54 protein-coding genes and 1 tRNA gene (2 of these 55 cut by a window edge) are annotated in these 55,458 nt (G+C 70.8%); 25 read left to right on the top strand and 30 right to left on the bottom strand.

Going from position 1 to position 55,458, the window contains the following annotated elements; genetic code table 11:
* A protein-coding gene (locus ACV530_RS16115; RefSeq protein WP_494333146.1) for a cytochrome P450 crosses the window boundary here: on the top strand, positions 1-66 show its end. The gene continues 1,128 nt to the left of window position 1, outside the view; only the last 66 of its 1,194 coding nucleotides appear in the window; its start codon lies beyond the left edge, outside the window; the stop codon is at positions 64-66.
* Here ACV530_RS16115 and ACV530_RS16110 read toward each other — a convergent pair.
* The 4 genes from ACV530_RS16110 to ACV530_RS16095 form a co-directional block, all read right to left on the bottom strand.
* Complete coding sequence (locus tag ACV530_RS16110; RefSeq protein WP_494333145.1) at positions 56-3,163, bottom strand: amino acid adenylation domain-containing protein; 3,108 nt, start codon at positions 3,161-3,163, stop codon at positions 56-58. The two genes, ACV530_RS16115 and ACV530_RS16110, sit on opposite strands and share 11 nt — an antisense overlap.
* 44 nt (positions 3,164-3,207) lie before the next feature.
* On the bottom strand, positions 3,208-4,824 hold the full coding sequence (locus tag ACV530_RS16105) for a hypothetical protein (RefSeq protein ID WP_494333144.1): 1,617 nt from the start codon (positions 4,822-4,824) through the stop codon (positions 3,208-3,210).
* A complete protein-coding gene (locus ACV530_RS16100; protein ID WP_494333143.1) occupies positions 4,821-5,543 on the bottom strand; it encodes an ABC transporter ATP-binding protein in 723 nt (240 codons plus the stop codon). Before ACV530_RS16100 ends, ACV530_RS16105 begins: the two co-directional genes overlap by 4 nt.
* Positions 5,544-5,668: 125 nt before the next feature.
* Entirely contained in the window at positions 5,669-6,472 is an 804-nt protein-coding gene (locus ACV530_RS16095; RefSeq protein ID WP_494333142.1) for a class I SAM-dependent methyltransferase, read from the bottom strand.
* A 126-nt stretch (positions 6,473-6,598) separates the two neighbouring features.
* Here ACV530_RS16095 and mshA point away from each other — a divergent pair, with 126 nt between their 5' ends.
* Both mshA and ACV530_RS16085 read left to right on the top strand, forming a co-directional pair.
* Complete coding sequence (gene mshA / locus ACV530_RS16090; protein ID WP_494333141.1) at positions 6,599-7,957, top strand: D-inositol-3-phosphate glycosyltransferase; 1,359 nt, start codon at positions 6,599-6,601, stop codon at positions 7,955-7,957.
* A complete protein-coding gene (locus tag ACV530_RS16085) occupies positions 7,950-8,465 on the top strand; it encodes a type III secretion system chaperone family protein (protein WP_494333140.1) in 516 nt (171 codons plus the stop codon). The genes mshA and ACV530_RS16085 overlap by 8 nt, the downstream gene beginning before the upstream one ends.
* Here ACV530_RS16085 and ACV530_RS16080 read toward each other — a convergent pair.
* Positions 8,457-9,725, bottom strand: a complete 1,269-nt coding sequence (locus ACV530_RS16080; RefSeq protein ID WP_494333139.1) for an MDR family MFS transporter — start codon at positions 9,723-9,725, stop codon at positions 8,457-8,459. The genes ACV530_RS16085 and ACV530_RS16080 overlap by 9 nt on opposite strands.
* A gap of 132 nt (positions 9,726-9,857) precedes the next feature.
* Here ACV530_RS16080 and ACV530_RS16075 point away from each other — a divergent pair, with 132 nt between their 5' ends.
* Positions 9,858-10,619, top strand: coding sequence for a phosphoglyceromutase (locus ACV530_RS16075; protein WP_494333138.1), 762 nt, complete (start codon positions 9,858-9,860; stop codon positions 10,617-10,619).
* Between the two features lie 293 nt (positions 10,620-10,912).
* Here the strand turns inward: ACV530_RS16075 and phoU are convergent, their stop codons facing one another.
* The gene (phoU, locus tag ACV530_RS16070; RefSeq protein ID WP_494333137.1) at positions 10,913-11,602 is read right to left on the bottom strand and encodes a phosphate signaling complex protein PhoU; all 690 of its coding nucleotides are present in this window, start codon (positions 11,600-11,602) and stop codon (positions 10,913-10,915) included.
* A gap of 203 nt (positions 11,603-11,805) precedes the next feature.
* Here phoU and phoR point away from each other — a divergent pair, with 203 nt between their 5' ends.
* Positions 11,806-13,050 (top strand): two-component system sensor histidine kinase PhoR, encoded by a 1,245-nt coding sequence (phoR, locus tag ACV530_RS16065; RefSeq protein WP_494333136.1) that lies wholly within the window; start codon positions 11,806-11,808, stop codon positions 13,048-13,050.
* Between the two features lie 85 nt (positions 13,051-13,135).
* A complete protein-coding gene (gene phoP, locus ACV530_RS16060) occupies positions 13,136-13,807 on the top strand; it encodes a two-component system response regulator PhoP (RefSeq protein ID WP_466917248.1) in 672 nt (223 codons plus the stop codon).
* Between the two features lie 61 nt (positions 13,808-13,868).
* On the opposite strand, the gene ACV530_RS16055 is transcribed toward phoP, so the two are convergent.
* Positions 13,869-14,507 (bottom strand): DUF461 domain-containing protein, encoded by a 639-nt coding sequence (locus ACV530_RS16055; protein ID WP_494333135.1) that lies wholly within the window; start codon positions 14,505-14,507, stop codon positions 13,869-13,871.
* Positions 14,508-15,047: 540 nt separating this feature from the next.
* Between ACV530_RS16055 and ACV530_RS16050 the strand changes: the two genes are divergently transcribed.
* From ACV530_RS16050 to ACV530_RS16035, 4 genes are all read left to right on the top strand, one after another.
* Positions 15,048-15,530, top strand: a complete 483-nt coding sequence (locus ACV530_RS16050) for a CarD family transcriptional regulator (RefSeq protein ID WP_003953493.1) — start codon at positions 15,048-15,050, stop codon at positions 15,528-15,530.
* A gap of 248 nt (positions 15,531-15,778) precedes the next feature.
* Positions 15,779-16,561, top strand: a complete 783-nt coding sequence (gene ispD, locus ACV530_RS16045; protein WP_494333134.1) for a 2-C-methyl-D-erythritol 4-phosphate cytidylyltransferase — start codon at positions 15,779-15,781, stop codon at positions 16,559-16,561.
* The gene (gene ispF, locus ACV530_RS16040; protein ID WP_494333133.1) at positions 16,551-17,051 is read left to right on the top strand and encodes a 2-C-methyl-D-erythritol 2,4-cyclodiphosphate synthase; all 501 of its coding nucleotides are present in this window, start codon (positions 16,551-16,553) and stop codon (positions 17,049-17,051) included. The genes ispD and ispF overlap by 11 nt, the downstream gene beginning before the upstream one ends.
* 75 nt (positions 17,052-17,126) lie before the next feature.
* Positions 17,127-17,534 carry a PPOX class F420-dependent oxidoreductase gene (locus ACV530_RS16035; protein ID WP_494333259.1) on the top strand — a complete coding sequence of 136 codons (408 nt, stop codon included), beginning with the start codon at positions 17,127-17,129 and terminating at the stop codon, positions 17,532-17,534.
* Positions 17,535-17,543: 9 nt separating this feature from the next.
* On the opposite strand, the gene ACV530_RS16030 is transcribed toward ACV530_RS16035, so the two are convergent.
* Both ACV530_RS16030 and ACV530_RS16025 read right to left on the bottom strand, forming a co-directional pair.
* Positions 17,544-18,806, bottom strand: coding sequence for an acyltransferase family protein (locus ACV530_RS16030; protein ID WP_494333258.1), 1,263 nt, complete (start codon positions 18,804-18,806; stop codon positions 17,544-17,546).
* 187 nt (positions 18,807-18,993) lie between these two features.
* Positions 18,994-20,145 (bottom strand): acyltransferase family protein, encoded by a 1,152-nt coding sequence (locus ACV530_RS16025; protein ID WP_494333132.1) that lies wholly within the window; start codon positions 20,143-20,145, stop codon positions 18,994-18,996.
* A 199-nt stretch (positions 20,146-20,344) separates the two neighbouring features.
* Here ACV530_RS16025 and cysS point away from each other — a divergent pair, with 199 nt between their 5' ends.
* The 3 genes from cysS to ACV530_RS16010 all read left to right on the top strand — a co-directional run bounded on the left by cysS (position 20,345) and on the right by ACV530_RS16010 (position 24,474).
* On the top strand, positions 20,345-21,736 hold the full coding sequence (gene cysS, locus ACV530_RS16020; RefSeq protein ID WP_494333131.1) for a cysteine--tRNA ligase: 1,392 nt from the start codon (positions 20,345-20,347) through the stop codon (positions 21,734-21,736).
* Between the two features lie 51 nt (positions 21,737-21,787).
* Positions 21,788-22,738 carry a 23S rRNA (guanosine(2251)-2'-O)-methyltransferase RlmB gene (gene rlmB / locus ACV530_RS16015; RefSeq protein WP_494333130.1) on the top strand — a complete coding sequence of 317 codons (951 nt, stop codon included), beginning with the start codon at positions 21,788-21,790 and terminating at the stop codon, positions 22,736-22,738.
* A gap of 125 nt (positions 22,739-22,863) precedes the next feature.
* A complete protein-coding gene (locus ACV530_RS16010) occupies positions 22,864-24,474 on the top strand; it encodes a DoxX family protein (protein WP_494333129.1) in 1,611 nt (536 codons plus the stop codon).
* Positions 24,475-24,547: 73 nt separating this feature from the next.
* Here ACV530_RS16010 and ACV530_RS16005 read toward each other — a convergent pair whose 3' ends face one another.
* The 3 genes from ACV530_RS16005 to ACV530_RS15995 all read right to left on the bottom strand — a co-directional run bounded on the left by ACV530_RS16005 (position 24,548) and on the right by ACV530_RS15995 (position 27,037).
* On the bottom strand, positions 24,548-25,270 hold the full coding sequence (locus ACV530_RS16005) for a nucleotidyltransferase family protein (RefSeq protein ID WP_494333128.1): 723 nt from the start codon (positions 25,268-25,270) through the stop codon (positions 24,548-24,550).
* A 63-nt stretch (positions 25,271-25,333) separates the two neighbouring features.
* Positions 25,334-25,750, bottom strand: a complete 417-nt coding sequence (locus tag ACV530_RS16000; RefSeq protein ID WP_494333127.1) for a hypothetical protein — start codon at positions 25,748-25,750, stop codon at positions 25,334-25,336.
* Between the two features lie 186 nt (positions 25,751-25,936).
* On the bottom strand, positions 25,937-27,037 hold the full coding sequence (locus tag ACV530_RS15995; RefSeq protein WP_494333126.1) for an ABC transporter ATP-binding protein: 1,101 nt from the start codon (positions 27,035-27,037) through the stop codon (positions 25,937-25,939).
* A gap of 198 nt (positions 27,038-27,235) precedes the next feature.
* On the opposite strand from ACV530_RS15995, the gene ACV530_RS15990 reads away from it, so the two are divergent.
* Both ACV530_RS15990 and ACV530_RS15985 read left to right on the top strand, forming a co-directional pair.
* A tRNA-Thr gene (locus ACV530_RS15990) sits at positions 27,236-27,308 on the top strand.
* Positions 27,309-27,819: 511 nt separating this feature from the next.
* On the top strand, positions 27,820-28,263 hold the full coding sequence (locus tag ACV530_RS15985) for a hypothetical protein (protein WP_494333125.1): 444 nt from the start codon (positions 27,820-27,822) through the stop codon (positions 28,261-28,263).
* 257 nt (positions 28,264-28,520) lie between these two features.
* Here the strand turns inward: ACV530_RS15985 and ACV530_RS15980 are convergent, their stop codons facing one another.
* Positions 28,521-30,695: an MMPL family transporter gene (locus tag ACV530_RS15980; RefSeq protein ID WP_494333124.1), complete on the bottom strand. Its 2,175-nt coding sequence runs from the start codon at positions 30,693-30,695 to the stop codon at positions 28,521-28,523.
* A 254-nt stretch (positions 30,696-30,949) separates the two neighbouring features.
* Here ACV530_RS15980 and ACV530_RS15975 point away from each other — a divergent pair, with 254 nt between their 5' ends.
* Entirely contained in the window at positions 30,950-32,083 is a 1,134-nt protein-coding gene (locus ACV530_RS15975; protein WP_494333123.1) for an aminopeptidase P family protein, read from the top strand.
* A 26-nt stretch (positions 32,084-32,109) separates the two neighbouring features.
* On the opposite strand, the gene ACV530_RS15970 is transcribed toward ACV530_RS15975, so the two are convergent.
* The 4 genes from ACV530_RS15970 to ACV530_RS15955 all read right to left on the bottom strand — a co-directional run bounded on the left by ACV530_RS15970 (position 32,110) and on the right by ACV530_RS15955 (position 36,586).
* Positions 32,110-32,598 (bottom strand): GNAT family N-acetyltransferase, encoded by a 489-nt coding sequence (locus tag ACV530_RS15970; protein ID WP_494333122.1) that lies wholly within the window; start codon positions 32,596-32,598, stop codon positions 32,110-32,112.
* A gap of 56 nt (positions 32,599-32,654) precedes the next feature.
* Positions 32,655-34,184, bottom strand: a complete 1,530-nt coding sequence (locus ACV530_RS15965) for an MFS transporter (protein WP_494333257.1) — start codon at positions 34,182-34,184, stop codon at positions 32,655-32,657.
* A 263-nt stretch (positions 34,185-34,447) separates the two neighbouring features.
* On the bottom strand, positions 34,448-34,945 hold the full coding sequence (locus tag ACV530_RS15960) for a hypothetical protein (protein ID WP_494333121.1): 498 nt from the start codon (positions 34,943-34,945) through the stop codon (positions 34,448-34,450).
* Positions 34,946-35,041: 96 nt separating this feature from the next.
* A complete protein-coding gene (locus tag ACV530_RS15955) occupies positions 35,042-36,586 on the bottom strand; it encodes a M4 family metallopeptidase (RefSeq protein ID WP_494333256.1) in 1,545 nt (514 codons plus the stop codon).
* A gap of 357 nt (positions 36,587-36,943) precedes the next feature.
* On the opposite strand from ACV530_RS15955, the gene ACV530_RS15950 reads away from it, so the two are divergent.
* Entirely contained in the window at positions 36,944-37,501 is a 558-nt protein-coding gene (locus ACV530_RS15950) for a GNAT family N-acetyltransferase (RefSeq protein ID WP_494333120.1), read from the top strand.
* Between the two features lie 6 nt (positions 37,502-37,507).
* On the opposite strand, the gene ACV530_RS15945 is transcribed toward ACV530_RS15950, so the two are convergent.
* Complete coding sequence (locus tag ACV530_RS15945; protein WP_494333119.1) at positions 37,508-37,681, bottom strand: antitoxin; 174 nt, start codon at positions 37,679-37,681, stop codon at positions 37,508-37,510.
* 173 nt (positions 37,682-37,854) lie between these two features.
* Here ACV530_RS15945 and ACV530_RS15940 point away from each other — a divergent pair, with 173 nt between their 5' ends.
* Positions 37,855-38,997, top strand: a complete 1,143-nt coding sequence (locus ACV530_RS15940) for a serine hydrolase domain-containing protein (RefSeq protein ID WP_494333118.1) — start codon at positions 37,855-37,857, stop codon at positions 38,995-38,997.
* Between the two features lie 39 nt (positions 38,998-39,036).
* Here ACV530_RS15940 and ACV530_RS15935 read toward each other — a convergent pair whose 3' ends face one another.
* Positions 39,037-39,612, bottom strand: a complete 576-nt coding sequence (locus ACV530_RS15935) for a TerD family protein (RefSeq protein ID WP_494333117.1) — start codon at positions 39,610-39,612, stop codon at positions 39,037-39,039.
* A 206-nt stretch (positions 39,613-39,818) separates the two neighbouring features.
* Here ACV530_RS15935 and arfB point away from each other — a divergent pair, with 206 nt between their 5' ends.
* Entirely contained in the window at positions 39,819-40,244 is a 426-nt protein-coding gene (gene arfB / locus ACV530_RS15930; RefSeq protein ID WP_494333116.1) for an alternative ribosome rescue aminoacyl-tRNA hydrolase ArfB, read from the top strand.
* A gap of 60 nt (positions 40,245-40,304) precedes the next feature.
* Here the strand turns inward: arfB and ACV530_RS15925 are convergent, their stop codons facing one another.
* The gene (locus tag ACV530_RS15925; RefSeq protein ID WP_494333115.1) at positions 40,305-40,865 is read right to left on the bottom strand and encodes a flavin reductase family protein; all 561 of its coding nucleotides are present in this window, start codon (positions 40,863-40,865) and stop codon (positions 40,305-40,307) included.
* A gap of 357 nt (positions 40,866-41,222) precedes the next feature.
* On the opposite strand from ACV530_RS15925, the gene cdgB reads away from it, so the two are divergent.
* Both cdgB and ACV530_RS15915 read left to right on the top strand, forming a co-directional pair.
* Positions 41,223-42,971, top strand: a complete 1,749-nt coding sequence (gene cdgB, locus ACV530_RS15920) for a diguanylate cyclase CdgB (RefSeq protein WP_494333114.1) — start codon at positions 41,223-41,225, stop codon at positions 42,969-42,971.
* Positions 42,972-43,078: 107 nt separating this feature from the next.
* A complete protein-coding gene (locus ACV530_RS15915; RefSeq protein WP_494333113.1) occupies positions 43,079-44,050 on the top strand; it encodes a CBM35 domain-containing protein in 972 nt (323 codons plus the stop codon).
* 89 nt (positions 44,051-44,139) lie between these two features.
* On the opposite strand, the gene ACV530_RS15910 is transcribed toward ACV530_RS15915, so the two are convergent.
* The 3 genes from ACV530_RS15910 to ACV530_RS15900 form a co-directional block, all read right to left on the bottom strand.
* A complete protein-coding gene (locus ACV530_RS15910; protein ID WP_494333112.1) occupies positions 44,140-44,472 on the bottom strand; it encodes a peptidase inhibitor family I36 protein in 333 nt (110 codons plus the stop codon).
* Between the two features lie 193 nt (positions 44,473-44,665).
* Positions 44,666-45,133: an NUDIX hydrolase gene (locus ACV530_RS15905; RefSeq protein WP_494333111.1), complete on the bottom strand. Its 468-nt coding sequence runs from the start codon at positions 45,131-45,133 to the stop codon at positions 44,666-44,668.
* Positions 45,120-45,884, bottom strand: coding sequence for a DUF5919 domain-containing protein (locus tag ACV530_RS15900; protein WP_494333110.1), 765 nt, complete (start codon positions 45,882-45,884; stop codon positions 45,120-45,122). Before ACV530_RS15900 ends, ACV530_RS15905 begins: the two co-directional genes overlap by 14 nt.
* Positions 45,885-46,067: 183 nt before the next feature.
* Here ACV530_RS15900 and ACV530_RS15895 point away from each other — a divergent pair, with 183 nt between their 5' ends.
* Positions 46,068-46,475, top strand: coding sequence for a DUF7848 domain-containing protein (locus ACV530_RS15895; RefSeq protein WP_494333109.1), 408 nt, complete (start codon positions 46,068-46,070; stop codon positions 46,473-46,475).
* Between the two features lie 173 nt (positions 46,476-46,648).
* Here the strand turns inward: ACV530_RS15895 and ACV530_RS15890 are convergent, their stop codons facing one another.
* The 5 genes from ACV530_RS15890 to ACV530_RS15870 all read right to left on the bottom strand — a co-directional run bounded on the left by ACV530_RS15890 (position 46,649) and on the right by ACV530_RS15870 (position 51,803).
* Entirely contained in the window at positions 46,649-47,479 is an 831-nt protein-coding gene (locus ACV530_RS15890) for a class II fructose-bisphosphate aldolase (RefSeq protein WP_494333108.1), read from the bottom strand.
* Complete coding sequence (locus ACV530_RS15885; RefSeq protein ID WP_494333107.1) at positions 47,470-48,408, bottom strand: 1-phosphofructokinase family hexose kinase; 939 nt, start codon at positions 48,406-48,408, stop codon at positions 47,470-47,472. The genes ACV530_RS15890 and ACV530_RS15885 overlap by 10 nt, the downstream gene beginning before the upstream one ends.
* Before the next feature lie 119 nt (positions 48,409-48,527).
* Complete coding sequence (gene nagA / locus ACV530_RS15880) at positions 48,528-49,682, bottom strand: N-acetylglucosamine-6-phosphate deacetylase (protein ID WP_494333106.1); 1,155 nt, start codon at positions 49,680-49,682, stop codon at positions 48,528-48,530.
* Positions 49,682-50,629, bottom strand: coding sequence for an ROK family protein (locus ACV530_RS15875; RefSeq protein ID WP_494333105.1), 948 nt, complete (start codon positions 50,627-50,629; stop codon positions 49,682-49,684). Before ACV530_RS15875 ends, nagA begins: the two co-directional genes overlap by 1 nt.
* A gap of 286 nt (positions 50,630-50,915) precedes the next feature.
* Positions 50,916-51,803, bottom strand: coding sequence for an SIS domain-containing protein (locus ACV530_RS15870; RefSeq protein ID WP_494333104.1), 888 nt, complete (start codon positions 51,801-51,803; stop codon positions 50,916-50,918).
* 146 nt (positions 51,804-51,949) lie between these two features.
* On the opposite strand from ACV530_RS15870, the gene ACV530_RS15865 reads away from it, so the two are divergent.
* From ACV530_RS15865 to otsB, 3 genes are read left to right on the top strand one after another with little or no spacing between them, the layout of a single operon-like run.
* The gene (locus tag ACV530_RS15865) at positions 51,950-53,227 is read left to right on the top strand and encodes an extracellular solute-binding protein (protein WP_494333103.1); all 1,278 of its coding nucleotides are present in this window, start codon (positions 51,950-51,952) and stop codon (positions 53,225-53,227) included.
* 10 nt (positions 53,228-53,237) lie between these two features.
* Positions 53,238-53,471 carry a DUF3263 domain-containing protein gene (locus ACV530_RS15860; protein WP_494333102.1) on the top strand — a complete coding sequence of 78 codons (234 nt, stop codon included), beginning with the start codon at positions 53,238-53,240 and terminating at the stop codon, positions 53,469-53,471.
* 44 nt (positions 53,472-53,515) lie between these two features.
* Positions 53,516-54,355 carry a trehalose-phosphatase gene (otsB, locus tag ACV530_RS15855; RefSeq protein ID WP_494333101.1) on the top strand — a complete coding sequence of 280 codons (840 nt, stop codon included), beginning with the start codon at positions 53,516-53,518 and terminating at the stop codon, positions 54,353-54,355.
* A 33-nt stretch (positions 54,356-54,388) separates the two neighbouring features.
* Here otsB and ACV530_RS15850 read toward each other — a convergent pair whose 3' ends face one another.
* Positions 54,389-55,144, bottom strand: a complete 756-nt coding sequence (locus tag ACV530_RS15850) for a hypothetical protein (RefSeq protein WP_494333100.1) — start codon at positions 55,142-55,144, stop codon at positions 54,389-54,391.
* Positions 55,145-55,270: 126 nt separating this feature from the next.
* Positions 55,271-55,458: the final stretch of an alpha,alpha-trehalose-phosphate synthase (UDP-forming) gene (locus ACV530_RS15845; RefSeq protein ID WP_494333099.1), read on the bottom strand. It continues 1,276 nt past the right edge of the window; 188 of the gene's 1,464 nt are visible here — the last part of the coding sequence; its start codon lies off the right edge, out of view; its stop codon occupies positions 55,271-55,273.

The raw sequence follows: 55,458 nt of genomic DNA, 5'->3' as shown, positions 1-55,458 counted from the left end.
CACGAGGTGCCGTGGAAGCTGGGCCGCTCCGCGCTCGGCCCCCGGGAGCTTCCCGTCAGGTGGTAGGCGTCAGCGCCCTGACGACATCCCGGACGAGGTCCACGAAGCGGTCGGCAAGTTCCCGGGCGTCGGCGGCGGGCACGGCGTCCTCGCGGTAGCGCAGGACGCCGCCCACCGCCGGGTGCGGCCACAGCTCGACGGTCAGCTCGGGCACCGCGTTGGCGGACGGGACCCGGATCAGCTCGGCGTCGGCGTCGCCGAACGCCAGGGCGGCGGGCGGGAGTTCCTCCTGGAGCAGGTAGGCCTGGAGCAGGGGGTGCCGCCGGAGTCCCTCGCGGAGGGCGGGCATGACGGCGCTCATCGGCACCAGCGGCGGCCGCATCGCCTCGCGCAGCTCCCCGGCGGCGGCCTCCGCCAGGGCCCGCGGCGTGTCCGCCGAGGCGGGCAGGCGCAGCGGCAGCAGGCCGGCCATGCAGCCGACGAGGTCGCTCTCCTCGTCGGTCCAGCGGCCGCTGACCGGCACGGCGACGGCCGGGTCGGGGACGCCGGTGTACGAGCGGAGCAGCATCACGTAGGCGGCGTGGAAGACCGCCATGGCCGTGCCGTGCACGGCGGCCGCGGCGGCCCCGGCGGCGGCGAGCAGGTCCTCGTCGACGGCCAGCGGGACCTCGGCCGCCGGGCCGCTCCACGGGCGGCCGGCGTCGAGCGGGAAGGGCAGCTCCGGTGCGTCCGCCATCCGCTTGCGCCGGGACCAGACGGCGACGGGGAACCGCTCGCGGTACCGCTGCCGCTGGGCGGCGATGGTCCCGAAGTAGGAGGGCGGGGGCGGGGCGTCCGGGGTGCGGCCGTCCAGCAATGCCGCGTAGGTGTCGGCGAGTTCGCGGCTGAACAGGCGCGCGGACCAGCCGTCGAAGAAGATGTGGTGGACGCTGAGGGCGAGGACCGCCTCGTCCGGCCCGGCCGGTCCGGCCGGGAAGAACGCGGCCCTGAGGGGGCTGCGGGAGGCCAGGTCGAAGGGGCGCATGGCCCATGCGGTGGCGGCCCGCGCCGCGTCCTCCGGGCCCGTCGACGGCGCCTGGTGTTCCAGCACCCCGGCCGCCTCGCTCGCGGGCACCACCCGTACCCGGGGCCGCTCGGGGTCGGTGTCGAACCGCACCCGCAGCACCTCGTGCCGGGCCACCAGGCGGTCCAGCGCCTCGGCGAGCAGCCCGGGGTCCACCTTGCCGCGCAGCCGGTAGACGACGGGCACCACGGCCTCGTCGAGCCGGGTGCCGCTGCGCAGGGCGGCCCAGAAGCTGCCGAAGACCAGGGGGAGTTCGGCCGGTTCGTAGCCCGTCTCCGGGTCGGTGCCCGCGGCGGCGCCGACGGGGTCCTCCAGGGCGGGGGCCGTCGCGAGGAGCTCCGCGACGGCGCGGGGCGTCCGGGTGCGGAAGACGTCGGGCACGTCGATCGCGCGGGTGAAGCGGCGGCTGAGGCGGGTGGCCAGGCGCATCGCGGTCAGGGAGGTGGCGCCGCGGTCGAACAGGTCGTCGTCGGGGCCGATGCGGTAGCCGAGCAGCCCGGCCGCGATCTCGCGGACGGCGGTAGTGAGTTCGTCCTCGTCGTCCGGGGCGCCGGGCGCGGCCGGTGCGGTCACGAGGGCGGCGAGGGCGTGTTGGTCGGCCTTGCCGTTGGCGTTGAGAGGGAGCTCGGGGACGGCGAGCACGACGTCCGGGACGAAGCCGGCCGGTACCGTCGCGGCGATCGCCTCCCGTACCCGCCCGGGGGTCACAGGTCCGTGAGGGGCGAGGAAAAACGCCGCCAGCCGCGTCTTGTTCGGGGCGTCGAGCGGCAGGCCGAGCACGACGGCCCGCGTGACGCCGGGTACGGCCTCGGCCACGCGCTCGATCTCCTCCGGCTCGACGCGCAGCCCCCGGATCTTCAGCTGGCGGTCCTTGCGGCCCGTGAACAGCAGCTCGCCGCGCTCGTCGATCCGCGCCAAGTCGCCGGTCAGGTACGCCCGTACCGGCTCTCCGTCCACGGTGACCGTGACGAACCGCCGGGCGGTCTCCTCCTCGGCGCCGAGGTACCCCAGGGCCACGCCGTCGCCGCTGACGGCGATCTCGCCGGTCCGGCCCCGGGGGACGATGCGGTGCTGCTCGTCGAGCAGGAGGACGGAGGTGTTGGTGACCGGTGTGCCGATGGGGACCTCGTCGTCGATCCCGTCGGCGCGGGCCGCCCAGAGCGTGGTGTTGATCGTGTTCTCGACGGGGCCGTAGGCGTTGACCAGTCGCAGCCCCGGGTGGGCCCGCAGGCACCGCGCGGCGTGGTCGGCGGGGAGCCGTTCGCCGCCCACGAAGAGCAGCCGGAGCCCGGCGAGCGATCCGGGGTCGTCGTCGACGAGCATGCCGAACACGGGAGTTGCGACCGCGAGCATGGTGAGGCCCTCGCGGACCAGTTCGCGCAGTCGCCTGCCGGTGAGATAGCGGTCCTCGAAGAGCACACAGGTGCCGCCGTTGATGAGCGTCACCCACAGCTCGAGCGCGAAGACGTCCCAGGCCATCGAGGACTGCTGGAGCGAGGTCAGGGGACCGTCGTGCAGGCGGCGGATGTCGATCGCCGTACGGGCCACGCCCCGGTGGGGTGCGAGGACGGCCTTGGGCGTGCCGGAGCTCCCGGAGGTGAGGAACACGCAGAACGGGTCGGCCCCGCTGCCCTGTTGGGGCAGGGCAGCGGGGCCGGTGTGTGCGGAGAGCAGCTCGGTGAGCGGCAGGGTGGCCGTGCCGTCGATCGTCTCTCCGGGCACCGTGGTCAGGCAGAGGGCGGCGCCGGTCCGTTCGGCGAGCTGCCGGCAGCGTCCGGCCGGCCAGTCCAGGGGTGCGCAGGCGTAGACCGCGCCCGCCTTCAGCAGCCCGAGGAGCGCGATCACCGTCTCGTGGGTGCGTTCGGCGCGGACGACCACCACGTCGCCCGGGGCCACGCCGCGGGCGGCCAGTTCCGCGGCCACCCGGTCCGCCGCGGCGACGAGTTCGCCGTAGGTCACGGTGACGTCCCGCCACCGCAGCGCCACGGTGTCCGGGCGGCCGGCGGCCGCCAGGTCCACCAGGGCGTCGATGCGCTCCCCGGCGGGGTAGGGCGCGCGGGGGCCGTGCAGAACCGAGAGCGATGCGGTGTCCGTTGCCACTCGTGCACCCTAGCCCCAGGCGCACGGGTGTCTGTGTGACGTGATCAACGTTTGCGCAGCCGGTCGGCCTTCCGGTGGACGAACCGGAGCAGAACTGCCGTCACGAACAGCGCAGTCGGCACCGTACGGATGACATCTCCGGTGCAGATGGCCCATGTCAGGGAGCCGACCGAGACCAGCGGGGCGGCGATGTACCAGAGGACGAAGATGAGGAAGCTGGGGTCCCCGAACGGTGTGGGGATGCCCATGAACATCAGGTCCGACCGCACCGGGCCGCGCACCGCGGACAGCACGGCCGCCGCAGCGAAGGGCAGCACGCACAGGGGCATCAACAGCAGTGCCCGCGCGCCGCCGTTGAGGGCGAACGGTATGGCGGCCAGGAGCGCCAGCACGACGCCCGCCACGGCGGGGACGATGGTGTGGTGGAGCATCAGCGTCGCGAAGCGCATCCGCGACCACGCCGAGCGGCGCAGGTCGTCCGCCTCCAGCCGGGCGGTCTCGGCCAGCGCGCCGACCGCGACGTAGCCGAGGGTCAGGGCCACGGCCACCGCGGTGACCCGGGCCCCGCCGTGCAGCGAGGCGCCCAGCCCCGCCACGGCGGCAGCGGCGGCCGTCCACAGCGCTGCTGCGCCCACCCGGCCGGGTGCGCGCAGCAGCGCCGTCGCGTCGCGCCACACCACCACCAGGTGCCTGTTGCGGGGCACGGGCGCACGCCACCGCACCCGGCGCCCGTCGCCGCCCACCGCATCGGACACCGCCAGCTTCGCGGCCCGCAGTTCGACGGACCACATCACCGAGGCGACCGTCGAGGCGGTCGCCGCGCGGGCCCGCAGCCGCTCGTTGGGCACGGTCGCCGCCGCCCGGTACGCGGCCACGACCGCGCCGCCGGTCAGGGCGGCCAGCAGGACGACCGCGAAGGGCGCGCCGGATGTACGGACGACGGGCTGCGCCGCCCACCCCCACGGCCCGGACCACAGCTCCGCCTGCTCCACCACCGGGAGACGGTGCCCCGAAGCCGCCCACGCCGTCTGGCCGGTGAGCAGCAGCAGGAGCAGCACCGCGTAGGGCGTGAACCGCCGTACGTGGCGGGCAAGTCGGGGCAGGCACTCGACGTACATGGCGAGCGCGACCGCGAGGAGCGGCAGGCAAAGGCCCGCGGGCAGGCACGCCGCGATGCCCGTGCCCAGCGACGACAGCCCGGTCAGGTGCAGCAGGATGCCCCCGCCGAGCGCGCCCAGGGCACCGGCGACCAGCGCGAGCACGGAACTGAACCGGAACCACGGGCGCAGCACCCTGGCCCGGTCGATCGGCTGGCTCAGCAGCCAGGACGCGTCCGGTCCGGGCACCACGACGGGCCCGCGCCACAGCGCGTCCCGCGCGGCGAACAGCCCGAGGGCGAGGCCGAGGAGCACCAGCCCTCCGGGCAGGGCGCGGCGTATGGCCTCGCCCGTGCCGTCGTCGGCGGTGAGGTGCTGGAGATTGCGGGCGAACCGGTAGATGAAGGTGCTGCCGTAGCCGCCGATCAGCAGGACGAGCGAGTAGCCGATGACGCCGAGGTCGCGGTTGCGCCGCTTGCGGTGGTCGCGGCGCTTGGCGCGCAGCCAGTTGAGCGTCTCCGTGGTGCGGTCGTACTCGGCGCTCCAGGTCTCCCCGGCGCTCATCGGCGGCCGCCGAGCCCGGCGAGGACCTTGGCGGGGCGGCCGTTGGCGATGACCTTGCCGTCCTCCAGGGCGATCATGCGGTCGGCCACCGCCTCGGCGAGGTCGGGCTGGTGGGTGGCGATGAGGACGGCGACGCCGTCCTCCTTCTCGCCGAGCAGCAGGTCGGCGAGGCGCTTGCGGGAGCCGGGGTCGAGGCGCTGCTCGGGCTCGTCGAGCACGAGCAGGTCGCGGGGGCGGACGAGCGCGGCGGCCAGCAGCAGCGACTGCAACTGGCCCGAGGAGAGGGTGCCGGGCAGGGCGCCCGCGTGATCGGCGAGGCGCCGGTCGGCGAGGACCTGGTCGATCCACTCGTCCGCGTCATCCACATCGTGGGCCACGGTGACGAGTTCGAGGTGCTCACGGACCGTCAGGTCGGGGTAGCAGGCGACGGTGTCGCCGACGACGGCGACCCGGGCGCGCACCTCGGGGTCGTCCTCGTCCATGGTCCTGCCGTCGAAGAGCGCGGTGCCGGTGGTGGGTTTGTCCCGGCCGCTGGCGATGCGCAGCAGCGTGGACTTCCCGGAGCCGTTGTGCCCGTAGAGGGCGGTGCAGGTGCCCGGCCTCAGCTCCAGGTCGAGCGGGTGCAGCGCCTGGCGCTCGCCGTAACTGCGGCTGACCCCCCGCAGCTGCAACAGCGCGTGTCCGGTGTCGCGTTCGCCACCGCTCGTGGTGCCGGTCATCGTGCCTCCGAGGTGCGGGGATGGGGTCACCCGAGCGTAACGTGCGAGGTGTAGGGGGCAACTGTTTCTCGGAGTGCCCATATAGGCGGCGAATAGCCGGAGTTGTCACCCTGGGGTTGCTGTCCCTACGCCGGTGCCACCGCATTCCAGCGCACCGTGAGCTCGCCCTGCCGCCACCGGCGCGGACCGTCGGTCAGCGGCCAGTCGCCGGCCAGCGCCGACGCCGTACGGATCCACCGCTGGCGCGCGCCCAGCGACGCGTACGGTGCCGCGGCCGCCCACGCGCGGTCGAAGTCGCGCAGGAAGGCGTGCACCGGCTCGCCCGGGACATTGCGGTGGATGAGCGCCTTGGGCAGCCGCTCGGCGAGGTCGGACGGGGTGCCCAGGCCGCCGAGGCGGGCGGCGAAGGTCACCGTGCGCGGGCCCTCGGGGCCGAGCGCCACCCAGACATGGCGGCGGCCGATCTCGTCACAGGTGCCCTCGACCAGCAGCCCGTCGGGCGCGAGGCGCCCGCACAGCCGGGCCCACACGGCGGCGACCTCGTGCTCGTCGTACTGGCGCAGCACGTTCGCCGCCCGGATCAGCGCCGGGCGGCGGCCCGCGGCCAGCGGCACCTCGAAGCCGCCGTGGGCGAAGGTCAGCCCGTCCCGCTCGTACGGCCTCGCCGCCTCGACCCGCGCCGGGTCGATCTCCACGCCGACGACCTCGGCGTCGGCCCGTACGTGCCGCAGCCGGGCGAGCAGCTCCACGGCGGTCCAGGGCGCGGCGCCGTAGCCGAGGTCGACCGCGACCGGGTCGGCGCTGCGGCGCAGCGCGCCCTCGTGGACCGCGGCGATCCAGCGGTCCATGCGGCGCAGCCGGTTGGGGTTGGTGGTGCCGCGCGTCGCCGAACCGACGGGACGGTGGGGCGGGGTGGTGCGGGCGGCCATGGGCATGAGCTTATTACCGTTCTCCGGTTATCACTGTTCGGTAACGCAGGAAATGGGAGCCCGCCTCCGTGTGTTGCCTCCGTTGACAGCTGGTCTACGCCCCCAAGGCCACGGAGGACTCGAACGGTGAGCCAGTACGCAGCCCGGCTTCGCGCCCGTACGCATGGTCCTTTCGCCAAACCCCAGCAACTGCTGCGCCGCGCCGCGGCACCCCGCCGGCCCCGGCGGATAGCGATGCTGAGCGTCCATACGTCGCCGCTGCACCAGCCGGGCACGGGCGACGCGGGCGGCATGAACGTCTACATCGTCGAGCTGGCCAAGCGGCTGGCCGCGCTCGGCATCGAGGTCGAGGTCTTCACCCGGGCGACCACCGGTTCCCTGCCGCCGAGCGTGGAGCTGGCGCCGGGCGTGCTCGTCCGGCACATCGACGCCGGGCCGTACGAGGGGCTGGCCAAGGAGGAGCTGCCCGCGCAGCTGTGCGCGTTCACGCACGGCGTGATGCAGGCGTGGGCGGGCCACCGGCCGGGCCACTACGACCTGGTGCACTCGCACTACTGGCTCTCCGGCCACGTCGGCTGGCTGGCCGCCGACCGCTGGGGCGTGCCGCTGGTGCACGCCATGCACACCATGGCCAAGGTCAAGAACGCCGCCCTCGCGGAGGGCGACAAGCCCGAACCGGCCGCCCGCGTCATCGGCGAGACGCAGATCGTCCGGGCGGCGGACCGGCTGATCGCCAACACCGACGGCGAGGCCGCGGAGCTCGTCCACCACTACGACGCCGACCCCGGCAAGGTCGCGGTCGTCCACCCGGGCGTCAACCTCGACCGCTTCCGGCCCGCCGACGGCCGGGCCGCCGCCCGGGCCCGGCTCGGCCTGCCGGCCGACGCCCTGGTGCCGCTGTTCGCCGGGCGCATCCAGCCGCTCAAGGCCCCGGACGTGCTGCTGCGCGCGGTCGCCGTGCTGCTCGAGAGGCAGCCCGCGCTGCGCTCGCGCATCGTCGTGCCGGTCGTCGGCGGGCCGAGCGGCAGCGGGCTGGCCAAGCCCGAGGAGATGCAGAAGCTGGCCGCCCGCCTGGGCATCGCGGACGTCGTCCGGTTCCGCCCGCCGGTGGGCCAGGAGCAGCTGGCGGACTGGTACCGGGCGGCGTCCGTCCTGGTCATGCCGTCGTACAGCGAGTCGTTCGGGCTGGTCGCGGTCGAGGCGCAGGCGTGCGGCACGCCGGTCGTCGCGGCGGAGGTCGGCGGCCTGCCGGTGGCCGTACGCGACGGGGTGAGCGGCTTCCTGGTGCCCGGCCACGACCCCGCCGACTACGCGCGGACGCTGGAGCGCTTCGCGGCCGAGCCCGCCCTCGCCGACACCATGGGCGCGGCCGCCGCCGCGCACGCGCAGTCCTTCGGCTGGGAGGCGACGGCCGCCGCCACGGCCGACGTCTACGCCGCGGCGATGGGGGAAAGGCGCCGTCGCCTACGCTCGGCACATGTCTGACGCCAAGAGCATCATCGAGCAGACGCTCCGCGAGGCCGCGCTCGAGTGGGAGAGCCCGGCCGACGGTTCGTACGTCGTGAAACTGCCCGGGACCCGCAAGCTGTCGACGACCGTGTCGCTGATCGTCGGCAACCACTCCCTCTCCCTCAACGCCTTCGTCGTACGGCGCCCCGACGAGAACCACGAGGCGGTCTACCGCTGGCTCCTCGAGCGCAACACCCGGCTGTACGGAGTGGCGTACGCGGTCGACCGGCTCGGTGACGTCTACCTCGTGGGGCGGCTGCCGCTGGCCGCCGTCACGGCGGAGGAGATCGACCGGCTCCTCGGCGTCGTGCTGGAGAACGCGGACGGCAGCTTCAACACCCTGCTGGAGATGGGGTTCGCGAGCGCGATCCGCAAGGAGTACGCGTGGCGCACGGCCCGTGGGGAGTCCACGCGCAACCTCGAGGCCTTCGAGCGGCTGACCCGGCGTGACGAGTCGGCCCGGCGTGACGAGAAGTCAGGCTGACGCCGCGTCACGCACCGCGGGCCTGCCCGCGGCCCTGACCACCGGTGCCGCCGGGAGCCCCCGCATCAGCAGCCAGTACCCGGCGGCGGCGACCGTACCCACCACCGCGCACGCGGCCCACAGCACGGCCGGCCCGAGGCCGTCGATCACCTGGCCGCTGGCGAGCGGGGTCACCAGGCTGGCCAGCGACCACGCCATCGAGAACATGCCCTGGTAGCGCCCGCGCCCGTGGACCGGCGACAGCCGGGCCACCAGCCCCATCTGCGTGGGGGAGTTGACGATCTCGCCGAGCGTCCAGACGGCGACCGTCAGCATGTAGAAGGGGATGCCGTCGGCGAACGCGGTGAGCCCGAAGCCGTAGCCCGCGAGCAGCGCGGAGACGATGAGCAGCCGCTGAGGGCTGCGGTGCTCGATGAAGCGGGTCACCGGGATCTGCAGCGCCACGATCAGGAAGCCGTTGACCGCGATGACGGTGCCGTAGTCGGAGCTGGACAGGCCGCTGCGCTCCATGGTCACCGGCAGGGACACCGACGTCTGGTTGAAGAGCAGGGCGAGCAGGAAGTACAGCCCGGTCACACCCATGAACTTCCGGTCCCGCAGCACGGTCAGCAGGCTCACCGGGGGCTCGTCGTCCCCCGCCGCCCCGGACCGCTCCGGCCGGGACTCGGGGATCTTGATGAAGCACAGGACGGCGCAGGCCAGCATCATGCCGGACTCACCGAGGAAGCCGATCAGATAGCTGTACTCGGCGAGAATGCCCGCCACCGTCGCCGACAGGGCCCAACCCAGGTTCAGCGCCCAGTAGTTGAGCGAGAACGCCCGTACCCGGTCCTCGGGGCGCAGGATGTCCGCCATCATCGCCTGCGTGGCCGGCCGCGAGGAGTTGCTCGCCAGACCCACCAGGAAGGCGACGGCCGCGATGGCCGCCGGGTGGTGCACGAAGCCCAGCAGCGCCACGGTCGCGGAGGTGGAGAGCTGCGCCGCGAGCAGCGTGGGCCGCCGCCCGATCCGGTCCGCCAGCACCCCGGCCCCCACCGACGCCACCACGCTGCCGAGCCCGTACAGGGCCGCGACCAGCCCGGCGTACGTGGCCGAGTAGCCGCGCTCCTGCGTCAGATACAGCGCGAGGAACGTGGAGACGAACGCGCCCAGGCGGTTGACCAGCGTCGACGTCCACAGCCACCAGAACTCCCGGGGGAGCCCCGCAACGCTCTCCCGTGCCGCCCGGATCACACGCGCCGTCACAGCGCCCCCTCGCATGTAAGTGCCTCTTGCCTGGCGGGCACCTTACGGGCTCTCGACGTGTTCACGCCATCGAATTGACGTACTCCGTCAATCGACCCGGATCCGGGCAGGGCGCTGGCCCCCTTACCGTCGTTTAGGCTCAAAGGCATGGCCGACGCACCGTACAAGCTGATCCTCCTCCGCCACGGCGAGAGCGAGTGGAACGCCAAGAACCTGTTCACCGGCTGGGTGGACGTCAACCTCAACGAGAAGGGCGAGAAGGAGGCCGTCCGCGGCGGAGAGCTGCTCAAGGACGCCGGCCTGCTCCCGGACGTGGTCCACACCTCCCTCCAGAAGCGCGCCATCCGCACCGCGCAGCTGGCCCTGGAGTCCGCCGACCGCCACTGGATCCCCGTCCACCGCTCCTGGCGGCTGAACGAGCGCCACTACGGCGCCCTCCAGGGCAAGGACAAGGCCCAGACCCTGGCCGAGTTCGGCGAGGAGCAGTTCATGCTCTGGCGCCGCTCGTACGACACCCCGCCGCCCGCCCTCGAGGACGGCACCGAGTGGTCGCAGAGCGACGACCCGCGCTACGCCTCCATCCCGCCGGAGCTGCGCCCGCGCACGGAGTGCCTCAAGGACGTCGTCGTCCGCATGCTGCCGTACTGGTACGACGGCATCGTCCCGGACCTGCTCGCCGGCCGCACCGTCCTGGTCGCCGCGCACGGCAACTCCCTGCGCGCCCTCGTCAAGCACCTCGACGGCATCTCCGACGCCGACATCGCGGGCCTGAATATCCCCACCGGCATCCCGCTCGCCTACGAGCTCGACGCCGACTTCCGCCCGGTCGTCCCCGGCGGCACGTACCTCGACCCGGAGGCCGCCAAGGCCGCCATCGAGGCCGTGAAGAACCAGGGCAAGAAGAAGTAGCAGCACGCCGAAAGGGCCCCCGACCGGTGCTGACCGGCCGGGGGCCCTTCCCGTGAGTGACGTGGACAGTGCGTCAGCCGCAGCCGCCGCCGCACTGGCAGGAGCCGCCTTGCTGACATCCGCAGCTGCAACCGGGGCCGCACTGGCATCCGCTCATGTGGGTACCTCCTCGCTGGGTGGTCTGTCTGTCCCCACTGAACGCCCGTCAGCATCGGGCCGTCAATGCGCTTGATGGACGAGTGTGCGGTCGTGCACAGGGCGCATGGGAGCACGAAGGGGCGCTTCCGTGATGTCTACGGCGCCTCGCCCGCGCCCGGCTGCCCGGCCGGCTGGTGGCGCTCGTCCGCGTGCTCGCCGGTGACCAGGTAGACCACGCGCTTGGCGACGGAGACGGCATGGTCCGCGAAGCGCTCGTAGTAGCGGCCGAGCAGGGTCACGTCGACGGCCGTCTCGATGCCGTGCCGCCAGCGGTCGTCCATCAGGTGCTGGAAGAGCGTGCGGTGCAGCTGGTCCATCGCGTCGTCGTCCTGCTCCAACTGCAGCGCGAGATCGACGTCCTTGGTGATGATGACCTCGCCCGCCTTCGCCATCAGGCGCTGCGCGAGCTGGCCCATCTCCAGGACGGTCGAGTGCAGGTCGCGCGGCACGGCGCGCTCGGGGAAGCGGAGTCTGGCGAGCTTGGCCACGTGCTGGGCCAGGTCGCCGGAGCGCTCCAGGTCGGCGCTCATGCGCAGGGAGGTGACGACGATGCGCAGGTCGGTGGCGACCGGCTGCTGCCGGGCGAGCAGGGCGATGGCCCGGGCCTCCAGGTCGCGCTGGAGATCGTCGACCTTCGCGTCGCCCGCGATGACGGCCTCCGCGAGCTTGAGGTCCGCGTCGAGGATCGCCGTGGTCGCGCGACCGATCGCGGAGCCGACGAGCCGCGCCATCTCGACCAGGCCGTCGCCGATCGAGTCCAGTTCCTCGTGATACGCGTCCCTCATGTGCCTGACCTTCTCTCGCTGGTGACAGTGGGGCGGGAGGTGTCCGGAGTCCGCCCACGTTTCCACAGTCCGGCCGAAACGCGACGGCAGGCGGCCCCCGGAGTGAACCGGCACCAACGCCAAGGTGAACTCTCGGCAACGTATGTTCGAGGTGCCACCCATTTGGCTGTGGAGCTGTCCGTGCACCCGCATAACCTGGAGCCATGAACGTCTCCGCGGCCGTTGCCGCAGCGGCAGCCCTCGCCGGGCTGTGCACCGGTGTGATCGCCATGCTGGCGTTCCGCTGGAGCGAGCGCGACCAGGCCCGTCCGACGCGGAGCTCCCTGCACACCGACGCCGTGCTGCCGCCCGGCGTGGACACCGTGCTGTCCGTCCTGCGCTCCTCGGCTGTCGTGCTCGACGAGGGCGACGCCGTGGTCAAGGCCAGCTCCGCGGCCTATGCCCTGGGGCTGGTGCGGGGCGGCAAGCTCGCCGTCGAGCCGATGCTCCAGATGGCCCGCGACACCCGCCGCGACGGGGAGATACGCCAGGTCGAGCTCGACCTCCCCCGGCGCGGCACCGGCCGCGGCGACGCGCTCGCGGTCTCCGCCCGTGTCGCCCCGCTCGGTTCGCGCCTGGTCCTGCTGCTCGTGGAGGACCTCACCGAGGCCCGCCGCATCGAGGCCGTCCGCCGTGACTTCGTGGCCAACGTCAGCCACGAGCTCAAGACCCCGGTCGGCGCCCTGTCCCTGCTCTCCGAAGCTGTCATGGACGCCTCCGACGACCCCGAGGCCGTGACCCGCTTCGCCGGGCGGATGCAGGTCGAGGCGACCCGACTGACCAACCTGGTCCAGGAGCTCATCGACCTCTCCCGGGTGCAGAACGACGACCCCCTCGAGGACGCCGAGCCGGTGCGGGTCGACGAACTGGTCGCCGAGGCGGTCGACCGCTGCCGCCACCAGGCCGGCGCCAAGCAGATCACCATGGCCTCGGGCGGCGCCGCGGGCCTGCACGTCTGGGGCAACCGCGGCCAGCTCGCCGCCGCCCTCGGCAACCTCGTCGAGAACGCCGTCAACTACAGCCCCGCCCGCACCCGGGTGGGCATCTCCGCCCGCAGGGTGGCCGCACCCGGCGGCGATCTCATCGAGATCGCCGTCACCGACCAGGGCATCGGCATCTCCGAGAAGGACCGCGAGCGGGTCTTCGAGCGCTTCTACCGCGTCGACCCCGCCCGCTCCCGCGCCACCGGCGGCACCGGACTCGGCCTGTCCATCGTCAAGCACGTGGCCGCCTCCCACGGGGGCGAGGTCACCGTCTGGAGCGCCGAGGGCCAGGGCTCCACCTTCACCCTGCGCCTGCCGGAGGCGGGCTCGGTCCGCGACCGCCGCCCGGTCGGCTCCAACGGCCGCGGAAGCGGCCCCGACACCTTCACCGATGCAGGCCTTCCCGCCGGAGAGGTCCTCCCGTGAGCCTCGCTCCTGCCGACTGGGGAACCGCTCCCCGACCCCCCATGTGCCACCCCCAGACCCGACCGGAGGTCAACCCGTGACCCGAGTGCTCGTCGTCGAAGACGAGGAATCCTTCAGCGACGCGTTGTCCTACATGCTCCGCAAGGAGGGCTTCGAGGTCGCCGTCGCGGCCACCGGGCCCGACGGGCTGGACGAGTTCGAGCGCAACGGCGCCGACCTGGTCCTGCTCGACCTGATGCTGCCCGGGCTCCCCGGCACCGAGGTCTGCCGGCAGCTGCGCGGGCGCTCCAACGTCCCCGTCATCATGGTCACCGCCAAGGACAGTGAGATCGACAAGGTCGTGGGCCTGGAGATAGGAGCCGACGACTACGTCACCAAGCCCTTCTCCTCGCGCGAGCTGGTGGCCCGCATCCGCGCCGTGCTGCGCCGCCGCGGCGAGCCCGAGGAGGTCGCCCCGGCCGCCCTGGAGGCGGGTCCCGTCCGGATGGACGTCGACCGCCATGTGGTCACGGTCTCCGGCGGCAAGGTCGACCTGCCGCTGAAGGAGTTCGACCTGCTGGAGATGCTGCTGCGCAACGCGGGCCGGGTGCTGACCCGGATGCAGCTGATCGACCGGGTCTGGGGCGCGGACTACGTCGGCGACACCAAGACGCTCGACGTGCACGTCAAGCGCCTGCGCGCCAAGATCGAGCCCGACCCGGGGGCGCCGAGGTACCTGGTCACGGTGCGCGGCCTGGGCTACAAGTTCGAGCCGTAGGAACAGAGCCGAAATACACGTGGGGCCCGGAAGCCACAGGCTTCCGGGCCCCACGTGTGTGTCAGTGGGCCTTGCTCTCCGCAGCACCGGAGGGCTTCGTCGAGGCCGACGTCGACGGCGAGGCCGAGGCCGAGCCGTTCGGCTTGCCGGGCTTGCCCGGCTGCGAGGCCGGGGCCGAGGCGCCCTCGCTGGGGCCCCACTCCTTGAAGTAGCTCTTCGCGGGGAAGACGAAGGCACCGATGCGTACGTCACCGGTCTTCTGGAAGGTGAAGCTCAGCTGCACCTGCTCGCCGTCCTTCAGCCCCATCCGGCCGCTGGGCAGCACCGCGGAGGCGTTGCCCTTGCCGCCGAGCTGCAGCGAGCCGCCGGCCGGCACCACGAGCGGTCCCGAGCCCTTGGCGGGCGAGAGCTTGATCGCCGTGTTCTTGCCGACGATCTTGATCTCCTTCAGCTCCTGGTTGTTCTCCTGGTCGCTGTTGAAGATCTGGCCGGTGATCACGGCCGGGCCCGAGGTGGTGGCCTCGGGCTGAGTGATCACGTTCATGTTCTGGAGCTTGACGTTGCCGACCGAGGTGGCGGCGTTGTCGGGCTTCACCTCGAGCGTCTGTGCACTGTTCCCCGCCCCGCAGGCGGAGAGCGAAGCGATCGAGAGCGCGAGGACGGTGGCGGCGAGAGCGCCGCGTCGAAGGCTGCTGCTCACGGCGGCGGCATCTCCTTGGACGAAGTCGAAGTAAGGGGTGTGTCAGCGCGCTTAGGTTACCGAGCCGTCGAGGAGCCGCCGCACCCGACCCGCCCCTCACGACACGCTCGGCTCATGGCGGCCCCGCGACCGGAATTGAACCGGGGGAGCCGTGAGGAACGCGGGGCGGATTATCGGTAAGGAATGCACGGTGTCATGGAGAGGTGTTACGGAAATTGATCAAGTTCGGCTTGATCAATTCCTGATTCGGTGCACAGAACGCTCACCGGCCCCGAACGGAGTACCGGAAGTGCGCCGACCGGACCCCGGCAAACCGGGACGTACGGCCGCTCGCGAGGCGGCCCGAGTGCGTGTAACGTGCGCGTTTCACTTCCCCCGGACAACCGCTCCGACCTGCGAATACCTGCTTCCGGAAGCCCTCCGCAGCACGCCCCGGGCGCAGTTGTCAAGCCCCGAGATATGCCCTGACCTGCGGAAACGCCATTCAGAACGGGCACTTCCCGTGTTAGACTGGATAGCCACGGAAGGGGTACCTGTCACATGACGTTCAAGGTTGGCGACACCGTGGTCTATCCCCATCACGGGGCCGCGCTGATCGAGGCCATCGAAACTCGCCAGATCAAAGGCGTGGACAAGACCTACTTGGTGCTGAAGGTCGCCCAGGGTGACCTGACGGTTCGGGTGCCGGCGGACAATGCGGAGTTCGTCGGCGTTCGCGATGTGGTCGGCCAGGACGGGCTCGACCGGGTCTTCGAGGTGCTCCGCGCGCCGTACGCGGAAGAACCGACGAACTGGTCCCGTCGCTACAAGGCAAACCTCGAGAAGCTCGCGTCCGGCGATGTGATCAAGGTCGCCGAGGTCGTGCGCGACCTGTGGCGCCGCGAGCGGGAGCGCGGTCTCTCCGCCGGTGAGAAGCGGATGCTCGCCAAGGCGCGCCAGATCCTGGTGAGCGAGCTCGCCCTCGCGGAGAACACCAACGAGGACAAGGCCGAGGCTCTGCTCGACGAGGTCCTCGCGTCCTGACGCACAGGTACCGGACATCCTTGACTGAGTCCGGTCGGTCCGGACGCAGAAGTGCCGCGGTGCCCGCGTGATGGCGACAGCCATCCGACGGGCGCTGCGGCATCTCTGCTCCACGCAGTATTTCGGTGTGCCGGGGCCGGGCGACCGGAGCCAGTCGTCACGGAAGGGGCTGGTCCGGCGGGCCACCCGGCACGCACGCTGAGGCAATACCCAACTCGGCCGAGGAAGCAAACCTGAACGCCAACGCAATGTCTGATCGAGCAGGTGCCGACCCGCACACGCCCGCGCGCACCGCGGTGGTCATCCCCGCGGCGGGCCGCGGCGTGCGGCTCGGCCCGGGCACGCCGAAGGCGCTGCGCGCGCTGAGCGGCACCCCCATGCTCGTCCATGCGGTACGGGCCATGGCGGCCTCCCGCGCGGTCTCGCTCGTCGTCGTGGTCGCCCCGCCGGACGGCAGGGACCAGGTGCGCACCCTGCTCGACGAGTTCCCGCTCTCGGGCGACCGCACCGAGGTGGTGGTGGTCGCCGGCGGCGACACCCGCCAGGAGTCCGTGCGGCTGGGCCTGAAGGCCGTGCCCGACGACGTCGACACGGTCCTTGTGCACGACGCCGCGCGCCCGCTGGTGCCGGTCGAGACCGTGGACTCCGTCATCGCCGCCGTGCGCGACGGGGCGCGTGCCGTGGTGCCCGCGCTGCCGCTCGCCGACACGGTCAAGCAGGTCGAGCCGAGGACGGGCGAGGAGGCGGGGCAGCCCGAGCCGGTCGTCGGCACGCCCGAGCGGGCGCTGCTGCGGGCCGTGCAGACCCCGCAGGGCTTCGACCGCCGTACGCTCGCCGCCGCGCACGAGCAGTTCGCCCACTCCGCGCTGGAGGGCGAGGGCGCCACGGACTGCGCCGGGCTGGTGGAGCGCACCGGCGTGCAGGTCGTGGTGGTCCGCGGCCACGAGGAGGCCTTCAAGGTGACCCGGCCGCTGGACCTGGTCCTGGCCGAGGCCGTACTCGCCCGCAGGAGGGCCAACGATGGCTTCTGACACCCCGCTCCCGCTGGTCGGGATCGGCACCGATGTGCACGCCTTCGAGGAGGGCCGTGAGCTGTGGTGCGCCGGCCTGCTCTGGGAGGACGCGACGCACGGCCTCGCCGGGCACTCCGACGGCGACGTCGCCGCGCACGCGGCCTGTGACGCGCTGTTCTCCGCCGCGGGCGTCGGCGACCTCGGCGCGCACTTCGGCACGGACCGGCCCGAGTGGTCGGGCGCGTCCGGCGTCACCCTGCTGGCGGAAGCCGCCCGGATCGTCCGGGAGGCGGGCTTCGAGATCGGCAACGTCGCGGTCCAGGTGATCGGCGTACGGCCGAAGATCGGCAAGCGGCGGGCCGAGGCGCAGCAGGTGCTCTCGGCGGCGGCCGGCGCCCCGGTCTCGGTCTCCGGCACCACGAGCGACGGCCTGGGCCTGACGGGCCGGGCCGAGGGGCTCGCGGCCGTCGCCACGGCCCTGGTCTTCCGGAGATCTGCCACCGGGTAAGTCCTGCCCGTGGCGGCGTGCTGGCATACCGTGACGGTGTACCGGCCGTGTCTGCGCGCAGGAAGGACCCGGATGGTGTCTGCCGAGCTCTCGGACGACCTGAAGAAGTACCTGGACGACTATCCCGTCTTCGCCACCGTCGCGACGGTCCAGCCGGACGGCAGCCCGCAGCTGTCGGTCGTGTGGATCAAGCGGGACGGCAACGACCTGCTGATCTCCACGACGGTCGGGCGGCGCAAGGAGAAGAACCTGCGCCGCGATCCGCGGGTGACCGTCATGGTGAACCCGCCGAACGCGCCGTACACCTATGCCGAGGTCCGCGGTGTCGCCGCGGTCGGTTCCGAGGGCGGCCCGGAGCTGATCGACGAGCTGGCGCGGAAGTACACAGGCAAGGACTACGCCGAGTTCAACCCGGCGGCGAAGGACGACGCCCCGCGCGTGGTGGTCCGCATCACCCCGCGCAGGGTCGTCGGCACCCTCTGAGCCGGCCGGTCAGGCGCCGTCCGCCTTGCTCGCGCCCACGCGGTCGGCCTCGGTCTGCTCGTACGGTCCGGTCTGCTCGTAGGGTTCGGGCTGCCGGTGGCCGCGTGGCTCCTGGTGGAGGAAGGACGCCACGCCGGTGTGCGGTACGGGCTTTCTGGGCGCGGGCGCCGTGGAGTTGCGCCGCATCTCGTCGATGCCCTTGAGGATCGCCTTGCGCAGGCGCTTGCCGAGCGGGCGCTCGATGAAGCGGTGGATGAGCCAGGCGGCGCACAGCATCGCGGCGATGAGCCCGGCGACGAGCAGGGGTGCGGGGACGCGCTCGCGCAGACCGTGGATGACGGTCATCCCGATGTACTGGTGGATCAGGTAGAGCGGGTAGGTGAGCGCGCCGGCGGTCGCCAGCGGTCGCCACTGCCAGCGGTCGAAGTATCCCAGCGCGATGAGCGCCATGAGGGCGTACGCGGCGATGACGATCAGGCAGGCGGGCCAGGTCGCGATCGAGCTGTTGGTGTTGTCCGAGACCCGCTTGGGCATGTTGTGCAGGCCCAGCAGCAGGGATACGCCGACCAGGCCCCACAGCAGGGCCGTTGGCTTGAACCGGTGCATCAGGTAGAAGGCGATGCCCGCGATGAAGTGCGGTGCGTACAGCGGCATGGCCCAGACCTGGAGCAGCTTGTTGTCCGCCATGTGCGCGGTGACCGCGGCGATGATCCAGAGCCCGCAGAACAGGACGCACTTGCGGTACGTGACGCCCGTGGCCACGACCATGGCGAAGAGCACATAGAACTTGAGCTCGATGAACAGCGTCCAGTAGACGCCGTCCACGTCCCATACGCCGAGACCCTGCTGAAGCATGGTCAGGTTGGTGAGGAGGGAGTCGAAGTTCTTGAGGCTGCGGACCTGGGGCCACAGGGCGATGACCGAGCCGGTCAGGATGATCGCGAACCAGTACGCGGGATAGATCCGGGAGATCCGGGACGCCACGAAATCGCCGAGCGTTCTGCCCCAGGTGCTCATGCAGATGACGAAGCCGCTGATCAGGAAGAAGATCTCGACGCCCAGCCAGCCGTAGCGGGTGACCGGCACCAGACCGGGGAAGACCTCCTCGGGGCTGCGCCCCCACCCGCCGTGCAGGGCGGTGTAGTGGAAGACCACGACCATCAGGGCGGCCAGCAGCCGGAGCCCGTCGAGGACGTACAGCCTGGGCGCGGAGTGCGATGGGGGGACGGCTACCCGGCCGCCATCGAGTTCACCTCGGCCGGAGAAGCGCATGCGGTCCACTCCCATTGGCTAGTCGGATCGTCGTATGCAAACGGGGCGCGCAGGCATGCTGACACAGGCGATGCGCGTGGTGTTGTGACAGTTCTCTCCTGTCTCTGAATTTCTCCACCGTCTCCCCTGGATGGTGGTATGCGTCCGCGCTGTTTTTGATCATTCGGTGCCCTGTGGAGGTTTCCGTTCAAGGGTGCCGGGAGTGCGGCTGTCCGGACCGGATGTCCGCCACCGCGCGTCGCAGCCCGCTCCCGAAGCGGCGGGCCAACGGGCGCTCGACCCACAGGTGCACCAGCCAGGCGGCCATCAGCATCCCCACGACGAGAGCGGGCAACAGCACATAGCGCGGCACGCTGCCGTCGGCGTGCTTGATGATCACCCAGCCGATGCGCTCGTGGAGCAGATAAAGCGGATAGGTCAGCGCCCCGGCCGTGGACAGCCAACGCCACTCGAGGCGCCGTGTCCAGCCGAGTGCGGTGGCCATCACGGCGAGGAAGAACAGCACCAGCAACAGGGTGGTGGGCCAATGCGGCACCTTGTGGCCCATATGTCCTTCGGCCCGTGACTGCGCGCCGAGCAGGTCGTGCTGGGCCACGAGGAAGCTGCCGGCCACGACGAGCCAGAGCACCAGGTTCGGGCGGAAGCGGTACATCAGGTAGAAGGCGATGCCCGCGATGAAGTACCAGCAGTCGTGGGGCAGCAGGATCCGGTCGAGCAGGCTGTCGTCGGCGGCCCTGGCGATGGCCGCGGCAAAGGCCCAGGTCACGCAGAACCCCACGGCCCGCCGGTAGGTCAGCCCCCGCCAGGCGACGAGCGCGAACAGCAGGTAGAAGCGCATCTCGATCCAGAGCGTCCAGTAGACGCCGTCGACCGGATCCACCCCCAAGGGGTCCTGGAGCATCGTCAGGTTGACGGCGACGTCCCTCGGCGAGAGCGCGGAGTTGACCTGGGGCCATCGCCACAGGACGAGCGCGACGGCGATCACCGCGAACCAGTACGCGGGGTAGAGCCGGGTGGCGCGGGAGACGGCGAACTCCCCGACGCTCTTGCCCCAGCAGCTCATGCAGATGACGAAGCCGCTGATCAGGAAGAACAGCTGGACGCCCAGCCAGCCGTAGGAGGCGGGCAGATAGGCCCTCGGGAAGAGCGACGGCGCGGGCCTCGCCCAGGCGCCGCTGCCGAACGCCATGTAGTGGTACGCCACCACCATCAGCGCCGCACCCAGCCGGAGCCCGTCCAGCGCCCCGAGTCTGCGGCGCCCCCCGTCGCTCCGGGGCCGCTGCTGCGGCGGCACCGGGTGGTCCGGACGCTCCTGCTGTACCGGCACAGTGGAGTGCAACACCCCTCCTGGGTTCCGCGGCGGGTCACGAAGGCCGTGAAGAGTGCCGGGGAAGCTACCACGCCGGATTGTATTTTTGCCGCAAAACATTAAATTGCGGGCAAAGCTCACCGCGATGCCCGTGACCGGTGCGCCCGATCGGTCCCGCACCGCCCGCCGCCGGGCCCGGGCACTGTCGCGGGGCCACTACCCTGGTTCCGTGACTATTCGCCTGTACGACACCCGCGCCCGGCAGATCACGGACTTCTCCCCGCTCACGCCGGGCTGTGTCTCGATCTACCTGTGTGGCGCGACCGTGCAGGCCGCACCGCACATCGGGCACATCCGGTCAGGTCTGAACTTCGACATCATGCGCCGCTGGTTCGCCTACCGCGGCTATGACGTGACCTTCGTCCGCAACGTCACCGACATCGACGACAAGATCATCAACAAGGCCGCCGACCAGGGCCGTCCCTGGTGGTCGATCGGCTACGAGAACGAGCGTGCCTTCAACGCCGGCTACGACGCCCTCGGCTGCCTGCGTCCGACCGTCGAGCCGCGGGCGACCGGGCACATCACCGAGATGATCGAGATGATGCGCGGTCTGATCGAGCGCGGTCACGCCTATGCCGCCGACGGCAACGTCTACTTCGACGTGCGCTCCTTCCCCGGCTACCTCGAGCTCTCCAACCAGGAGCTGGACAACCTCCTCCAGCCCTCCTCCGAGGGCGAGACCGGCAAGCGCGACCCGCGCGACTTCGCCATGTGGAAGGCCGCCAAGGAGGGCGAGCCCAGCTGGGAGACCCCCTGGGGCCGCGGCCGTCCCGGCTGGCACCTGGAGTGCTCCGCCATGGCGCACAAGTACCTCGGCGCCGCCTTCGACATCCACGGCGGCGGCCTCGACCTGATCTTCCCGCACCACGAGAACGAGATCGCCCAGGCCAAGGCCTTCGGCGACGATTTCGCCCGGTACTGGGCGCACAACGCCTGGGTCACCATGAGCGGCGAGAAGATGTCCAAGTCGCTGGGCAACTCCGTGCTCGTCTCGGAGATGGTCAAGGAGTGGCGCCCCATCGTCCTGCGCTACTACCTCGGCTCCCCGCACTACCGGTCGATGATCGAGTACAGCGAGGAGGCGCTGCGCGAGGCCGAGTCGGCGTTCGCCCGCATCGAGGGCTTCGTCCAGCGCGTCGTCGAGAAGGCCGGCCCCGTCGAGCCCGCCGACGAGGTGCCGCCCGCGTTCGCCGAGGCCATGGACGACGACTTCGGCGTCCCGCAGGCGCTCGCCATCGTGCACACCACCGTCCGGCAGGGCAATTCCGCCCTCACCGCGGACGACAAGGAGACCGCCGTCGCCCGCCTGGCCGAGGTGCGCGCGATGCTGGGCGTCCTGGGCCTGGACCCGCTGGACGAGCAGTGGTCCGGCGGCACGAACCGCAGCGAGGACCTGCACGGCGTCGTGGACTCGCTGGTCCGTCTCGTCCTCGAGCAGCGCCAGGCGGCCCGGTCGCGCAAGGACTACGCCACCGCGGACGCCATCCGCGACCAGCTCCAGCAGTCGGGCCTGGTCGTCGAGGACACCTCGTCGGGACCGCGCTGGTCGCTTGCCTGAGCGACACTTTTTGTAAGCACGTTTATCGCAGCAGTAGGAAACAGGTGACCCATGGCCGGCAACAGCCAGCGCAGGAACCGCCGCACGTCCAACAAGAAGGGCGCGACGGTGGGCAGCGGCGGCCAGCGGCGTCGTGGCCTGGAGGGCAAGGGCCCCACCCCGCCCGCGAGCATGCGCAAGGGACATAAGAAGAATCGTGTCGCCAACGCCCAGGCCAAGCAGGCGGCCCGCCGCCCGGCCCCGCGCCGCGGCGGCCCCAAGGGCACCAACGAGCTCGTCGTCGGCCGTAACTCGGTGGTCGAGGCGCTGCGCGAGGGTGTGCCCGCGAACACGCTCTACGTCCAGCAGTTCGTCGACAGCGACGAGCGCGTGCGCGAGGCCCTCCAGCTCGCCACGGAGAAGGGCCTCAACCTCATGGAGGCCCCGCGTCCGGAGCTCGACCGGATGACGAACGGCCTCAACCACCAGGGCCTGGTCCTGTCGGTGCCGCCGTACGACTACGCCCACCCCGAGGACCTCACCGCGATCGCCTCCGACAACGGCGAGGACCCGCTGATCGTCGCCCTCGACGGCATCACCGACCCGCGCAACCTCGGCGCCGTCGTCCGCTCCGTCTCCGCCTTCGGCGGCCACGGCGTGGTCGTCCCCGAGCGCCGCGCGGCCGGCATGACCGCCAGCGCCTGGAAGACCTCGGCCGGCACCGCCGCCCGTACGCCCGTCGCCCGCGCCACCAACATGACGCGGATGCTCGAGGCCTACCAGAAGGCGGGCCTGATGGTCGTCGGCCTCGCGGCGGACGGCGACACCGAGCTGCACGAGCTCGACGCGCTCGAGGGCCCGGTCGTCATCGTCGTCGGCAGCGAGGGCAAGGGTCTCTCCCGGCTCGTCGGCGAGACCTGTGACTTCCGCGTGCGCATCCCGATGCCCGGCGGCGCCGAGTCGCTCAACGCCGGTGTCGCCGCCGGTGTCGTGCTGTACGAGGCGGCACGCCGCCGCGCCTGACGCCTCCCGACCGCGCGGCCATGGAAGTGATCTTCCGTGGCCGCGCCGTCAGTTGGCGGCCTTGACGGGTCTCGGACACCCCGAGTCGGTCAAGGCAGTGTCCTAATCTCCGGTCACTCGGTTAGATGAGTGTGGACACCAGAACACCCCGCACACCTACGGGGGGAAGCTCTTCCGGGTACGACGACCAGCCCGCGCTGAGTACGGTGAAGGTCCCGTCCGATCCCGCGCAGGTCTCCGTCAACCACCTGAGCTTCCGCGTGCAGCTCGCGCGCCCCCCGCGCGCCGCCCGGCAGTTCGCCGGAGTCGCCGCCGACACGGCGCAGCTGCCCGTCACGGGGCAGGCCAGACGCCGCGCCCCCGTGGTGTGGAGCGGGCGGGCCGAGCCCGGCGACGCGGCTCCCACCCAACTCCTGCAGGCCATGAGGGATTCCGGCTCCGCACATGCCGCGGCCCCGCGCGGCGACGCCGGTGCCACCCAGGTATTGCCACGCATCGGCGACCCCGACGCTCCCACCGGCCTCATCGGACCCCGCGGCCCCATCGACCACGGCGGCCTCGACGCCTCCCACGCCACAAGCTCCGACACCCAACTCCTGCACGGCGCAAGGCCGCCGCACGGCGGATTCGACGAAGCGCCGTACGGATACGACGAGTTCGCCGACGACGACTACCCGCGCTCCGCCCGGCACGGCAACGACGCGGTACGGCACGCCTATTACCCGGGGCGCCGTATGAACCTCGGCGTCGTCCTCCTCCCGCTGCGCATCTTCCTCGGGCTCATCTCCATCTACGCCGGCATGGGCAAGCTGTGCGACCCCGTCTATTTCGACGGCGGAAAACGCGGCTCCATGGTCACCTGGCTGACCTCACTGCACCCCTGGGCCGCCGCGGCACCCCTGCGCGCCTTCGCCCTCAGCCACCCCGTCGGCTCCGGGCTCACCATCGCCTTCCTCCAGGTCGTCGTCGGCGTCCTCACCATCTTCGGGCTCTGGCAGCGCCTCGCCGCCTGCGTGGGCGTCCTGCTCTCCGCCACCCTGCTGGTCACCGTCAGCTGGCGGGCCGTGCCCGTCTACGACGCGCCCGACATCATCTACCTCGCCGCCTGGAGCCCTCTCGTCATCGCCGGGGCGCCCTTCTACTCCGTCGACGGGCGCCTCGCGGGCGAGGCCTGGCGGCGGCTCGGCCCGCGCGCAGGGCTCTGGGAGCTGCGGCGGCGCGTGCTGCGCCGCGGCGGCGCCATGGCGACCGTCCTCATCGGGCTCTCGCTGATCGCCGGTTCGGTGCTCGGCGGCGCCGTGCGCTCCGCGCAGGTCGCCCCGCGGCCCAGCCCGGTCGCCCCGCCGGCGAACAGCCTGCCCGGCTCGCCGCTCCCGCAGCGGCCGGACGCCGGCACCACGCCGCGCGGCGTCCACGGCACGGTCTCGCCGGGTCTCCCCAAGCCCTCCGCGACCAGCCGGAAGCCGGCGACCCCGTCCGCCACCGGGCCGGCCTCCGGCGCCGCGCGGACCCCGGTGGGCGCGGGCACGGCCGGCGGCCACCCCGGTGCGGGCGGCTCCCACTCCGCGCCCCAGAGCCCGCACCACCAGCCCGCGGCCCCGGCCGCACCGCAGCACAGCTCCTCCTCCGGCTCGGCGACGGGCGGCAGCGGCGGCGGTTCGTCGTCCGGCGGTTCCGGTTCCTCCGGGGGCGGCGGCTCGACGGGCGGCGGCGCGCTCGGCGGCCTCCTGGGCTGACGGCACCGCACACTGTGGCCTCGTACCCGGCAGGGTGCGGGGCCACGGCCGTACGTCGTCAGCCTGCCGGTCGTCAGCCCGCCAACTCCCGTGCGGCCTCGGTCAGATCCTTGGCCGTGTCGATGGCGCGCCAGTACGCGCCCTGGGGCAGCGGGAACCCGGCCAGGCGGCGCTCACGGGCGAGCCGCGGGAAGGTGGTGCGCTCGTGGTCGCCCCGCTCCGGCAGCAGACCGGCGAACTCGGGGGAGAAGACGTACACGCCCGCGTTGATCAGGTACGGGGACGGCGGCGCCTCGATGAAGTCGAGGACGTGCCCGAACTCGTCCGTCTCGACGGCGCCCCAGGGGATGCGGGGCCGGGCCAGCGCCAGGGTCGCCGTGGCATCGCGCTCGTAGTGGAAGGCGGCCATCTCGCGCAGGGAGAAGCGCGTCCAGATGTCGCCGTTCGTGGCGTACCAGGGCTGATCGGGGCGGGGGAGAGATGCGGCCGCGTGCCGCAGACCGCCGCCGCGGCCGAGGGGCTCCTTCTCGACCACGGTCGTCACCCGGAGCGGCAGATCGGCCGACACGAGCCATGCCTCGAGAACTTCGGCCAGATGGCCGCACGAGACGACGGCGTCGGTGACGCCCTCGGCGGCGAGCCAGGCGAGCTGGTGGCCGATGATCGGGATGCCGGTGCCGGGGATCTCGACCATCGGCTTGGGGCGGTCGTCGGTATACGGACGAAGCCGTGATCCCTGGCCACCGGCCAGGATCACGGCTTGCGTGGGAGCGGGGTTGGGGTGCGTGCCGGTCATGCCCGCACGATATGCCGTGCCGCCGAGTGGCACTGCGCGAGGTACGACCGGCCGGTCGCGGTGTCAGTGCCCCTGGGTGACGCCCGAGGCGAAGGAGGTGTCGCAGACGGGGCGGGAGTACGCCTGCGCCTTGCGTACGGAGTGGTACTTCGCGACCGCCGCGCGGCCGAGCTCGCGGGCGATGTCCATGCAGTAGCGGGCCAGCGACGGGCGGCCGTTCGTGGCCTCCTGGAGATGGGTGAGGGCGGTGCCCGGGTTCTTCTCCTGGAGTTCGGTCAGCAGCCGGTCGCGCAGCACCTCGTGCGGGGCGCGGGCGGCCTTGGCCTGTGTGGAGGCGGTGTTCGAGGCTGCGGTGAGTACCTGGGACTCGGCGGGCGTCGCCCAGGGCACGCGCGTGACCGCGAGCGTGCCCGAGAGCACGAGTACGACGGGAAGGACGAGGGCGAGGGTTCTGCCGATGCGGCGGGCGGCCTGGTTCATGCGGGAGATGGTAGCGAGGCGTAATGGCGCGGCGACATTTAGTCACTCGGTCGAGCTACGCGCATCAGCCTTATTCAGCCGCGAAGTTGACGCCCAGGAACCGGAAAGAGCGATGTGTCGAAGCATTCATCGAAACATCGGATTGACCGGCCGCCCGCCGCCGGGTTGCTCAGTCGCCCGGTTGCCTCAGTCGCTCAGCCGCTCGCCGGACGAGGTGGAGAAGACGTGCAACTCGCCCGGGCGGGGCACGACGTGGAGCGTGGCCCCCTTCTCCGGCACGCGCCGCCCGTTGACCCGTACGACCAGGTCCTTGTGCTCGCCGCCGACCTCGGCCGTGCCGTAGACGTATCCGTCGGCGCCGAGTTCCTCGACCACGTTCACCGTGACCGCGAGGCCGGTGTCGTCGCCGCCCTGCTCGACCACGTCGAAGTGCTCGGGCCGTACGCCGACCGTGACCGTGCGGTCGCCGCCGTCGGCGGCGGCCGTCAGCGCCTCGCGCGAGACCGGCACGACGCTGTTGCCGAACTTCACTCCGCCGTCGGCGATCGGCACCTCGACCAGGTTCATGGCCGGCGAGCCGATGAAGCCCGCGACGAAGAGGTTGGCCGGACGGTCGTACATGTTGCGCGGCGAGTCGATCTGCTGGAGCAGGCCGTCCTTGAGCACCGCGACCCGGTCGCCCATCGTCATGGCCTCGACCTGGTCGTGCGTGACGTACACGGTGGTGATCCCGAGACGCCGCTGGAGCCCGGCGATCTGAGTGCGGGTCTGTACGCGCAGCTTCGCGTCCAGGTTGGACAGCGGCTCGTCCATCAGGAACACCTGCGGTTCGCGGACGATCGCCCGGCCCATCGCGACGCGCTGCCGCTGACCGCCGGACAGCGCCTTGGGCTTGCGCCCCAGGTACTCGGTGAGGTCGAGGATCCGCGCCGCGTCCTCGACCTTCTGCCGGATCTCCGCCTTGGGCACGCCCGCGATCTTCAGGGCGAAGCCCATGTTGTCGGCGACGGTCATGTGCGGGTACAGCGCGTAGTTCTGGAACACCATGGCGATGTCCCGGTCCTTCGGCGGCAGGTGCGTGACGTCGCGGTCGCCGATGCGGATCGCTCCGCTGTTGACGTCCTCGAGGCCCGCGAGCATCCGCAGCGAGGTGGACTTCCCGCAGCCGGAGGGGCCGACCAGGACGAGGAACTCCCCGTCCTCGATGGAGATGTCGAGCTGGTCGACGGCGGGCTTGTCGGAGCCCGGATAGATCCGGGTCGCCTTGTCGTATGTGACCGTGGCCATGGTGATGAGTCCCTTCACCGGCAGGAACGTGCCGGACGATCCGAGTAGAGGGAATGGTCCAGTCCAATTCGGACGGGTTGCCCGTGACGGTACCCGCGGCGCGGGCGGTTGTCAGCAGGGTGCGGTCACTGCGGTCACTGCGGTCACGAAAATCGGGGCTTGGACGGGCGCGGAGTCCGGTTAGACTGCTGATGCCTCGCCGCCTTAGCTCAGTTGGTAGAGCACCGCTCTTGTAAAGCGAAGGTCGTCGGTTCGAGTCCGACAGGCGGCTTCTCGGAAGCCCGGGTCAGTCACGCGCTGACCCGGGCTTTCTTTGCGATCGGCGTCGGCTGCGCCGGGCTGGGGCGGTCCCCTTGGCCCGAGGGTGCGCCCGGAGCGAGCCCGGCGGTACCGGGAACCACCTGCCGACGGGCGCGCGGAACGAGCTTCGCGGTGCCGACTCCTCGGCCGAGTCGAATGGTGAGGAACCAGCGGCGTATTGCCACTTGGAGTGCCGGTTATGCGCGAGCGTCGTCGAACGGCCGGAAGGCGCGTGCCCAGCCGCCGCTTTCGGTCGCCGCCCCGCCTGCCCTGTCGGCGCACCATCGCGCGGACCTGCGACGCGGCAGACATGGCGTGCCCCGGATGTGGCGAATAACGCGCAGTAGTCAGGGCTTTACGGACAGTCCTGATTCTGGCGATATTCAGCCCTTACCGCGCCGGGTGTGGACAAGCAATGTGGGCCTGTACACGGGTCCATGACGATCGCCATGGGCCAGGGCAGAGAATACGGAGGAAATGCTGTGACTGAGTTCGCGCTGCAGAACGGGCGGTACATCATCGGCGCCCACATCGGGTTCCGGATCGTCCTGACCCCCACCCCGCACGCCATCAACCACGGGGCTCCCGTCATCGTGGCACCCGAACTCGTCCCCCCGGTCGCCCAGGAATGGGTGATCCAGCGCGTCGACCCCAGCCTGCCGGGGCAGTACCACATCCGCCCGTACCTCCACCAGAAGGCCACCCTCGCCTACGCCGAGGACCGGGCCTGGACCAACGACGTCGCACCGCTCACCTGGCAGATCAAGCCCACCCGATTCGGACTGCACATCGTCTCGGACAAGGGCCTCGCCCTGAAGCCCGAGCACATCGGCGGACAGGTCGTTCTCGGCCCCGAGGACGACAGCCCCGTCGCGGCGTGGTCCTTCCACCTTGTTGCGCCGTACGAGGGCGCGCCAGAGCAGTAAGCACTCGGCCGGACGCGGCCAGGCCGGCGAGGCTCCTGCACGGTACGCGTCGGCCTGGACCGTGCCTTCGCGTAAGTGCGCCTGGCAGGTGCGGCTCCGGCTTCTCCTCAGGCAACTGCGGTACGGCGAGACGTCAGCAGCCCGGTAGCTGTCGTCGACGCCCTCCCGAAGCGGGCCGCTCCATGCGAAACGCGAGAGCCGCAGGCCCACTTCGGGTCTGCGGCTCTCGCGTTCACGTGACCGGGGAGACGGTCAGGTCAGCTGCGCACCTGCTCGTCCTCGCGCCAGGCGGTGCCGTTGAGGGCGCCGGTGTGGGCGGGGGACTGCGGGGCGGCGGTAGGGGCGTCCTGGTGGCCGGGCCACCAGGCCTTGTGGCCCAGCAGGGAGGTGATCGTCGGCACCATCAGCATCGCCATCACGAAGGCCGTGAGCAGGATGCCGAAGGCCACCGCGAAGCCCATCTGCTGGAGCATCGAGTTGTCGGCGAGCATCAGCACACCGAACGTACCGGCGAGGATGATCGCCGCGGAGGAGATCGTCGGCGCCGACTGGGCGACCGCGGTGCGGATGGCCTGCCGCGGGGCCACGCCCTTGCGGACCTCCTCCCGGAGCCGGGCGACCATCAGGATGTTGTAGTCCGTGCCGATCGCGACCACGAAGAGGTAGATGATGATCGGCAGCATGAACAGCATGCCGTTCTCGCCCTTGATGTCCTGGAAGAGGAAGACCGTCGAGCCGAGCGTGGCGCCGAAGCCGAGGGCCACCGAGATCATCAGGTAGAGCGGCGCGACCAGGCTGCGCAGCAGCAGGCCCAGGATCAGCATGATCGCGACACCGGCGACCGGGAAGACCACCTTGTAGTCGTGGGAGACGGCCTTCTCGATGTCCTTGAGGACCGCCGAGGTGCCGCCGACCAGGGCCTTGGTGCCCTGCGGAGCCGCCTGGTGCGCCGTGTCGCGCAGATCGTTGCCGACGACCTCGATGGCCTTGTCGACGGTCGGCTTGTCCTTGGTGATCACGCTGAACAGGGCGACCGTGCCGTCCTTGCTCGGGACGGCCGGGGCGACCTTGTCCACGCCCTTGACCGTCGCGATCCTGCCGCGGAACGCCTCCAGCTCGCCCTTGTTCAGCGGGGTGTTGTTCTTGGACTCGAGGTAGACCAGGGCCGGGTCGGCCTGGCCGGCGGAGAAGCCCTTCTGCAGGTCCTTCATCGCCTGGACGGACTCGAGCTTGGCGGGCAGCTGGCTGTCCATGTCGAACTTCGACTTGAAGCCGAGCGCACCGGTGGCCAGGACGGCGAGTACCACGGTGGACAGCACCGCCACCACGCCCGGACGTCGGGAGACCAGGCCGCCGACCGCGTTGGCCATACGGTTCTTCGGCGTCTTCTTCCAGGCCTTGGACGGCCAGAACGCCGCGCGGCCCAGCAGCGAGAAGACGGCGGGGACCAGGGTGAGCGCGGCAACGAGGGTCACCGCGACGGCGATCGCCAGGGACGGGCCCATCGCCTTCATCATGCCCATGGTGGACAGCAGCAGGGCGAGGAACGAGGCGATGACCGCGCCGGCGGCGGACGCGATGGTCTCGCCCACCCGGTGCACGGCCTCGGCCAGGGCCTCCTTCGGCTGCTTCCCGGCGCGCAGCAGCTCGCGGTAGCGGAAGAGCAGGAAGAGGATGTAGTCCGTGCCGACGCCGAAGAGGACGACGATCAGGATCGGGGAGATGCTGGCGTCGGCCTTGAGGCCGCCGACCTTGGCGGCGGTGCCGATGAGGCCGTTGGCGACCGAGGCGACGATGCCGATGATGATCACCGGCAGGATCGCGATCAGCGGGCTGCGGAAGATGGCCAGCAGCAGCACGATGATGAGCAGCAGCGTGGCGCTCATGATCAGGCCGTCCGTGTTGCCGGAGGACTCCTTGGCGTCGATGGAGGAGGCCACCTGACCGGTGACGCCCATCTTCAACTGGGTGTCCTTCAGCAGGGGCTTGGCGTCCTCACGGAGCTTCTTGACCGAGTCCTCGAGCTTCGTGGCGGCCGGGTCCTTGTCGGTGGAGACGATGTTCGCCAGCGCGATCTCGCCGTTCGGCGAGACGGCCTGGGGGCTCGTCGCCACCTGGTCTATCTCGGGGTAGTGCTTGTTCTGCAGGCCGTTGGTGACCTTGACGACGTCCTGCTTGTCCGTGGCCGTCAGCTTCCCGCCGTCAGCGCGCTTGAACACCATGATCGAAGCGGCTTGGTGGTTCTGGGGGAAGGCCTTCTCCTGGAGCTTGCCCGCCTGCACCGATTCGTAGTGCGACGGCAGGAACTCCGCCTGGTCCCTGGTGGACTTCAGGCCCGGCGCCAGCATGGCAAGCGCGACCGCTGCGATGATCCACGCAAGGATCGTGAGCCATGGCCGGTGGACGGCGAACCGTCCGACTCGTCGGAACATGGTGTGGAGTTCCCCCTCAAGCTGGTGGTGGTACGGCCCGGAGGTAGACGGGAATGTCTGTGCGGGCGCCCCCACGCTAGAGACGGTCTTTAACCGAACACAACAAATTCCTGGGATATCAGGGGGAAATCGGCCCTGGGGTGGGGGAACCTCCTCCCCAGGGAGGAGAACCCCTTCACCCGTGGGGTAGAGATTGCTCCGGCGGGTGGACTGCGCTGGGAGGAGGCGGCGTTCGGCGGGCTTACCCTGCCCCCATGACTGACGCATCCGACGCAGCGATGGACACCAGTGCACCCGAGTACTACGCGGCCCGGCTGGACCGCGCCGCCCGGTCCGCCGCGCAGGAGGGGATGGTGGGACTGATCATCACCCCCGGCCCCGACCTGAGATGGCTGTGCGGCTACAGACCCGTCGAAACCGAGCGTTTCACGGCACTTCTGGTCCTTCCGGGACATCGCCCCCGGCTGGTGGTACCGGAGTTGGAGCGGGGCGATGCCGAAAAGGCGCCGGGTGCCCGTGCGTTGACGATCACCGGCTGGCGGGACGGCGAGGACCCGTACGCCGGCCTGGTCGGGCACATGGACCCGCGGGGCCGTTACGGCATCTCCGACAACGCCTGGGCGCTGCACCTGCTGGCCCTGCGCCGGGCCTGCCCGCGCGCGGAGTTCGGTGCGCTGAGCGAGGCACTGCCGATGCTGCGGGCGGTGAAGGACATGTACGAGGTGGAGCGGCTCGCGGCGGCGGGGGCCGCGGCGGACGCCGTGTACGAGGAGATCGCGCGGCTGCGGTTCGGCGGGCGGCGCGAGAGCGAGGTCGCCGCGGACCTGGCGCGGCTGCTGCGCGAACACGGCCATGCCACCGTGGACTTCACGATCGTGGGCTCGGGCCCCAACGGCGCGAACCCGCACCACGAGGCGGGCGAGCGGGTGATCGAGGACGGCGACATGGTCGTCCTGGACTTCGGCGGGCTGCTGGGCGGATACGGCTCCGACACGACCCGTACGGTCCACGTGGGCGAGCCGACGGCCGAGGAGCGCAGGATCCACGACCTGGTGCGCGAGGCGCAGCAGGCGGCGTTCGAGGCGGTGCGGCCGGGAGTGCCGTGCCAGGAGATCGACCGGGTGGCGCGGCAGGTCATCTCCCGTGCCGGGTACGGCGAGTACTTCATCCACCGCACCGGGCACGGGATCGGGGTCACCACGCACGAGCCGCCGTACATGGTGGAGGGCGAGCATCTGACGCTGGTGCCGGGGATGTGCTTCTCGATCGAGCCGGGGATCTATCTGCCGGGCCGGTTCGGTGTGCGGATCGAGGACATCGTCGTCTGCACGGAGTCGGGGGGCCGGCGGCTCAACAATACGTCGCGGGAGATGCGGATCGTTTCCTGAGAAGGCTCATAAAAGCCCATAAAGGCTTATAGCGCGCGGTGCATGATGTGCAGTCCGGTGTACGAGCCGTCGGGGAGCCGGTAGCCCTCGGGCAGGGTGCCGATGACGTCGAAACCGAGGGAGCGCCAGAGGGCGACGGCGCGGACGTTGCTCTCGACGACGGAGTTGAACTGGACGGCGCGGAAGCCGGCTGAGCGTGCCCACTCGATGACGTGCTCGCCCAGGGCCCTGCCGACGCCCTTGCCCGCGTGCACCGCGGAGACCATGAAGCTGCCGGTGGCGATGTGGGAGGCGGGGCCCATGTGGTTGGCGCCCATCTTGGCGCTGCCGAGCACGGCTCCGTCGGCGTCGACCGCGACGACCGTACGGCCGGGGGCCTCCTGCATCCACAGGGCCCGGCCCTGCTCGAAGGTGAGGTCCTGGGGGTAGGAGTAGGTCTCACCGGCTGAGGTGATGGCCTGGAAGAACGGCCAGATGGCGGGCCAGTCGTCGGCGTGGGCGTCCCTGATCAACATGCGGGCAGCATGACGGGCGGGGTGTGCGGTGTGCCACGGATTTTCTGGAGGGTTGTTCAGACGGCGCGCATGCGGTGGGCGTCGTAGGCGGGGGCCGCTGCTGTGCCGCCGGTGGCCTGCCTGTGCTTCGGGGCGGGAGCGGTGATCAGCAGCCAGCAGACGGCCGCCGCGAGCAGCATGATCCCCGAGGCCCAGGCGAGCCCTGCGTGAAAGCCGTGCAGGACACCGTCGTTGACGATGGCGTTCCTGACCGCGGGGGTCAGCCCGCCCGTGGCCGCCGCGGTCTTCAGGTGCGTCGCGAGGTAGGCGGCGGTGGTGGACGTGGCGATGGTGTTGAGCAGTGCCGTACCGATCGAACCACCCACCTGCTGCGAGGTGTTGACGGTGGCGGAGGTGACGCCGGCGTCACCGGGCGCGACCCCGCGGGTGGCCGTGTCCATCACGGCCACGAAGGTCAGGCCCATGCCGATGCCGAAGAGGATCGCCGACGGCAGGACGTGTGCGGCGTACGACGCCTTGACCGGCAGGAAGGTCAGCAGGAACAGCCCCGTCGCCGAGAACAGCGCACCCGGCGTGATCATCATGCGCGGCGGCAGGTGGTTCAGCAGCCGGGAGGAGATCTGCGTCGAGGTCACGATGATGGTCGCGGACAGCGGCAGGAACGCCAGGCCGGCCGTGACGGGGCGGTAGCCGAGGACGCCCTGGAAGTAGTAGGTCATGTACAGGAACATCCCGAACATGGCCATGACGGACAGGGCGAGCGTGAGGAAGGCGCCCGCGCGGTTGCGGTCGCGCACGATGTGCAGGGGGAGGAGGGGGCTGGAGGCTCTGGTCTGCCACCAGCCGAACAGGGCGAGCAGCGCCGCTCCGCCGCACAGGAGGCCGAGGACGACGGGGCTGCCCCAGCCGCGCGGCCTCGCCTCGCTGCATCCGTAGACGACGGCGACGAGGCCCGTGCAGGCGAGCAGGACGCCGGGGATGTCCAGGCGGGGGCGCTGTTCGGGGCGGTGGTCGTGGAGCACCGCGAGTCCGCCGAGGAAGGCCGCGACGGCGATCGGGGCGTTGACGTACATGCACCAGCGCCAGTCCAGGTACTGGGTGAGCAGCCCGCCGGCGATCAGTCCGATCGCCGAGCCCGCGCCGGCGATGCCGCTGTAGATGCCGAAGGCTCTGCCGCGTTCCCGTGGGTCGGTGAAGGTGGTGGTCAGCAGGGACAGTGCGGAAGGGGCGAGGGCGGCGGCGAAGACGCCCTGGAGGGCGCGGGCGCCCCACAGGTGCCAGTCGGTCGTGGACGCGCCGCCCAGGGCGGAGGCGACGGCGAAGCCGGCGAGGCCGGCGAGGAAGGTGCGTTTGCGGCCCACGAGGTCCGCGATGCGGCCGCCGAGCAGGAGGAGGCCGCCGAAGGCGAGTGTGTAGGCGGTGACGACCCATTGCCGGTTGCCGTCCGACATGTGCAGCTCGCGCTGGGCGGAGGGGAGGGCGATGTTCACGATCGTCGCGTCGAGGACGACCATGAGCTGGGCCAGGGCGATGAAGAGGAGGCCCCACCAGCGGTGCGGGTCCGGAGCGGAGCTCACACGCTTCAGGGTAGGGCGCGGGGGCGGGGGTCGCGCGTTGGGCTGTGCACCGGTGCGGGGTGGGGTGGAGGTTGCCCCTGCCCCGCCCTTTCACCGTTTCTTCCGGGGCTCCGCCCCGGGCCCCGCTTGTCGCGGCTTCGCCGCTCGTCCTCAATCGCCGGACGGGCTTGATAGTGCCGGGCCGGGCAAATCCAGCCCGTCCGGCGTTTGAGGACAACCGCGCGGAGCGCGGTTTCGGGGTCCGGGGCGCAGCCCCGGAAGAGATGGTGCCCCTACACCCGCGGGAAACGGCTCTGCAGTGCCCAGACCGCCGGATTGTCGGCGAGACCCTCGTGCATGTCGCACAGATCCGCGATCAGATCGTGGAGGAAATCCCGCGCCTCCCGCCGCAGCACCGCGTGGTTGAACGTCAGCGGCGGCTCGTCGGCCGGCATCCAGTCCGCCGTGACCTCGACCCAGCCGAAGCGCCGCTCGAAGAGCATGCAGTCCGTCGACTCGGTGAAGTCCAGCTCCGCGAACCGCGGGGTGGAGGACCGGCTGCCCCGGGGATCGCGGTCGAGCTCCTCGATGATGTCGCACAGCGCCCACGCGAAGTCCAGCACCGGTACCCATCCCCAGGCTGTGGACAGCTCCCGGTCGGCCTTCACGTCGGCGAGGTAGACGTCGCCGCAGAAGAGGTCGTGCCGCAGGGTCCGTACGTCCGCGGTGCGGTAGTCCGTCTGGGGCGGGTCGGGGAAGCGGCGCGAGAGCGAGTAGCCGAGGTCGATCACGCCATCGATGGTGTCACGGAAACGGATGGCGTCACGCCCGCGGCATGGCGTCACGCCCGCGGCCCGGGAGGAGCCGCGGGCGTGCGCCGTGGGGGGTTACCGCACGTTGAGGGCGGTCCAGGTGGCGGCGACGGTCTTGTACTCGTTGCTGTTCTGTCCGTAGAGCGACTTCGCGGCGGCGAGCGTCCCGGTGCGCGCGGCCTTGTAGTTGGTGGTGGACGTGAACTGCGTGGTCAGCGCCTTGTACCAGATCTTGGTGGCCTTGTCCCGGCCGATCCCCTTGATCTTGGAGTTGTCGGCGGTCGGGCTGTCGTAGGAGATCCCGTTGATCGTCTTCTTTCCGCTGCCCTCGGACAGCAGGTAGAAGAAGTGGTTGGCGACGCCCGAGGAGTAGTGGACGTCCTTCTGGCCGACGCCGGGGGACCAGTAGTCGGCGGACTTGCCGTCCTTGCTGGGCTTGTCCATGTAGCGCAGCGGCTTGCCGTTGCCGTAGAGGTTGAGCTGCTCGCCGATGAGGTAGTTGCCCGGGTTGGGGCCGACGTGGGCGTAGAACTCGGTGGCGGTGCCGAGGATGTCGCTGGTGCCCTCGTTGAGGCCGCCGGACTCACCGCTGTAGATCAGCTTGGCGGTGGCGGCGGTGACGCCGTGCGTCATCTCGTGGGCGGCCACGTCGATCGAGGTCAGCGGGTGGGAGTTGCCCTGGCCGTCGCCGTAGGTCATGCAGAAGCAGGAGTCGCTCCAGAAGGCGTTCACATAGTTCTGGCCGTAGTGGACGCGCGAGTAGGCGCCCTTGCCGTCGTTGCGGATGCCGGTGCGGCCGAGCACGTTCTTGTAGAAGTCCCAGGTCACCGCGGCGCCGAAGTGCGCGTCGACGGCCGCGGAGTCCTTGCCGCCGCCCCAGGTGTCGGTGGTCTTCGTGTAGAGGCTGCCCTGGCCGGACGTGCCCTGGTTCAGGTTGTACGTCTTGTGGCCGCCGCGCTTGCCGTCGTTGAGCGTGTACTTGGAGCCCGACTTGGTGGTGTCCAGGTGGACCTTGCCGCTGTAGTTGCTGGTGCCCTCGCCGGTCTCGATGGCCTCGTGCCGGAAGAGCTCCTTGCCGGTGGACGCGTCCGTGACCACGTGCAGCTCGCTCGGAGTGCCGTCCGGCTGAACGCCGCCCACCACCGTCTCGTACGCGAGGACCGGCTTGCCCTGCGCGGCCCAGATGACCTTGCGCGGGGACTGGCTGTCGGTCTTGCTGTTCTTCGCGTCGGCGGAGGCGGCCAGCGCACTCTTCTTCGCGGCGGAGGGCGCGAGCGAGGGGGCCGTGGTCGGCACGGATATGGCCGCGTCGTTCGCCTTGGTGACAGTGCGGCTGCCGCTCTTCTCCTGGTGCACCACCAAGTCGCCGCCGAGGACGGGCAGTCCGTCGTAGGTGCGCTCGTAGCGCGTGTGCACCGTGCCGTCCGCGTCCTTGACGACGTCACGGACGATCAGCTTCTCCTTGCCGCCCAGACCGATCTTCGCGGCGGTCGCCGCGGACTCGTTCTGTGCGTCCTGGAGGGCGCTCGCCCGCTGCCCGGCCGAGAGCGCGAGCGGCTCTCCGCCTTCCCGGTCGCCCGAAGCGTTCGCGCTGCCGGTCTGCACCCCCACAACGACCATGGCGGCGGAGGCGATCAGCGCGGCGGCGCGCAGAGTGGTCTTGCGGCGATGGGCGGTGATGCTGGTCAACTCTGTCTCCTCTGAGGGGGGTTACGGCAGCCGTGAAGGCAACGGCCTGCTGATGCACGAGAGGTGCAGGAGCGATTGGAGGAGAGCGTGCCAGCAATTGCGCGTTTTTGACAGGGGCGCAACAAGGATGTGATCGACCTTTATTCAAGAAGGGTTAAATTCGGCCGCTGTTGGCGAACCCGGTTTGGTGCAGGCCAAGTTGAGGTGACGGCAGTGGATGGTCCGCCCGGAACATACGAAATCCCCCCGGGCCGCTAGTCTGCGAACAGGACACCGGGAGGAGAACTCGTGCAGGTCAGAACATTTACGGAAGACCGGATACCAGCGGACCTCTTCGCGCAGGCGCAAACGCTCCGCGACCGGGCGTGGCCGGGCTGTGGCGGACACGATCCCGCATTGCGGCCGATCTCGATGCTTCTTGTGTCACCGGAGGAAGAAGTGGTGGCGGCGCTGGACATCCTGTCCAAGAGCATTGCGCACGGCGGTATTCGTTACCGCGCCTGCGGGCTGAGCGCGGTCGTCACGAGCGAGGCGCACCAGGGCAAAGGAAACGGGCGGCAGCTCGTGGCTGCCGCCCGTGAGGTGATCGCGGGGAGCGGTGCGGACGTCGGGCTCTTCACCTGCGACCGTCCGCTGCGGCACTTCTACGAGAGCGCCGGGTGGGAACTCCTGGAGGGCGCCGCCCTCATCGGCGGTACGCCCGCGGATCCGTTCCCCAGCGACGGGCCGGGGTTCGACAAGGTCACCATGGCCGGGTTCTTCACGGCGCTGGGCAAAGAGGGTGCGGAATCCTTCCGGCACAGCCGTGTCGGGCTGTATCCGGGGATGATCGACCGGTTGTGGTGAGTGCTGTTACGGCTGGTCGTCGCGGAACTGGTCCTTGAGCTTCTCGCTGCCGGTGTCGATCTGTTCGTCGTACTTGCCGCCGGTCTTCTCCTTGGCCATGTCGGCGCCCTTGTCGACGGCCTTCCCGGCCTGGTCCTCGTGGCCCTTGAGCAACTGCTTGAGCTTGTCCATTACGGACATGGCTGTCCTCCTTCGGATGCCTGACGGATCCAGGATCGCGGCATTCTTCCCCCGCCGCATCCCGGGGGAAACGCGGGGCGGCATCCTCCTTAGTCATGATCGACAAGGTGATCGCGGCGACCTAGGTTGAGGGCGCACAAATGCGTACAGAAATCGAAAGGCCCGTTCCGGTTATGCGCGTTCACCGTAGATCCGCCGCTGTTGCCGCACTGCTTTCCGCCACGGCGCTGGCCGTCACAGCGGCCCCTTCCGTCGCCGCCGCGCCGAAGGCGCACGACCGTGCCGCCCTGCAGAAATCCCTGGACGCGGTGGTGGCCCAGGGTGTGCCCGGCGTGGTCGTCGAGCTGCGCGACGAGCACGGTGTCTGGCGCTCGACCAGCGGCGTGGAGGACCTGAAGACCAAGCGGCGCCCGGGTGCCGACGACCGGTTCCGGGCGGGGAGCGTGACCAAGAGCTTCGTCTCCACGGTCGTGCTCCAGCTCGTGGCGGAGAAGAAGATCGGGCTGGACGAGCCGGTGGAGAAGTATCTGCCGGGTCTGCTGCGCGAGCGCGGCAAGCGTATTACGGTGCGGCAGCTGCTCCAGCACACCAGCACGCTTCCTGACTACGTCCGGGGGATGCTCGTGAACCTGGGGCCCCAGAAGGCGATGAAGCAGTTGCAGACCATCGACCGCACGCCGCGTCAGAAGATCGACTGGGCCCTGGACAACTTGAAGCCCGAGCCCGCCGGGTTCGCGCACTACTCCAACACCAACTACCTGGTCCTCGGGCTGCTGGTGGAGCGCACCACCGGGCACACGATCGGCCAGGAGATCACCCGGCGCATCATCAACCCCCTGCACCTCAAGGGCACGTCCTACCCGACCGGTTCGCAGATACCGGGCCGGCACCTGCACGGCTACGAGAGGGCCCCGTACTCCAGCACCAGCGGCCTGGCCGACTTCACCGGCTTCGACCCCTCGGCCTGGGGCGCGGCGGGCGCGATGATCTCCACCACCCACGACCTGAACACCTTCTTCCGCGCGCTGTCCGGCGGAAAGCTGTTGCCGCAGCGCCTGCTGAAGCAGATGCACAAGTCGGTGATCATCAACGACCCCGAGGACCACCGTACTTACGGTCTGGGGCTGGAGACCCGAGGCGACGACTGCAATGCGTGGGGACACTCGGGAAGCGTCCTCGGCTACAACACCTTCAGCTTTATGACCCCTGACGGCAAGCGGCAGCTCACGGTCTCGTTCAGCGTGGATCAGACCAAGGGCAAGAAGGCCGACGACGCGGTCGGCAAGTTCCTCAACACCGCGCTCTGCGCCAAGTGACCAGGCAGGCCGCCCCGTTGCCGGGGCGGCCGTACCGGATCAGACGTTGACGCCGAAGTCCTTCGCGATGCCCACGAGGCCCGACGCGTAGCCCTGGCCCACGGCGCGGAACTTCCACTCCGCGCCGTTGCGGTAGAGCTCGCCGAAGACCATGGCGGTCTCGGTGGCGGCGTCCTCGGTCAGGTCGTAGCGGGCTATCTCGGCGCCGCCGGCCTGGTTGACGATGCGGATGTAGGCGTTGCGCACCTGGCCGAAGTTCTGCGCGCGGGCCTCGGCGTCGTAGACGGAGACCGGGAAGACGATCTTGTCGACGTCGGCGGGCAGGGCCGCGAGGTTGACGTTGATCGTCTCGTCGTCGCCGTCGCCCTGGCCCGTCGTGTTGTCGCCGGTGTGGACGATCGACTGGTCCGGGGTCTGCTTGTTGTTGAAGAAGACGAAGTGGGCGTCCGAATAGACCTTGCCGCTCGCGTTCACCGCGATCGCGCTCGCGTCGAGGTCGAAGTCCGCGCCCGTGGTGGTGCGGACGTCCCAGCCGAGGCCGACGGCGACGGCCGTCAGGCCCGGGGCCTCCTTGGTGAGGGAGACATTGCCGCCCTTGGACAGGCTTACGGGCATGGGGGCCTCTTTCTGGTCGGATCCCGTCGGGTCTCGTCGGGTCTCGTCGGGTCTCAGGGAAGTGATCCGTTACCCCCACAACGCCCCATGAGGACGGCCTGGTTCCAGCTTTCTTTACTTTCTTTACTGACTTCTGATGCCGGGTCGGCCCGGAGGCCGTGCAAATCGAGGTGACGGGCGGCGCCGCGGGAAGGGATGATGGGGACATGTCCGGTCCTTACGTCATCCGAGGCTCCGTCTCCCTCCCGGAGGCCGAGCTCCAGTGGCGTTTCTCGCGTTCCTCGGGGCCGGGCGGCCAGCACGTCAACACCAGCGACAGCCAGGTGGAGCTGCGGTTCGACCTCGCGGCCACGGACGCACTGCCGGAGGTGTGGAAGGAACGCGCCCTGGAGCGGCTCGCCGGCCGGCTGACGGGCGGCGTGGTGACCGTACGGGCGTCGGAGCACCGCTCGCAGTGGCGCAACCGCGAGACGGCGGCCGTGCGGCTCGCGGCGCTGCTGGCCGAGGCGACGGCACCGCCGCCGCGGCCCAGGAAGCCGACGAGGATTCCGCGCGGCATCAACGAGCGTCGCCTGCGCGAGAAGAAGCAGCGGGCCGACACCAAGCGTGGGCGCTCCGGCCGCGATTGGTAATGAACTGACGCGCTGTCTAGAGACCTACGAGACCTACGAGACCTACGAGGCCTGCGAGGTCTACGACAGGTTGCGGTAACGGCCGCGGAAGTACATCAGCGGGCCGCTCTCCGTGCTCGGTGAAGCGGCCGTCAGCACCCGGCCGATGACCAGGGTGTGGTCGCCCGCCTCGACGCGTTGCTCGGTGCGGCACTCGAGGGTCGCGAGCGCGCCCCCGACCAGCGGGGCCCCGGAGACCTCGCCGCGCGTGTACGGGATGTCCTCGAAGAGGAGCCGGTCGCTGATGCGGCCCTTCATGGCGAAGCGCCCGGCGATGTGCCGCTGGCTCTCGGCGAGCATGGACACCGCCCACAGCGGGTGACGTGAGAGCAGGTCGTCCATGCGGGAGTCGGTGCGGACGCTGACCAGCACGAGCGGCGGGTCGAGCGAGACGGACAGGAAGGCCGTCGCCGTCATGCCGACATCCTCGCCGCGCGGACCGTCCTCCGGGTCGTGCGCGGTCACCAGCACGACGCCCGCGGCGAGGCGGGCGAGGGTGGCGCGGAATTCGTCGGCGGTCACCCCTTCAGGATGCGCTATGCCGGTCTCGGTGGGCGTGGTCGCCTGGGTCGTCTGGAGCACGCCGATCACGCTATCCGTCCCGTCCGGGGCGTCGCATCGGACTGTGGGACCAGGACGGTTCTGCTATCGGTCCTAGGTCTTCTGGCCACCCGGTCACTTCCCTGCTTTCCGCGCGCAATTTCATGTGTGTTGCGCGCACATTGCTTACCGGGGACGTCCAATTTGCGTTGAGAAAGCATAAGGGGGCGCTCGGAGCAGGTGAGCGCCGGTTCGTCACGCACTGTGACATGACTCACAGAGGGCCCTATTTGTTGACCCTGTGTACCGAGTTGTCAGCTCGCTGTGATTCAGTGGCCGTGGTAAGCGCACGACAAGAAAATCTGGAGCAGCTGTCGAGGTCTCGGGGGAGAGCGAGCTATGGAGTCCGAATCGGAGCCCTATGTACGCCTGGCGACCTTGCGGCAGGTTCATCAGGCCGTAGCGGACCTGAACACCGCGCGCAGTCTTGCCGACACCTTGCAGACGGTCGCGGACGGGGCTGTGGCCGGGCTCGGCTACGAGCTCGCGGCCGTCAACCTGGTGCGGCCGGACGGCGACCTCGTGGTCGCGGCCGTGGCCGGCAGCGCGAGCGCCGAGGCGTTCCTCGCCGGACGGGTCGGCTCACGGGTGTCCTGGGAGCGCCGGCTGGCCATGGGGGACCGCTGGGGTGAGCTGCGCTTCATCCCGTACACGGAGGGCTGGGTCCTCGACGACGACGACGTCCCGCAGTGGCGCACCGCGGGCCCGGCGCCGCGGTTCCCCGACGAGTGGCACCCCATGGACCGGCTCTTCGCCCCCATGTACACGGCGGGCTCGTCGAGCGGCGAGCTGCTGGGCGTGATTTCCGTCGACAAACCCCGCAACGGCCGCAGGCCCGGCGCCTGGGGGCGCGAGGCTTTGCAGATGTATGCGTTCCAGGCGGCAGTTGCGATCAGCAATGCCCGCCTTAGGGCAAACATGCAGCGCGCTCTCGTCCGGCTCGAGCGCGAGCAACAGGCGCTGCGCGCCAGCGAGGAAAGTTTCCGCCAGGCCTTCGAATTCGCGCCCAGCGGTATGGCGATCGCCGAAATGGGCGGGGACCAGCACGGCCGCTTGCACCGGGCGAACGACGCGCTCTGCCGGCTTCTGGGCCGCTCCGCCTCCCATATGCGCCGGTATTCCTTCTCCGACCTCGTCCATCCCGAGGACATCGGCACCCTGCTGCGCACCTCCGCCGAGGGCGGCCGCGCCGAGCTGCGCATGGCCCGGCGCGACGGCAGCTATGTATGGGTGTCCCTGCGCAATTCCGTGGTCGCCGATGCCGCGGACGGCCCGCGGTTCCTGCTCACGCACGTCGAGGACATCGAGGAGCGCAAGCGGCACGAGCTCCAGCTCGCCCACCGTGCGAGCCATGACTCGCTGACCGGCCTGCCCAACAGCGCCGAGCTGCGCGCCCGTCTGAGCAGCCGGCTGTGCACCCGGCCGCCCGGCGGCGACGCGTACGCCTCGATGGGCGTCCTGTCGCCCTTCGGTCGGCTCGACGGCTTCGCCGAGGTCACCAGCCTGGTCCCGGCGGGCGCGTCGCACGGGTCCGGCTTCGGTGCCGACGGCGTGCCGGACTTCGCGCCGGAGCCACTCGCCGACGAGTACGCCGAGTACGGGGAGCTCGGTCCCGGCGACGACCGGGCCTACGACGCCTACGACCGTCATGAACACACCGTCGCGCTGGACGACGAGAGCGACGAGGAGAGCAGGGGCCTCGCGGTCCTCTTCTGCGACCTCGACGGCTTCAAGTCCATCAACGACCGTTTCGGCCACCACACCGGCGACGCCGTGCTGATAGAGGTCGCGCGCCGGCTCACCGGCGGCGTCCGCGACGGCGACACCGTGGCCCGGCTCGGCGGCGACGAGTTCGTCGTCCTCGCCGACAGCCTGTGCCGGGCCGACGCGGAGGACCTCGCGGTCCGGCTGCGGAACGCGATCATCCCGCCGATACGGGTGGACGGGCGTGCCGTGCGGGTCGGCGCGAGCTTCGGCATCGGGTGGGCCGGGTGCGGGATGTCGGCCGAAGAGGTGTTGCAGTCGGCCGACCAGCGCATGTATGTCGAGAAGCGGTCCCGGGCCAAGGCCGGGCGACGGGCGGGCTGAGCCTGTTCTCATCTCGCTCGGGTACGCTTCGCCGATGCGGCACCGCCGCCCACCGCGGCGCGACGACGTGGGTGCCGACGGGCACACCATTTGGGGAGTGACAGGGGATGACGGCCGGTAACAACGGCGGCGCTGGCAAGCCGGAAGAAGACGACCCGTTCGGTTACCTGTACCGCTCGGAAGGCGGCGAACAGGGTACCGACCAGGGTGCGTCCGCGCCCCAGCCCGGCGTCCCGCGCATGTCGTACAACCAGGTCCGCCCGGTGGGGTCACGCCAGTACGGTGTCCCGCAGGGCGGCACGTACGGCGCCCAGACGCCGGGCGGCACGTACGGCGGCCGCCAGCCCCTCCCGGGCCAACAGCCCATGCCGGGCCACCAGTCCGCGCCGCACTACGCCGCCCCGGAGACGCTGCCGGGCGGCGCCCCGCGCCAGCCGGGCGCTGGTCACGGCGGCGGGCGCGGGCAGGACGCCGGACGGCCGAAGCGGCGGGGGCTGCTGATAGCGGCGATAGCCGTGGTGCTGGTCGTCGCGGGCGGCATCGGCGTGGCGATGCTGACCAACGGTGACGGCGGCAAGAGTGAATCGGCCGCGGGCTCGGACCACTCGGCCTCCCAGGGGCCGTCCACCAAGCCGAGCGATGGGGCGAACCCGTCGAAGGGGCCCAAGAACCAGTCCGCAGCGGGTGAGTTGAAGCGCGATGCGGCGAGTCTGCACCTGGTCGGTGGGGCGACCACCGACAAGTCGGTACAGGGCGCCAACGCCCAGGGCGGTGCGTACATCACGGGGATAAACCAGCCGGGCACCGGCGTCCAGTGGGATGTGAACGTCAAGGACACGGGCCAGTACCGGCTGTACCTCAGGTACGGCCTGACGGGTTCGGACGCGGGGCTTTCGGTCACCACGAACGGCAAGACGGACGACCGGAAGATAGGCCTGAAGAAGTACACCGACACCGGTTGGTTCGAGTCCTGGCAGAACGTCCAGCTCACCAAGGGCAAGAACACCATCAAGGTGTCCTGCGAGGCCGGCGACAGGTGCGGTGTGAACCTCGATCAGGTGTGGCTCACCAACGGGTGATCTTCCACAGGGGGCTCATGCAGCTGAGGGGTGTATGGCACTGACATACCCCCCTCAGCTGGTTCATGCACGACGCGGTTCGTAAGAGGTCACCGCCGCCAGATCTCTACGCTCGCCGTCTTCCACGGAATCTTGTCCGAGTAGTTGCCAGGCTTCAGTTCGAGGCGCTTGCCCCAACACCCGGGCTCGCTGGTGAGGACGATCCGATACTTGGTCTGGTTGGAAGCCGAACGAAAACCACTGAATGGGTCGCATCCAGGGGTCGGGTTCTTCTTTATAACCTTGGCGCCGCCGAGGCCCGGCTTGGGCCAGCCGCATATCGAGCCAGTCGGGCACTTGGTCGCCGCGTCAGCTGACCCTGTGGTGAGTGGCACGGCTGCCAGCAGCGTGGCGCCGATCACGGCCACGGCACGGTTTCTCATGTGACTCTCCTCGGGAGACGGAGTAGGGCCGCCATTCAAGCGTGATCTTGGAAACCGGATCAACCCGACGGAAATGTTTGCGCCAGGCGATGTCCATATGTGACGGACTTGGTGGCAGCAAGGGGGGCGTTTGGAGACCCCTGTTGAGACTCGGTAGTTGAGCCAGCCTTGCTTGGGCGGGGTGCACGGTCTGTTACCGGGCAGCAGGCATCTCGCCGTTGCGCCAGTCGTCCACGCGCTTGCGGATGCTGGGGACCATGGGCAGCGCTTCGACCTCTCGCGGCTCGAACCATCGGACGTCCGTGGATTCCTCGGACACCGCCAGCCGTCCGGCCATGGGGCGCGCCAGGTAGCAGATGGAGAACTCCTGCCGCACTTCGCCATCGTCGTAGGCGAACACGTGGCGGGGGTTGGTGTAGGTGCCGACGATGCCGACGATCTCGATGTCGATTCCGGTCTCTTCTTTGGTTTCCCGCACGGCGCAGTCCGGCAGTGACTCGCCAATGTGCATTGCGCCCCCGGGAAGCGCCCACATGTCGTTGTCACGCCGCCGTTGGAGCAGGATGCGCCCGCTGTCGTCGATGACGACAGCGGAGGCCGCCGGAACGAGGCTGTTCGCGGCAGGCGCGTTCGGATCGTCCTCGTAGTCACGCCTTCCCATCGCGTTGTCCCCCTTCCCAGAGGGGAGTTCCCCGGCGCCACAGTTCCTCGACGTGTGAGGCGAAGCGGTCAAACATGCCGTCGTTCTGGTGTCGGCGCAGGTGCATCGTGGGGGCGTCGTGTCCCACATGATGGGTGAGCAGAGGCGTCACGATCATGTCGTCATCGAAGCGAAAAACCGAGAGGTACGCGTGCCCATCGCTGAACTTCGCGTCGATTCCTGTCTGTTCCCTGACTTTCTCCAGCTCGCCGAGCGTTACCCTGATGCGGGTGGAAAGCGTCAGTGCGACCTCTTCTTCCCGCTCCCGTGTCCGCGTCAGGTCGCTCTCCGGGTGGCCGATCAGGAACCGCACGCGGCACCCTTGCACAGCCTTACGCCGCAACGCCGTTCCAAAACGGGCCTGCTCGAGCCAGAGAAAATAGTTCGTGTATCCGGCGAAGGTCAGTTGGCGCTCGGCCTTGGTGATCAGCGAACGCCACAGTGACGAGGGGCAAGCGGAGCGGTATGGGTAAACCGAGACGACCTCGCGGTCCGGTCCGACCTTGATCGCCTTCTTCGCCGCTGCTGGCCACAACACCGCCTCGTCCTCTCCGACCGCTTCACAGATCAACCATCGATGCCGCGCGTGGGGGACCCGCCCGGGCTGAGTGATCCAGCGGCCAACTGTCTTGACATCGACGCCGCACCGATCGGCCAACTGCCGGTCGGTCAGCCGCGTTTGAGCCATGGCGTGGCGTAGCACCTCGTTCACGGGTACCCCCAGGGACGTTTGGAACGCTTCGCAACGTACTCCGACTTCATGCTTAACGTCCCTGGAAGGCAGTAGGAACGCCCCATCAGGCCCGCGAGTGTGGGTGCTTCCGAGGAGAGGCCGCGCGTCCGTTGCTGAGAAGTGCGGTTCGGCGCCTGGCCAACGAGACAAGGAGCGCTGACGATGAATGACCCTCTGGGCAGCCGGGCGAGTGCCAGTGGCCGCGGCAGCGGACCGGCACCCGTGGCGGGCTCGTTCGTGGTGGACGCTGTCCGAAAGCAGATCGGTCAGGTCATGGACCACTTGGAGTCCCGTATCCAACTCCGCCCGCTGCGCGGCGGCTTGGAATGGGACGCCAAGCCGGAAGACGTGCGCCCGATGGGGCGGTGGACCATGACCATCGAGAAGGTGCCAGGCGTACCGGACATCACGCACGAACTGGAGTGCATGACCTGCAGCGACCGCTCCGGGCTGGACAAGGAGTCCGAAGCGGCCAGGAACTGGGCTTTCCAGCACTGCGGCCACAACCCATGCCACACGGGCTATCGAGAGATCGTCCACCGCTATTGGCGCATCACTTTGGTGGACTGATCAGCGCCAGCGGGAAGCACTCTGCTCCATGCTGCTGCCGACGGCTTGGCCGCCGGTTTTTGGCCGCATCCCGATGATGGATCGCTGCACGGTAAGACAGCTGGCCCTCGCTGCGGATAGCCGGTCCGTTGGCGGGGGCCTTTCCAAGTTATCGGGTGCCCGCCCCGCGCGAGTCACTCCCGGTAGGTCACCCGGAGGAAGTGCTCCACCGTCGCCGCCATCGCTTCCCGGGCAGGGGCAAGGTACTTGCGCGGGTCGACGGTTGAGGGGTGGGCCTCGAGGAAGGCGCGGGTGGTGCCGGTGAAGGCCTTGTTGAGGGCCGTTCCTACGTTGATCTTGCGGATGCCGGAGCTGACCGCGCGGGCGAGTTCGGTGTCCGGGACGCCCGAGGAGCCGTGGAGGACCAGGGGGACGGGGACCGCTGCGCGGAGCTCGGCGATGAGGGTGTGGTCGAGGGTGGCCGTGCGTTCGGTCATGGCGTGGGTGCTGCCGACGGCGACGGCCAGGGCGTCGACGCCGGTGTCGGCGACGTAGGCGGCGGCCTCGTCGGGGTCCGTACGGACGCCGGGGGTGTGGGCGTCGCCCGGTTTGCCGCCGATGCGGCCCAGTTCGGCCTCCAGGTGGAGGTCGCGCTCGTGGGCCCAACGGGCGGCGGCGGCCGTGGCCTTGACGTTCTCCGCGTAGGGGAGCTTCGACGCGTCGAACATGACCGAGCTGAAGTCGTGGGCGGCGGCGGAGTGGAGGAGCTCCACGGACTCGACGTGGTCGAGGTGGAGGGCCAGGTGTGCGGTGGACGCGCGGGCGATAGCGGCGGTTGCGGTGGCGAGGGGGGCGAGGTTGCCGGCGTGGAACTTCACGGCGTTCTCGGAGATTTGGAGGATCGCGGGGCGGCCGGCGGCCTCGGCGCCTGCCGCGATGGCTTCCGCGTGTTCGAGGGTGATCACGTTGAACGCGAGGACGGCGGGGGTGGTGCGCAGGAGTTCGCTCGTGCGGGTCAGGGGCATACGGGCTCCTCGGGGATTGCCGTGACCGTGATGCGGTCCCGCAGCGCCGTATAGGCGGCGGTGTCGAACTCGCCTGCTGCGGGCGACCGTACGGTTGCTGCGGAGAGGGCTGCTGCCTGCGCCAGTCGTTCCGGCCACGGGAGGCCCAGGATCCAGCCGGAGAGCAGGCCCGCGACGGCCGAGTCGCCCGCACCGGTGGGGTTGCCGGAGAGTCGTTCCGGCGGGGACGCGCGCCAGGTGCCGTCCGGTGTGACGGCGAGCAGGCCCTCCGGGCCCAGGGACGCGGCCACCGTGTGTGCCCCGCGGCGGCGGGCGTCGCGTGCGGCGCGCAGCGGGTCCGTGGAGCCGGTGAGGGAGGCCAGTTCGGACGCGTTCGGTTTGACGACGTCCGGGCGCGCGGCGAGGCCGCGGCGAAGTGGTTCCCCGGCGGTGTCGAGCAGTACGGGCACGCCGTGGGCGCGGGCCTCGCGGACGAGGTGCGCGTACGCCCCGACCGGTACGCCCGGCGGCAGGCTGCCGCACAGGGCCACCGCCTCGGCGCCGTGCAGCAGTTGTGTGTACCGGCCGGTGAAGGCGGCCCACTCGGCGGGCGCGACCTCGGGGCCCGCCTCGTTGAACTGGGTCGTGTCGCCCGTGCTCGCGTCGACGACGCCCACCGTGCGGCGCGTGGCGCCCTCGATCGGGACGAGCGCGTCGGTTACGCCTTCGCTCTGCGCGAGGAGGCGTCGGAGGGTGTCGCCCGTCGTGCCGCCGACGAAGCCCGTGACGGTGGTGGCGTGGCCCAGCGCCGCCAGGACGCGCGCGACGTTGAGCCCCTTGCCGCCCGCGCGCTCCAGCGCCTCCGGGACCCGGTGCGATGTGTGCGGGAGCAACCGCGGGACATGGTAGGTCAGGTCGAGCGCGGCATTGAGCGTGACCGTCAGGATCAACTGCGCCCCCTCGCGCGTCTCTTGCGACCGGTTCGGAAGATTGCGCGAGCGATCATGCCAAAACAGCGGCGGCAGGCCCAGACCTCGGACCTGCCGCCGTTGCGCAACTGTGGGATGGGTCAGGGCATTTCGGGGCGTACCACCCAGTTGCCCTTGCGCATCACGCCGACCAGTTCATACGAGGCGTCGAACACGACGAGGTCCGCGTCCTTGCCGGGCTCCAGCGAGCCGACGCGGTCGTCGACGCCCAGCAGGCGGGCCGGGTTCGCGGACAGGGCCCGTACGGCGTCCTCGACCGGCAGCCGGTCGACGGTCACCGCGCGCCGGAACGCCGTGTCGAGGGTGAGCGTCGAGCCCGCGATCGAGCCGGCCGTCGGGCCGTCGGCGATCCGGGCCACGGCGTCCTTGACCTCGACCCGCATCGGGCCGAGCGCGTACATGCCGTCGCTCATGCCCGCGGCGCCCATCGCGTCGGTGATGAACGCGACCCGGTCCGCGCCCGCGCGTGCGAAGGCGAGTTCCAGGACGGACGGGTGCAGGTGCGTACCGTCGTTGATCAGCTCCACGGTGACCCGCTCGTCCTCGAGCAGCGCGGCGATCGGGCCGGGCGCGCGGTGCAGCAGCGACGGCATCGCGTTGAAGAGGTGGGTGGCGACGGTGGCGCCCGCGTCGATGGCCTCGAGCGTCGCCTCGTACGTGGAGTCGGTGTGGCCGACGGCCGCGATGACGCCGAGGTCGGCGAGCATACGGACGGACTCCAGACCGCCGGGGAGCTCCGGCGCGAGCGTCATCATGCGGGCCGTGCCGTGCGCGGCGTCGACGAGCTTGCGCACGTCCGCCGGGTCCGGGTCGCGCAGCAGTTCCGGCTGGTGCGCGCCGCAGCGGTGCGGGGAGATGAACGGGCCCTCGAAGTGGACGCCTGCCAGGTCGCCCTGCTGGGTCAGCTCGGCGAGGACGGCCGCCTGGCGGGCGAGGTCGTCCAGGTCGCCGGTGACGGTGGAGGCGACCATCGTCGTCGTGCCGTGGGCGCGGTGCGCGCGGACGGCAGTGAGGGCCTCCTCCGGGTCGCCGGAGGAGAACGAGGCACCGCCGCCGCCGTGCACGTGCATGTCGACGAAGCCGGGGACGATCCAGCGGCCGGTGAGGTCGAGGGTGGCGTCGTCCTGGGGGGTGTTCGCGGTGATGCGGTCGCCCTCGATCGTGATGCGGCCGTTCTCGATCACCCCGGTCGGCAGTACCACGCGGGCACCGGCGAGAACTGTTCGTTCGATCATCAGGCGGATGCCTCCGTGGTTTCCTTCGTGGTTTCCGGCGTGCTTTCCGTGGCGAGCAGGTCCCAGGCGAGCAGACCCGCGCCCAGGCAGCCGGCGGTGTCCCCGAGGGCCGCCGGAACGATGAGGGGGAGCTTCTGGAACGTCACGCGTTCCGCGACGGCCGCGCGCAGCGGTGCGAACAGGGTGTTCCCGGCTTCGGCGAGCCCGCCGCCGATGATGAGGGTACGGGGGTCCAGCAGGGTGAGCGCGGTGACGAGGCCGTCGGCGAGGGCGTCGACGGCGTCCTGCCAGACCGCCCGGGCGCGGGGGTCGCCGGACTCGACGGCCTTCGCGCAGTCGGCGGCGTCGGCGGCGGGGTCGCCGGAGGCGGCGGCCCAGGCGCGGGTGACGGCGGAGGCGGAGGCGACCGTCTCCAGGCAGCCGCGGCCGCCGCAGCCGCACGGTTCGCCGCCGGGGCGGACGGTGATGTGGCCGATCTCGCCGGCGCAGCCGTGGGCGCCTTCCTCGATGCGGCCGTCGATGCCGATGGCTCCCGCGATGCCGGTGCCGAGCGGTACGAACAGGAAGCGGTCCGTGCCTCGGCCCGCGCCGATGCGGCCCTCGGCGAGGCCGCCGGTGCGGACGTCGTGGCCGAGGGCGACGGGGATGCGGAGGCGGCTTTGCAGCCTTTTTTGCAGGGGGACGTTCTGCCAGCCGAGGTTGGCGGCGTAGACGGCGGTGCCGGTTGTCGTGTCGACGATGCCGGGGACGGCGATGCCGAGGGCTGCCGCCTTGCCGCCTGTTTTCTGCAGCTCGGCTGCGAAGTCGAGGATGCCGTCGACGACGGAGTCCGGGCCCTGGTCGCGGCCGGTGGGGCGGCGGGCCTCGTGCAGGAGGGTGTTGTCCTGGCCGATCAGTGCGGCCTTGATCGTGGTGCCGCCCACGTCCAGGGCGATGACGTGTTTCACGGGAACAGTGTCGCGTGTGGGGGTGGGAAAGGTCTAGTCCACTGTTCCGGTGGTGGGTGGGCACGCCCCTTCGGGGCGTAGTGCTCCCCGCCCGCGCGCCACCTGTGACTCGGCGTCCCATTGGTCGAGGCCCCCTGTGGGGGTTGCCCGCCGTCGGCGGCAGCCGCCAGCGGCGGGCAACCCCCACAGGAAAGCGAGCCAACCCGGTTCCGAGCCACGGGTGGCGCGCGGGCGGGGAGCACCCGCCGAAGGCGGGGAAACGGCGCCGCACCCGCACACCGCGCCGTCAGCTCAGGATCACGCTCCGCGTCAGCCCCCGCGGGGCGTCGGGGTCGAGGCCTCGGGACTCGGCGACCGCGACCGCGACGCGCTGCGCGCGGACCAGGTCCGCCATGGGATCCGCGGCGCCGAGGATCACCACCCCACCCGCCCGCTCGACATCGGCCGCCAGGCCGCCCGGCAACGGGCCGAAGGCCCACGTCACCCGCCCCGGGCCGGCGATGGCCACCGGCCCGTGGCGGTACTCCATCGCCGGGTACGCCTCCGTCCACGCCCCCGCCGCCTCCCGCATCTTCAGCGCCGCCTCCTGCGCCAGGCCGTACGCCCACCCCCGGCCCAGGAACGTCCACTGCCCGGCCGCCAGCGCGGCCTCCGGCAGCGGGCCGTCGACGGCCCGCTCCGCGTCCGCGGCGGCAGCGGCGACCGCCTTCGCCCCACCCGGCAGGGCGGCCCGCAGCAGGGCCAGGGCCGTGGTGGCGAAGCGGGTCTGGACGACCGACTCCTCGTCCGCCCAGTCCAGCACCGCCACCGCGTCCGCGGCCGACGGGACCGGAGTCGCGGGGTCGGCGGTGACCGCCAGCGTCGGGACACGGCCGCGCAGGGCGGACAGCAGCTCCAGCACCTCGGTGGTCGTCCCGGACCGGGTGATCGCCACCACGCGGTCGTACGGACGACGCCCCACCGGGAACTCGGACGAGGCGAACGCGTCCGTCTCGCCCTCGCCCGCGGCCTCGCGCAGCGCCGCGTACGCCTGGGCCATGAACCACGACGTGCCGCACCCCGTCACGGCGACCCGCTCGCCGGACCGTGGCAGCCCGTCCGGGACGAACGAGGCGGCGCGCCGCCAGCAGTCGGGCTGGGTCGCGAGTTCACAAGCGGTGCGGGACGGCTTCATGCGCGGGACTCCTTGGGAGGGGGAGGCGGTGAGCGGTCGCGTCCGTGGTAGCAGCGAAGCACCCCGCGAGGGAAGCGCTCGTGGCGTCAGCGCTTAAAGTGGCCGCGGACGGATCGGCACCAACCAACCACGAGGGCGGAAAGCAAGTGCAGCGGCGGCGGTTCTTGGGTCTGACGGCGGCTGGTGCCGCGACGGCGGCGTTGGCGCCGACTCTGGCGGGGTGCGGCAGCGGCACCGGAGGCGGCAAGACGATCAAGATCGTCGCGGCGGAATACGGTGACGGCAAGCCGGCCAACAGCTCCAAGAAGTACTGGGACTCGGCGGCCCGTACCTTCGAGGGCGACCACAAGGGCGTCACGGTCGAGGTCGAGGTCTACAGCTGGACCGAGGTCGACAAGAAGGTCGCCGACATGGTCGCCGCCGGCGACGCCCCGGACATCGCGCAGATCGGCGCGTACGCCGACTTCGCGGCGGCGGGCAAGCTCTACAGCGCCGACCAGCTGCTCTCCATACCCACCCAGTCCGACTTCATCGACGCGATCGCCAAGACGGGCGAGGTGCACCGGATCCAGTACGGTCTGCCGTTCGTCTCCTCGACGCGCATGCTCTTCTACAACAAGACGCTCTTCGAGAAGGCGGGCATCCTCAAGGCGCCCGAGAGCTGGGACGAGCTCCAGGCCGCGGCCGTCAAGCTCAAGGATGTGCCGGGCGTGAAGATGCCTTTCGGCCTGCCGCTCGGTCCCGAGGAGGCCCCCGCCGAGGCCTTCATGTGGATGCTGGGCGCCGGTGGTGGCTACACCGACAAGAACGACGACTACGTCATCGACTCGGCCGCGAATATCAAGGCCTTCACCTGGCTGCGTGACGAGCTCGTGGGCAAGGGCCTCACCGGCCCCGGCAACCCCGCCCGCACCAACCGCCAGGACGTGTTCGACGCGTTCTCCAAGGGGCAGGTCGGCATGCTCAACGGCCACCCCAGCCTGATGCAGCAGGCCGAGGCGGGCGGCGTGAAGTTCGGGATGGCGCCGCTGCCGGGCATCACCGGGCTCGCCAAGTCGACGATGGGTGTCGCCGACTGGCTGATGTCCTTCAAGCAGCGCGGCCACAGCAAGGAGGTCGGCCAGTTCCTCGACTTCCTCTACGGCACCCAGACCGTGCTGGACTTCACCGGCCGCTACGACCTGCTGCCGGTGACCGAGTCGGCGTCCCAGGAGATGCAGAAGGAAGGCGTCCGCAAGGACCTCATCCCGTTCCTGAAGCAGCTGCAGAACGCCGAGTTCTACCCGGCCAACAAGACGTCGTGGGCCAGGGTCAGCAAGACGATCAAGGAGAAGATCGGCGACGCCGTGCAGAAGGGCGGCGACCCGGCCGGTGTCCTCGCCGAGATCAAGCGCGAGGCCTCCGCGATGGACGGCGTCCGCTAGCGTGGACCGGGTGGCGGACGCAGAGCTCTCGGACCGCGACCGCGCCGTCCTCGCCCTGGAACGGGAGTCGTGGCCGGGGCCCGGCGCCAAGGAACGGGCCGTGCGCGAGCGGCTCGGCATCACGCCGACCCGCTACTACCAGCTGCTCAACGCCCTGCTGGACGACCCGCGCGCCCTCGCGCACGACCCCGTCACGGTCAACCGGCTGCGTCGGCTGCGCGACGCCCGCCGCGAGCGCCGCTGACGGTTCCGGTACGCCCCGCTCGGGAGCCCGGTAGGGTCGGGCGCATGGGCAGCCACCCTCTCCCGGAACCCGTGACCGCCGCCGGCCGCGACGGCCTCGCCGCACTGGTGAAACGGCCCGAACGCGCGGTCGTCGCGCTGGACTTCGACGGTACGCTCGCCGAGATCGTGCCCGATCCCGAGCAGGCCCGCGCCCACCCCGGGGCCGTGCCCGCGCTCGCCCGTATCGCCCCGCGCCTGGCCTCCGTCGCCGTGATCACCGGCCGTCCGGCCGGCGTCGCGGTGCGCTACGGCGGCTTCGCCGGGGTCCTGGGCCTGGAACACCTGGTCGTGCTCGGGCACTACGGCGCCGAGCGGTGGGACGCGGTGACCGGCACCGTACGGGCCCCCGCACCGCACCCGGGCGTTACGGCCGTGGAGGCTGAACTGCCGGGCGTGCTCGACGAATCCGGTGCCTGGCAGGGCACGTGGGTCGAGGACAAGGGGCGCGCCATCGCCGTCCACACCCGCCGCGCCGACGACCCGCAGGCCGCGTACGAGGCCCTGCTCGCCCCGCTCACCGAACTCGCCGGGCGGCACGGGCTGATCGTCGAACCGGGGCGGCTGGTGCTGGAGTTGCGCCCGCCGGGCGTCGACAAGGGTGCCGCCCTCGCGGAGTACGTGCGCGAGACCGGTGCCGAGTGCGTGCTGTACGCGGGCGACGACCTCGGCGACCTGGCCGCGTTCGCGGCGGTCGAGCGACTGCGGGCCGAGGGGACGGCGGGGCTGCTGGTGTGCAGCGGGAGCACGGAGGTCGCCGAGCTGGCGGCCCGGGCGGATGTGGTCGTGGACGGCCCGGGCGGAGTGGTCGCGCTGCTGGACGCCCTGGCGGGCCGGCTCGGGTGACCGTGCGCCGGCCCGCCCCATGGCGGAGCCGGCTCAATCGCCGTCCCCGGCCTCCTCCTTGGCCGCCGGCGGCGTCTTGCCGTCGTCCTTGACACCGACCGCGGCCAGGGCCGTGGTCCAGTCATGGGCGATGGCGCGCTGGACCTTCGTCAGGTCCGCCTTGCCCGAGCAGATCGCGTTCTTCAGCTTGGTCTCGACCACGTCCTTGGGGTTGTTGGGCCCCGCGCCCTCCTTGTGGCCGGGGGAGGGGGGCTCGATCCAGAGATTGCGGGGGTCGTTGGGGTCGCCGCCGAGCTGGAGGCTGATGAGGTGGTCGTACTCGGCGTCCCGCATGGTGCCCTTGTAGCCGTAGGACTTCGCGTTGTCGGCCTTCTCGCGGTTGGTGACGCTCACCGGCGGGCGGATGCCCTTGGTGTAACCGCTCTGGCAGATCGTTTCTTTGATGGTGGCCTGGGTGACCTTCGGATTGGTCGCGCCCGGTGTGCACTTGGGGTCCGGGAGCGGCTCCTTGTTGGCCGTGTAGTGGTAGGCGCAGGTGCCCGGGGCGGGCTGCTGCTGCGCGGTGTACGTCTTCTGCGGACCGGACCCGACCGGCACGGCCTGCCCGGTGACGCCCTCGGACGAGGACGGTCCGCCGGACGCCTTGCCCTGGTCGCCGGACGCGGACGGCGCGGAGGAGTCCTTGGCGTCGGACTTCTTGCCGGAATCGGAGGAACAGCCGGTGGTGGTGACGGCGACGAGGGCGGCAGCGGCCGCCGCAAGTGCCAGCCAGCGCGGAGCAATTGACATGATCACATGTGTACCCCGGGTCGTGGTGGTCCAGCCAGCCCCGGCGAAGCGCGGACGGCGCACACTCCGGCGCGCCGCGCCGCTCGCGCCCCACCCTTTACAGACTTTTACAGATGCCCCTGCCCCTTACAGGCGTTCCAGGGCCCGTAGTTGGTCGAGGAACCAGCGTGCGGGCGGCAGGGCCGTCGCCGCGGCGGCCAGCCGCTTGGTGCGGTCCGCCCGTTCGGCGGGTTCCATCAGCAGGGCCTCGTGCAGGGCCCGGGCCGTGGCCTCCACGTCGTAGGGGTTGACCAGCAGGGATTCCTCGGCGAGTT

The organism is Streptomyces sp. SX-6 (assembly GCF_059089585.1).
Note: the sequence above shows the minus strand (reverse complement) of the source record. Positions and strands in the feature narration are given on the sequence as shown.

What these genes read in the sequence shown, in the direction of transcription:
- ACV530_RS16000 (WP_494333127.1), bottom strand. Translation starts at nt 25,750, where the DNA reads ATGAACCAGGCCGCCCGCCGCATCGGCAGAACCCTCGCCCTCGTCCTT.
- rlmB (WP_494333130.1), top strand. Translation starts at nt 21,788, where the DNA reads ATGGCCGGCAACAGCCAGCGCAGGAACCGCCGCACGTCCAACAAGAAG.
- ACV530_RS16005 (WP_494333128.1), bottom strand. Translation starts at nt 25,270, where the DNA reads ATGACCGGCACGCACCCCAACCCCGCTCCCACGCAAGCCGTGATCCTG.
- otsB (WP_494333101.1), top strand. Translation starts at nt 53,516, where the DNA reads ATGGGCAGCCACCCTCTCCCGGAACCCGTGACCGCCGCCGGCCGCGAC.
- ACV530_RS15955 (WP_494333256.1), bottom strand. Translation starts at nt 36,586, where the DNA reads ATGGTCGTTGTGGGGGTGCAGACCGGCAGCGCGAACGCTTCGGGCGAC.
- ACV530_RS15935 (WP_494333117.1), bottom strand. Translation starts at nt 39,612, where the DNA reads ATGCCCGTAAGCCTGTCCAAGGGCGGCAATGTCTCCCTCACCAAGGAG.
- ACV530_RS16095 (WP_494333142.1), bottom strand. Translation starts at nt 6,472, where the DNA reads ATGGCCGCCCGCACCACCCCGCCCCACCGTCCCGTCGGTTCGGCGACG.
- ACV530_RS16080 (WP_494333139.1), bottom strand. Translation starts at nt 9,725, where the DNA reads ATGCGAGGGGGCGCTGTGACGGCGCGTGTGATCCGGGCGGCACGGGAG.
- ACV530_RS15945 (WP_494333119.1), bottom strand. Translation starts at nt 37,681, where the DNA reads ATGTCCGTAATGGACAAGCTCAAGCAGTTGCTCAAGGGCCACGAGGAC.
- ACV530_RS16030 (WP_494333258.1), bottom strand. Translation starts at nt 18,806, where the DNA reads ATGCGCTTCTCCGGCCGAGGTGAACTCGATGGCGGCCGGGTAGCCGTC.
- ACV530_RS16075 (WP_494333138.1), top strand. Translation starts at nt 9,858, where the DNA reads ATGGCCGACGCACCGTACAAGCTGATCCTCCTCCGCCACGGCGAGAGC.
- phoU (WP_494333137.1), bottom strand. Translation starts at nt 11,602, where the DNA reads ATGAGGGACGCGTATCACGAGGAACTGGACTCGATCGGCGACGGCCTG.
- ACV530_RS15895 (WP_494333109.1), top strand. Translation starts at nt 46,068, where the DNA reads ATGAATGACCCTCTGGGCAGCCGGGCGAGTGCCAGTGGCCGCGGCAGC.
- ACV530_RS15850 (WP_494333100.1), bottom strand. Translation starts at nt 55,144, where the DNA reads ATGTCAATTGCTCCGCGCTGGCTGGCACTTGCGGCGGCCGCTGCCGCC.
- ispF (WP_494333133.1), top strand. Translation starts at nt 16,551, where the DNA reads ATGGCTTCTGACACCCCGCTCCCGCTGGTCGGGATCGGCACCGATGTG.
- nagA (WP_494333106.1), bottom strand. Translation starts at nt 49,682, where the DNA reads ATGATCGAACGAACAGTTCTCGCCGGTGCCCGCGTGGTACTGCCGACC.
- ACV530_RS15910 (WP_494333112.1), bottom strand. Translation starts at nt 44,472, where the DNA reads ATGAGAAACCGTGCCGTGGCCGTGATCGGCGCCACGCTGCTGGCAGCC.
- ACV530_RS16100 (WP_494333143.1), bottom strand. Translation starts at nt 5,543, where the DNA reads ATGACCGGCACCACGAGCGGTGGCGAACGCGACACCGGACACGCGCTG.
- ACV530_RS15995 (WP_494333126.1), bottom strand. Translation starts at nt 27,037, where the DNA reads ATGGCCACGGTCACATACGACAAGGCGACCCGGATCTATCCGGGCTCC.
- phoR (WP_494333136.1), top strand. Translation starts at nt 11,806, where the DNA reads ATGAACGTCTCCGCGGCCGTTGCCGCAGCGGCAGCCCTCGCCGGGCTG.
- ACV530_RS16085 (WP_494333140.1), top strand. Translation starts at nt 7,950, where the DNA reads ATGTCTGACGCCAAGAGCATCATCGAGCAGACGCTCCGCGAGGCCGCG.
- ACV530_RS16105 (WP_494333144.1), bottom strand. Translation starts at nt 4,824, where the DNA reads ATGAGCGCCGGGGAGACCTGGAGCGCCGAGTACGACCGCACCACGGAG.
- ACV530_RS15940 (WP_494333118.1), top strand. Translation starts at nt 37,855, where the DNA reads ATGCGCGTTCACCGTAGATCCGCCGCTGTTGCCGCACTGCTTTCCGCC.
- ACV530_RS15975 (WP_494333123.1), top strand. Translation starts at nt 30,950, where the DNA reads ATGACTGACGCATCCGACGCAGCGATGGACACCAGTGCACCCGAGTAC.
- ACV530_RS15915 (WP_494333113.1), top strand. Translation starts at nt 43,079, where the DNA reads ATGACGGCCGGTAACAACGGCGGCGCTGGCAAGCCGGAAGAAGACGAC.
- ACV530_RS16050 (WP_003953493.1), top strand. Translation starts at nt 15,048, where the DNA reads ATGACGTTCAAGGTTGGCGACACCGTGGTCTATCCCCATCACGGGGCC.
- ACV530_RS15890 (WP_494333108.1), bottom strand. Translation starts at nt 47,479, where the DNA reads ATGCCCCTGACCCGCACGAGCGAACTCCTGCGCACCACCCCCGCCGTC.
- ACV530_RS15980 (WP_494333124.1), bottom strand. Translation starts at nt 30,695, where the DNA reads ATGTTCCGACGAGTCGGACGGTTCGCCGTCCACCGGCCATGGCTCACG.
- ACV530_RS15905 (WP_494333111.1), bottom strand. Translation starts at nt 45,133, where the DNA reads ATGGGAAGGCGTGACTACGAGGACGATCCGAACGCGCCTGCCGCGAAC.
- ACV530_RS15970 (WP_494333122.1), bottom strand. Translation starts at nt 32,598, where the DNA reads ATGTTGATCAGGGACGCCCACGCCGACGACTGGCCCGCCATCTGGCCG.
- ACV530_RS15870 (WP_494333104.1), bottom strand. Translation starts at nt 51,803, where the DNA reads ATGAAGCCGTCCCGCACCGCTTGTGAACTCGCGACCCAGCCCGACTGC.
- ACV530_RS16010 (WP_494333129.1), top strand. Translation starts at nt 22,864, where the DNA reads ATGAGTGTGGACACCAGAACACCCCGCACACCTACGGGGGGAAGCTCT.
- cdgB (WP_494333114.1), top strand. Translation starts at nt 41,223, where the DNA reads ATGGAGTCCGAATCGGAGCCCTATGTACGCCTGGCGACCTTGCGGCAG.
- arfB (WP_494333116.1), top strand. Translation starts at nt 39,819, where the DNA reads ATGTCCGGTCCTTACGTCATCCGAGGCTCCGTCTCCCTCCCGGAGGCC.
- ispD (WP_494333134.1), top strand. Translation starts at nt 15,779, where the DNA reads ATGTCTGATCGAGCAGGTGCCGACCCGCACACGCCCGCGCGCACCGCG.